The 57,671-nt window shown below is 40.1% G+C and carries 51 protein-coding genes and 3 tRNA genes (2 of these 54 only partly in view); 28 read left to right on the forward strand and 26 right to left on the reverse strand.

What is annotated here, in order from left to right; all coding sequences use genetic code 11:
• From mltC to DPV95_RS02855, 5 genes are all read left to right on the forward strand, one after another.
• Positions 1-213, forward strand: the 3' portion of a protein-coding gene (mltC, locus tag DPV95_RS02835; protein WP_111406617.1) for a membrane-bound lytic murein transglycosylase MltC. Its footprint begins 867 nt before the window's first position; 213 of the gene's 1,080 nt are visible here — the last part of the coding sequence; its start codon lies off the left edge, out of view; the stop codon is at positions 211-213.
• Positions 214-446: 233 nt separating this feature from the next.
• A tRNA-Phe gene (locus DPV95_RS02840) sits at positions 447-522 on the forward strand.
• Positions 523-524: 2 nt separating this feature from the next.
• A tRNA-Asn gene (locus DPV95_RS02845) sits at positions 525-600 on the forward strand.
• Between the two features lie 285 nt (positions 601-885).
• Positions 886-2,124, forward strand: coding sequence for an HAAAP family serine/threonine permease (locus DPV95_RS02850; RefSeq protein WP_049367939.1), 1,239 nt, complete (start codon positions 886-888; stop codon positions 2,122-2,124).
• A 35-nt stretch (positions 2,125-2,159) separates the two neighbouring features.
• The gene (locus DPV95_RS02855; protein ID WP_049367938.1) at positions 2,160-3,530 is read left to right on the forward strand and encodes an L-serine ammonia-lyase; all 1,371 of its coding nucleotides are present in this window, start codon (positions 2,160-2,162) and stop codon (positions 3,528-3,530) included.
• A gap of 45 nt (positions 3,531-3,575) precedes the next feature.
• Here DPV95_RS02855 and DPV95_RS02860 read toward each other — a convergent pair whose 3' ends face one another.
• Positions 3,576-4,667, reverse strand: coding sequence for a metallophosphoesterase (locus tag DPV95_RS02860; RefSeq protein ID WP_111406618.1), 1,092 nt, complete (start codon positions 4,665-4,667; stop codon positions 3,576-3,578).
• A 135-nt stretch (positions 4,668-4,802) separates the two neighbouring features.
• Here DPV95_RS02860 and DPV95_RS02865 point away from each other — a divergent pair, with 135 nt between their 5' ends.
• From DPV95_RS02865 to DPV95_RS02890, 6 genes are all read left to right on the forward strand, one after another.
• Positions 4,803-5,132: a YbaB/EbfC family nucleoid-associated protein gene (locus tag DPV95_RS02865; RefSeq protein WP_005696839.1), complete on the forward strand. Its 330-nt coding sequence runs from the start codon at positions 4,803-4,805 to the stop codon at positions 5,130-5,132.
• Between the two features lie 61 nt (positions 5,133-5,193).
• The gene (recR, locus tag DPV95_RS02870) at positions 5,194-5,796 is read left to right on the forward strand and encodes a recombination mediator RecR (RefSeq protein WP_005696838.1); all 603 of its coding nucleotides are present in this window, start codon (positions 5,194-5,196) and stop codon (positions 5,794-5,796) included.
• 4 nt (positions 5,797-5,800) lie between these two features.
• Positions 5,801-7,744 carry a DNA topoisomerase III gene (locus tag DPV95_RS02875; RefSeq protein WP_111406619.1) on the forward strand — a complete coding sequence of 648 codons (1,944 nt, stop codon included), beginning with the start codon at positions 5,801-5,803 and terminating at the stop codon, positions 7,742-7,744.
• A 116-nt stretch (positions 7,745-7,860) separates the two neighbouring features.
• On the forward strand, positions 7,861-8,208 hold the full coding sequence (gene secG, locus DPV95_RS02880; RefSeq protein ID WP_005696834.1) for a preprotein translocase subunit SecG: 348 nt from the start codon (positions 7,861-7,863) through the stop codon (positions 8,206-8,208).
• A gap of 20 nt (positions 8,209-8,228) precedes the next feature.
• Positions 8,229-8,314 (forward strand) — tRNA-Leu (locus DPV95_RS02885).
• A 128-nt stretch (positions 8,315-8,442) separates the two neighbouring features.
• Positions 8,443-9,864 (forward strand): sucrose-specific PTS transporter subunit IIBC, encoded by a 1,422-nt coding sequence (locus DPV95_RS02890; protein WP_111406620.1) that lies wholly within the window; start codon positions 8,443-8,445, stop codon positions 9,862-9,864.
• A gap of 89 nt (positions 9,865-9,953) precedes the next feature.
• Here DPV95_RS02890 and DPV95_RS02895 read toward each other — a convergent pair whose 3' ends face one another.
• From DPV95_RS02895 to leuA, 10 genes are all read right to left on the reverse strand, one after another.
• A complete protein-coding gene (locus DPV95_RS02895) occupies positions 9,954-10,421 on the reverse strand; it encodes a hypothetical protein (RefSeq protein ID WP_049367931.1) in 468 nt (155 codons plus the stop codon).
• 163 nt (positions 10,422-10,584) lie between these two features.
• Positions 10,585-11,367 carry a hypothetical protein gene (locus tag DPV95_RS02900; RefSeq protein ID WP_049367930.1) on the reverse strand — a complete coding sequence of 261 codons (783 nt, stop codon included), beginning with the start codon at positions 11,365-11,367 and terminating at the stop codon, positions 10,585-10,587.
• A gap of 163 nt (positions 11,368-11,530) precedes the next feature.
• Positions 11,531-12,205 (reverse strand): hypothetical protein, encoded by a 675-nt coding sequence (locus tag DPV95_RS02905; RefSeq protein WP_239660987.1) that lies wholly within the window; start codon positions 12,203-12,205, stop codon positions 11,531-11,533.
• Positions 12,206-12,738: 533 nt separating this feature from the next.
• The gene (locus DPV95_RS02910) at positions 12,739-13,446 is read right to left on the reverse strand and encodes a hypothetical protein (RefSeq protein ID WP_049367929.1); all 708 of its coding nucleotides are present in this window, start codon (positions 13,444-13,446) and stop codon (positions 12,739-12,741) included.
• 19 nt (positions 13,447-13,465) lie between these two features.
• Positions 13,466-14,074, reverse strand: coding sequence for a hypothetical protein (locus tag DPV95_RS02915; protein WP_049367927.1), 609 nt, complete (start codon positions 14,072-14,074; stop codon positions 13,466-13,468).
• A 70-nt stretch (positions 14,075-14,144) separates the two neighbouring features.
• Complete coding sequence (metH, locus tag DPV95_RS02920) at positions 14,145-17,837, reverse strand: methionine synthase (RefSeq protein ID WP_049367926.1); 3,693 nt, start codon at positions 17,835-17,837, stop codon at positions 14,145-14,147.
• Positions 17,838-18,012: 175 nt separating this feature from the next.
• Positions 18,013-18,615 carry a 3-isopropylmalate dehydratase small subunit gene (gene leuD / locus DPV95_RS02925; RefSeq protein ID WP_049367925.1) on the reverse strand — a complete coding sequence of 201 codons (603 nt, stop codon included), beginning with the start codon at positions 18,613-18,615 and terminating at the stop codon, positions 18,013-18,015.
• Between the two features lie 10 nt (positions 18,616-18,625).
• On the reverse strand, positions 18,626-20,035 hold the full coding sequence (gene leuC, locus DPV95_RS02930; protein ID WP_049367924.1) for a 3-isopropylmalate dehydratase large subunit: 1,410 nt from the start codon (positions 20,033-20,035) through the stop codon (positions 18,626-18,628).
• 77 nt (positions 20,036-20,112) lie between these two features.
• Positions 20,113-21,189 carry a 3-isopropylmalate dehydrogenase gene (leuB, locus tag DPV95_RS02935; protein ID WP_049367923.1) on the reverse strand — a complete coding sequence of 359 codons (1,077 nt, stop codon included), beginning with the start codon at positions 21,187-21,189 and terminating at the stop codon, positions 20,113-20,115.
• 81 nt (positions 21,190-21,270) lie between these two features.
• A complete protein-coding gene (leuA, locus tag DPV95_RS02940; RefSeq protein WP_049367922.1) occupies positions 21,271-22,818 on the reverse strand; it encodes a 2-isopropylmalate synthase in 1,548 nt (515 codons plus the stop codon).
• Between the two features lie 524 nt (positions 22,819-23,342).
• Between leuA and dprA the strand changes: the two genes are divergently transcribed.
• The 4 genes from dprA to pfkA all read left to right on the forward strand — a co-directional run bounded on the left by dprA (position 23,343) and on the right by pfkA (position 26,964).
• On the forward strand, positions 23,343-24,461 hold the full coding sequence (gene dprA / locus DPV95_RS02945) for a DNA-processing protein DprA (RefSeq protein ID WP_049367921.1): 1,119 nt from the start codon (positions 23,343-23,345) through the stop codon (positions 24,459-24,461).
• A 64-nt stretch (positions 24,462-24,525) separates the two neighbouring features.
• A complete protein-coding gene (yaaA, locus tag DPV95_RS02950; protein WP_111406621.1) occupies positions 24,526-25,302 on the forward strand; it encodes a peroxide stress protein YaaA in 777 nt (258 codons plus the stop codon).
• Positions 25,295-25,888 (forward strand): HI_0983 family protein, encoded by a 594-nt coding sequence (locus DPV95_RS02955; RefSeq protein WP_111406622.1) that lies wholly within the window; start codon positions 25,295-25,297, stop codon positions 25,886-25,888. The genes yaaA and DPV95_RS02955 overlap by 8 nt, the downstream gene beginning before the upstream one ends.
• A 110-nt stretch (positions 25,889-25,998) precedes the next feature.
• Positions 25,999-26,964 (forward strand): 6-phosphofructokinase, encoded by a 966-nt coding sequence (pfkA, locus tag DPV95_RS02960; protein ID WP_049365629.1) that lies wholly within the window; start codon positions 25,999-26,001, stop codon positions 26,962-26,964.
• Between the two features lie 77 nt (positions 26,965-27,041).
• Here pfkA and folA read toward each other — a convergent pair whose 3' ends face one another.
• A complete protein-coding gene (gene folA / locus DPV95_RS02965; RefSeq protein WP_111406623.1) occupies positions 27,042-27,542 on the reverse strand; it encodes a type 3 dihydrofolate reductase in 501 nt (166 codons plus the stop codon).
• A gap of 141 nt (positions 27,543-27,683) precedes the next feature.
• Here folA and proB point away from each other — a divergent pair, with 141 nt between their 5' ends.
• A complete protein-coding gene (gene proB / locus DPV95_RS02970; protein ID WP_111406624.1) occupies positions 27,684-28,793 on the forward strand; it encodes a glutamate 5-kinase in 1,110 nt (369 codons plus the stop codon).
• A 112-nt stretch (positions 28,794-28,905) separates the two neighbouring features.
• Positions 28,906-29,286: a hypothetical protein gene (locus tag DPV95_RS02975; RefSeq protein ID WP_111406625.1), complete on the forward strand. Its 381-nt coding sequence runs from the start codon at positions 28,906-28,908 to the stop codon at positions 29,284-29,286.
• 36 nt (positions 29,287-29,322) lie between these two features.
• Here DPV95_RS02975 and DPV95_RS02980 read toward each other — a convergent pair whose 3' ends face one another.
• The 3 genes from DPV95_RS02980 to pssA all read right to left on the reverse strand — a co-directional run bounded on the left by DPV95_RS02980 (position 29,323) and on the right by pssA (position 32,340).
• The gene (locus tag DPV95_RS02980; RefSeq protein ID WP_005696813.1) at positions 29,323-29,955 is read right to left on the reverse strand and encodes an FKBP-type peptidyl-prolyl cis-trans isomerase; all 633 of its coding nucleotides are present in this window, start codon (positions 29,953-29,955) and stop codon (positions 29,323-29,325) included.
• A 22-nt stretch (positions 29,956-29,977) separates the two neighbouring features.
• The gene (asd, locus tag DPV95_RS02985) at positions 29,978-30,847 is read right to left on the reverse strand and encodes an archaetidylserine decarboxylase (protein ID WP_049373146.1); all 870 of its coding nucleotides are present in this window, start codon (positions 30,845-30,847) and stop codon (positions 29,978-29,980) included.
• A gap of 125 nt (positions 30,848-30,972) precedes the next feature.
• Positions 30,973-32,340, reverse strand: coding sequence for a CDP-diacylglycerol--serine O-phosphatidyltransferase (gene pssA / locus DPV95_RS02990; protein ID WP_049373147.1), 1,368 nt, complete (start codon positions 32,338-32,340; stop codon positions 30,973-30,975).
• 149 nt (positions 32,341-32,489) lie between these two features.
• On the opposite strand from pssA, the gene DPV95_RS02995 reads away from it, so the two are divergent.
• Both DPV95_RS02995 and gss read left to right on the forward strand, forming a co-directional pair.
• On the forward strand, positions 32,490-33,563 hold the full coding sequence (locus tag DPV95_RS02995; RefSeq protein ID WP_049373148.1) for a tRNA/rRNA methyltransferase: 1,074 nt from the start codon (positions 32,490-32,492) through the stop codon (positions 33,561-33,563).
• 170 nt (positions 33,564-33,733) lie between these two features.
• Positions 33,734-35,623 carry a bifunctional glutathionylspermidine amidase/synthase gene (gene gss, locus DPV95_RS03000; RefSeq protein ID WP_111406626.1) on the forward strand — a complete coding sequence of 630 codons (1,890 nt, stop codon included), beginning with the start codon at positions 33,734-33,736 and terminating at the stop codon, positions 35,621-35,623.
• 51 nt (positions 35,624-35,674) lie between these two features.
• On the opposite strand, the gene DPV95_RS03005 is transcribed toward gss, so the two are convergent.
• The 9 genes from DPV95_RS03005 to trmB form a co-directional block, all read right to left on the reverse strand.
• The gene (locus tag DPV95_RS03005) at positions 35,675-36,313 is read right to left on the reverse strand and encodes a NapC/NirT family cytochrome c (protein ID WP_005696808.1); all 639 of its coding nucleotides are present in this window, start codon (positions 36,311-36,313) and stop codon (positions 35,675-35,677) included.
• An 11-nt stretch (positions 36,314-36,324) separates the two neighbouring features.
• Positions 36,325-36,753, reverse strand: a complete 429-nt coding sequence (locus DPV95_RS03010; protein ID WP_049363255.1) for a nitrate reductase cytochrome c-type subunit — start codon at positions 36,751-36,753, stop codon at positions 36,325-36,327.
• Between the two features lie 21 nt (positions 36,754-36,774).
• The gene (napH, locus tag DPV95_RS03015) at positions 36,775-37,665 is read right to left on the reverse strand and encodes a quinol dehydrogenase ferredoxin subunit NapH (RefSeq protein ID WP_070583007.1); all 891 of its coding nucleotides are present in this window, start codon (positions 37,663-37,665) and stop codon (positions 36,775-36,777) included.
• Positions 37,665-38,570, reverse strand: a complete 906-nt coding sequence (gene napG / locus DPV95_RS03020; RefSeq protein WP_049365641.1) for a ferredoxin-type protein NapG — start codon at positions 38,568-38,570, stop codon at positions 37,665-37,667. Before napG ends, napH begins: the two co-directional genes overlap by 1 nt.
• Before the next feature lie 116 nt (positions 38,571-38,686).
• On the reverse strand, positions 38,687-41,173 hold the full coding sequence (gene napA, locus DPV95_RS03025; protein ID WP_111406627.1) for a nitrate reductase catalytic subunit NapA: 2,487 nt from the start codon (positions 41,171-41,173) through the stop codon (positions 38,687-38,689).
• Between the two features lie 63 nt (positions 41,174-41,236).
• Positions 41,237-41,500: a chaperone NapD gene (locus tag DPV95_RS03030; protein WP_005699783.1), complete on the reverse strand. Its 264-nt coding sequence runs from the start codon at positions 41,498-41,500 to the stop codon at positions 41,237-41,239.
• Positions 41,487-42,029: a ferredoxin-type protein NapF gene (gene napF, locus DPV95_RS03035; RefSeq protein WP_111304365.1), complete on the reverse strand. Its 543-nt coding sequence runs from the start codon at positions 42,027-42,029 to the stop codon at positions 41,487-41,489. Before napF ends, DPV95_RS03030 begins: the two co-directional genes overlap by 14 nt.
• Positions 42,030-42,251: 222 nt before the next feature.
• The gene (locus tag DPV95_RS03040; RefSeq protein ID WP_111304366.1) at positions 42,252-42,593 is read right to left on the reverse strand and encodes a YggL family protein; all 342 of its coding nucleotides are present in this window, start codon (positions 42,591-42,593) and stop codon (positions 42,252-42,254) included.
• Between the two features lie 48 nt (positions 42,594-42,641).
• Positions 42,642-43,388, reverse strand: a complete 747-nt coding sequence (trmB, locus tag DPV95_RS03045; RefSeq protein ID WP_111304367.1) for a tRNA (guanosine(46)-N7)-methyltransferase TrmB — start codon at positions 43,386-43,388, stop codon at positions 42,642-42,644.
• Positions 43,389-43,501: 113 nt separating this feature from the next.
• Between trmB and priA the strand changes: the two genes are divergently transcribed.
• The 5 genes from priA to acrB all read left to right on the forward strand — a co-directional run bounded on the left by priA (position 43,502) and on the right by acrB (position 51,734).
• Positions 43,502-45,691: a primosomal protein N' gene (priA, locus tag DPV95_RS03050; protein ID WP_111406628.1), complete on the forward strand. Its 2,190-nt coding sequence runs from the start codon at positions 43,502-43,504 to the stop codon at positions 45,689-45,691.
• A gap of 99 nt (positions 45,692-45,790) precedes the next feature.
• A complete protein-coding gene (ftsN, locus tag DPV95_RS03055) occupies positions 45,791-46,654 on the forward strand; it encodes a cell division protein FtsN (RefSeq protein ID WP_111406629.1) in 864 nt (287 codons plus the stop codon).
• Positions 46,655-46,810: 156 nt separating this feature from the next.
• Positions 46,811-47,389: a TetR/AcrR family transcriptional regulator gene (locus tag DPV95_RS03060; protein ID WP_111406630.1), complete on the forward strand. Its 579-nt coding sequence runs from the start codon at positions 46,811-46,813 to the stop codon at positions 47,387-47,389.
• Positions 47,390-47,419: 30 nt separating this feature from the next.
• Positions 47,420-48,616, forward strand: coding sequence for a multidrug efflux RND transporter periplasmic adaptor subunit AcrA (gene acrA / locus DPV95_RS03065; RefSeq protein ID WP_111406631.1), 1,197 nt, complete (start codon positions 47,420-47,422; stop codon positions 48,614-48,616).
• 13 nt (positions 48,617-48,629) lie between these two features.
• The gene (gene acrB, locus DPV95_RS03070) at positions 48,630-51,734 is read left to right on the forward strand and encodes a multidrug efflux RND transporter permease subunit AcrB (RefSeq protein WP_111406632.1); all 3,105 of its coding nucleotides are present in this window, start codon (positions 48,630-48,632) and stop codon (positions 51,732-51,734) included.
• A gap of 128 nt (positions 51,735-51,862) precedes the next feature.
• Here the strand turns inward: acrB and DPV95_RS03075 are convergent, their stop codons facing one another.
• A complete protein-coding gene (locus DPV95_RS03075; RefSeq protein WP_111406633.1) occupies positions 51,863-52,642 on the reverse strand; it encodes a M48 family metallopeptidase in 780 nt (259 codons plus the stop codon).
• Positions 52,643-52,763: 121 nt separating this feature from the next.
• Here DPV95_RS03075 and mtr point away from each other — a divergent pair, with 121 nt between their 5' ends.
• The 4 genes from mtr to tsf all read left to right on the forward strand — a co-directional run bounded on the left by mtr (position 52,764) and on the right by tsf (position 56,736).
• Positions 52,764-54,020 carry a tryptophan permease gene (gene mtr, locus DPV95_RS03080; RefSeq protein WP_111406634.1) on the forward strand — a complete coding sequence of 419 codons (1,257 nt, stop codon included), beginning with the start codon at positions 52,764-52,766 and terminating at the stop codon, positions 54,018-54,020.
• Positions 54,021-54,085: 65 nt separating this feature from the next.
• Positions 54,086-54,859 carry a class I SAM-dependent methyltransferase gene (locus tag DPV95_RS03085; RefSeq protein WP_111406635.1) on the forward strand — a complete coding sequence of 258 codons (774 nt, stop codon included), beginning with the start codon at positions 54,086-54,088 and terminating at the stop codon, positions 54,857-54,859.
• Positions 54,860-55,028: 169 nt separating this feature from the next.
• Positions 55,029-55,751: a 30S ribosomal protein S2 gene (gene rpsB / locus DPV95_RS03090; protein ID WP_005698638.1), complete on the forward strand. Its 723-nt coding sequence runs from the start codon at positions 55,029-55,031 to the stop codon at positions 55,749-55,751.
• Positions 55,752-55,884: 133 nt separating this feature from the next.
• A complete protein-coding gene (tsf, locus tag DPV95_RS03095; protein WP_111406636.1) occupies positions 55,885-56,736 on the forward strand; it encodes a translation elongation factor Ts in 852 nt (283 codons plus the stop codon).
• A gap of 74 nt (positions 56,737-56,810) precedes the next feature.
• Here the strand turns inward: tsf and DPV95_RS03100 are convergent, their stop codons facing one another.
• Positions 56,811-57,671, reverse strand: the 3' portion of a protein-coding gene (locus DPV95_RS03100) for a phosphoethanolamine transferase (RefSeq protein ID WP_111406637.1). 699 nt of this gene lie beyond the right edge of the window; 861 of the gene's 1,560 nt are visible here — the last part of the coding sequence; the start codon falls outside the window, past its right edge; the stop codon is at positions 56,811-56,813.

Genomic DNA, 57,671 nt, shown 5'->3' on the forward strand with positions numbered 1-57,671 from the left:
AAACGTTTTGCAATGATCTCTGCTTACAATAGTGGTGCAGGTGCAGTATTACGCGTATTCGATGAGGATAAAGATGAGGCGATCTATAAGATTAATCAGATGTATCCTGAACAAGTATATCGTATCTTAACGACCGCACATCCATCCTCACAAGCAAGAAACTACTTGTTGAAAGTGGATGCAGCACAGAAGAAATTCCGTGTAAGACGATAATTTCAGTAATGAAATATAATGCCCGAAAGACTTTTCTCTCGGGCATTATTTTTTCTATAAAGTGCGGTTATTTTTAGTTGAGTTTTTCAAAATACGTTCTTTTTATAGACGTTTTGGTTATTAACCATTCAAATACACTAAATTTTTCACTTTTTTTGAATTTAATTGTTGACCGATACCCGAAAAAATAGTTTAATACGCTCCGTTGTCAGGCAGTAGCCAATAACGATAACGCCTCGATAGCTCAGTCGGTAGAGCAGGGGATTGAAAATCCCCGTGTCGGTGGTTCGATTCCGCCTCGAGGCACCATTTCCTCCTTAGTTCAGTCGGTAGAACGGTGGACTGTTAATCCATATGTCGCAGGTTCGAGTCCCGCAGGAGGAGCCAAATTCTAAGAAGCCGCTAAAGAAATTTAGCGGTTTTTTGCTTTTTAGAATTCAGTCATTATTCTGTTATTTTCCTCTCTTTAAAATTTCCTCTAATTTTTCACCGCACTTTTTTGATCTAGATAAATATTTATGTAAAAAAGTCACATAAAATTGTTAACAAGATCACACTTTATTATTTTGCACTTTGCAATCAATCTCTAACGTCACCATAATGCCACTATTAATTTAATGAATGAATATTCATTAGGTAAAGATTTTATAATTTAACTTTAGAGGGTAATATATGAACACTACAATTAATAAAAAATGGAATAAATTTGATACGGCTTGGGTGTTAAATTTATTCGGTACTGCGGTGGGCGCAGGGGTATTATTTTTACCAATTAATGCAGGGATGGGCGGTTTCTGGCCTTTGGTTGTGATGGCGATTTTGGTCGGACCAATGACATATTTTGCGCATCGTGGTTTGGCTTATTTCGTTTTATCTTCTTCTAAACCCGGCAGTGATATTACCGAAGTAGTAGAAGAACATTTCGGCCCGACTGCAGGGAAATTAATTACCTTATTATATTTCTTTGCGATCTTCCCAATTTTATTGATTTATGGAAATGGGATCACCAATACGGTTGATTCTTTTATCGTTAACCAATTAGGCATGCCTTCACCAAACCGTGTTATTCTTTCTTTTGTATTGATTGCGATCTTGATTTCAGTCATGTTGTTCAGTGAAAAAGTGATGTTGAAAATCACCGAGTTACTGGTTTATCCATTGGTGTTGATTCTCTTTGCGCTATCGATTTATCTTATTCCGCAATGGAATGCTTCAATGCTTTATGAACTTCCGACGGCTGGTGGCTTTATCACGACATTGTGGTTAACTATCCCAGTCTTGGTTTTCTCTTTTAACCATTCTCCGGCAATTTCTTCTTTCACGCTTTCTCAACAACGTGAATATAAAGATTTTAATACAACGGAATATCATATCGGTCGTACAGAAAAAGGGACTTCAACTGTATTACTTTTCTTCGTGATGTTCTTTGTGTTTAGCTGTGTATTAACCTTAACACCAGCAGAGTTATTAGAAGCAAAAGCGCAAAATATTAGTATCTTGTCTTATCTTGCGAACAAATTTGATAACCCATACATTTCTTATTTCGCACCATTAGTCGCTTTCTTCGCGATTACAAGTTCATTCTTTGGTCATTATTTAGGGGCGCGTGAAGGTTTAGAAGGTTTATACCTCAAAATGAAAGGTGAAAGTGTGAATCGTAAAAAATTAAATTACGGTACTGCAGTTTTCTTCTTACTGACTTTATGGGGCGTAGCGATTATTAACCCAAGTATTTTAGGTTTGATTGAATCCCTTGGCGGCCCAATCATTGCGATGATCCTTTTCATTATGCCTATGTATGCGATCCGCAATGTTCCAGCAATGAAACGCTATCAAGGTCGCTTTAGCAATGTATTTGTTACAGTTATGGGATTAATTGCTATCTCCGCGGTCGTATATGGATTATTATAAGCGGCTTTTTAGTTTAGCTTAGGATTTAAAATAATATGATTAGTGTATTTGATATGTTTAAAGTGGGGGTTGGGCCATCCAGCTCCCATACTGTCGGTCCGATGAAAGCAGGCAAACAGTTTATTGACGATTTAATCGAGCAAGGTAAATTTAATGATGCAGCAACCTTGCACGTTGATGTGTATGGCTCTCTCTCAATGACGGGGCTTGGCCATAATACAGATATTGCGATCATTATGGGACTAGCCGGTTATTTACCGCATGATGTGGACATTGATTTAATCCCAACCTTTATTGAACAGGTTAAACAAACCAAAAAACTGTCGATTGCACAGGGTAAGAAAACGGTTAATTTCGATTGGGATGCCAATATGGTATTCCATAATTCCTTTTTATCATTGCATGAAAACGGTATGACCATTACCGCATTAGATGCTGATCATAACGTGCTTTACCGCCAAACCTATTACTCTATCGGTGGTGGTTTTATCGTGGATGAGGCACATTTTGGTCAAGAGGAAAAAAATCCGGCGACTGTGCCTTATCCTTATCAACATGCTGAAGATATTTTGAAACATTGTCAGGAGAGTGGCTTAATGCTCTCTACGGTGATGATGAAAAATGAATTAGCATTGCGTGATAAAAAAGAGGTTGAAGCACATTTACAGAATGTTTGGAAAACCATGAAGGATTGTATTGAACATGGTATTAAAACAGAAGGTGTGTTACCAGGTCCTTTAAAAGTTGCTCGTCGTGCGCCATCACTTTATCGTCTCTTGGAGGCGAATAGTGGCCGTTTAGCCCATGATCCCATGTATGTGATCGATTGGGTGAATATGTTTGCCCTTGCAGTAAATGAAGAGAATGCGGCAGGTGGTCGCGTCGTAACAGCACCAACAAATGGTGCATGTGGTATTGTGCCGGCTGTGCTTTCTTATTATGAAAAATTTGTCGCACCTTTAACGCCAGAAGTTATTGAACGCTACTTATTGGCTGCAGGTATGATTGGTTCTCTTTATAAGATGAATGCGTCTATTTCAGGGGCAGAGGTTGGTTGCCAAGGTGAAGTGGGCGTGGCATGTTCAATGGCTGCAGCAGGTTTAACTGAAATCTTAGGTGGTACACCAGTACAAGTATGTATTGCAGCAGAAATTGCGATGGAACATAATCTCGGCTTAACTTGCGACCCGGTTGGAGGTCAAGTACAAGTACCTTGTATTGAACGTAATGCCATTGCTTCAGTGAAAGCGATTAACGCAAGCCGTATGGCATTACGCCGAACCACGAATCCTCGCGTAACCTTGGATAAAGTGATCGAAACCATGTATGAAACAGGTAAAGATATGAATGCTAAATATCGCGAAACATCGAAAGGTGGCTTAGCGGTGAAGGTAGTGTGTTCTTAAGAGCTAATTGATAATAAAAGAGCGGTCATTTTTGACCGCTCTTTTTTATTTTCCTTTCACATCGATAATGATTACTTCCGATTGAGATCCTAAACGCATTGGAATGCCCCAGAAGCCGTAACCTGAAGTGACAAAAAAATGTGGGTTGCCAATTTTTTCATGGCCATAATCCAAACGATACATCATTTTTGTGATTAAACTGGCGGGGAATACTTGCCCTTTATGTGCATGCCCTGAAACTTGAATATCAAGCGGGAGTGAAGCATGTTTTTCGATATCTGTTGGACGGTGATCCAATAGAATAATCGGTAAGTCAGTATTCACTTGTTTTAATAACGTCTCGGTAGTTGGTCTATCGTGAGCAAGATTGTCATTTCGTCCAATCAGTACCAATTCATTATTTAATGTTAATGTTTCATCTCTTAACACGGTGATACCCGCTTTGCGAATTTCTCGATCAATTCTATCTTGGTCACCGAATAAGTCATGATTGCCTAGTGTGGCATAAACGCCCATTGGGGCCTTGAGTTTCGCTAAATGGGGTTGCATTTTTTCGGCTAAATAAGCATTGACGTTATCATCCATAATATCGCCAGGCAATAAAATGATATCCACCTTTTCTTGCTGCATAATATCAGCCAGTTTATCCAATTCTTTCCCACCAAATAATTTGCCTAAATGGAGATCGCTGGCCATGCCAATTCGCAATGGTTTAATCGGTTTATCTAGCGTAATTTCATAATGAATAACACGGGTTACATAGGCGTTATACACACTTAAGGTAATGGTACTAATAAATAAAACGGGATAAGCAATACGCAAAGTGCGGTCGATTTTGGTGATGGATTTAGCTTTTCGGAAAAGAAAGTGAATACCTCCCACGGCGATACTCGCAAAAGCTGAAAAAAGGAGCAGTGCGAGCACTAAAGCAATAAGTCGAAATGCCGTAAAAAGCTTTAAAAAATGGCAAATAACTAAGACATTAGGAAGCAAAAAACTGGTAAAAGTGATAGTTCGTCTTGCCTTTTGGGAGAGTGGTTTGTTAAGCCACCAAATAAGCGTTTTATTAAAAATATAAATCAGCAGTTGTAACAAAATAATAGCTGCCGTAAATATAAAGTAATAACGAGTTTCCATCTGCAATTCCTAAATAAAAGTGCGGTTGTTTTTGACCCAATTTTGAAGTGTGGAATAATAAATTTCTCTGTTCCCAAAGGCAAATTTTTTCGCTAAAATGCGGCTCGTTTTAGTTAATTTAAGAAGGAAAATCCCATGTTCGGAAAAGGCGGTTTAGGCGGCTTGATGAAACAAGCCCAACAAATGCAAGAAAAAATGCAAAAAATGCAGGAAGAAATTGCCCAATTAGAAGTAACAGGCGAAAGTGGTGCAGGTTTAGTAAAAATCACGATTAATGGTGCGCACAACTGCCGTCGTATTGAGATCGATCCTTCTTTAATGGAAGACGATAAAGAAATGTTGGAAGATTTAATCGCTGCCGCATTCAACGATGCAGTCCGTCGTGCAGAAGAATTACAAAAAGAAAAAATGGCTTCTGTAACCGCAGGCATGCCATTACCGCCAGGAATGAAACTTCCATTTTAATTCATCGGGTGTGTGAATCTATAGGTTCACACACCATCCATTTTCTCCCATCATAAATACTATGCAAAGCAGTCCACTTTTAGAACATCTTATTGAAAACCTTCGTTGCTTGCCGGGTGTTGGCCCGAAATCAGCGCAGCGCATGGCTTATCATCTTTTACAGCGCAATCGTAGCGGTGGGATGAACTTAGCACGCGCGTTAACGGAAGCAATGTCTAAAATTGGGCATTGTTCACAATGTCGTGATTTTACCGAAGAGGAAACGTGCAATATTTGTAACAATCCTCGTCGTCAAAATTCAGGCTTACTTTGCGTGGTGGAAATGCCGGCGGATATTCAAGCGATTGAGCAAACTGGCCAATTTTCTGGGCGCTATTTTGTCTTAATGGGGCATTTATCGCCTTTAGATGGTATTGGTCCGAAAGAAATTGGTTTAGATTTATTGCAAAAACGTCTGGTAGAAGAATCTTTCCATGAAGTAATTTTAGCGACCAATCCAACGGTAGAAGGCGATGCGACAGCCAATTATATTGCTGAAATTTGTCATCAACATAATATTAAAGTAAGCCGTATTGCCCATGGGATCCCTGTCGGTGGGGAATTAGAAACCGTGGACGGCACTACCTTAACCCACTCTTTCTTAGGTCGTCGTCAGATCGACTAATCTTATGCGCCTGTTTATTGCCGAGAAACCCAGTCTTGGGCGAGCGATTGCCGATGTATTGCCAAAACCTCATCAACGGGGTGATGGTTTTATTAAATGCGGCAATGATGATGTGGTGACTTGGTGCGTGGGGCATTTGCTCGAACAAGCAGAACCGGATGCCTACGATCCTAAATTCAAACAATGGCGTTTAGAACATTTACCCATCATTCCTGAAAAATGGATTCTGTTGCCGCGAAAAGAAGTCAAAAAACAACTTTCCGTGGTGGAAAAACTTATTCATCAAGCCGATGTTTTAGTTAACGCGGGTGACCCGGATAGAGAAGGGCAGTTGCTAGTGGATGAAGTGTTTAGTTATGCCAATTTATCCGCCGAAAAACGTGATGGTATTTTGCGTTGTTTGATTAGCGATCTTAACCCAAGTGCGGTCGAAAAAGCGGTACAAAAACTCCAACCTAATCGTCATTTTATTCCATTGGCTACCTCTGCATTGGCACGGGCTCGAGCCGATTGGCTTTATGGTATCAATATGACTCGCGCTTATACCATTCGCGGTCGACAAGCGGGTTACGACGGCGTACTTTCTGTTGGGCGAGTGCAAACGCCCGTATTAGGCTTGATTGTTCGCCGTGATTTGGAAATTGAAAATTTCCAACCAAAAGATTTCTATGAAGTGTTGGCGTGGGTAAAAGAAGAAAAAACGTCTGAAAATCCGACCGCACTTTTTTCTGCACTTTGGCAACCGAGTAAGGCTTGTGAAGATTACCAAGATGAAGATGGTCGCGTGCTGTCTTTAGGCTTAGCCGAAAATGTGGTGAAACGCATTACCGATCAACCTGCTGAAGTGACAGAATATGTGGACAAGCGCGAAAAAGAAACGGCGCCTTTGCCTTATTCGTTGTCAGCATTGCAGATTGATGCGGCAAAACGGTTTGGCATGTCAGCGCAAAGCGTGTTGGATACCTGTCAGCGGTTATATGAAACCCATCGTTTGATTACTTATCCGCGTTCAGATTGTCGTTATTTACCAGAAGAGCATTTTGCTGAACGACATAAAGTGATGAATGCCATTTCACAGCATTGTCAGACTTATCAAACCTTGCCATCGGTGGTGGATAGCGAGCAGCGTAATCGTTGTTGGAATGACAAAAAAGTAGAAGCGCACCATGCAATCATTCCAACGGCTAACACACGTTCGATCAATTTAAGTATTGATGAACAGCGTATTTATGAATTGATTGCACGCCAGTATTTATTGCAGTTTTGCCCAGATGCGGAATATCGTAAAAGCAAAATTACCTTAAATATTGCAGGCGGTACTTTTGTGGCGCAAGCGCGCAACTTGCAAACGGCTGGTTGGAAAGAATTGCTTGGTAAAGAAGACGAAGATGAAAATCAAGAGCCGCTATTGCCGATCGTGAAGAAAGGACAGATCCTTTACTGCGAACGAGGTGAAGTGGTGAGTAAAAAAACACAACCGCCGAAACCATTTACCGATGCGACATTGCTTTCCGCCATGACAGGGATTGCGCGCTTTGTGCAAGATAAAGAATTGAAAAAAATTCTGCGTGAAACAGATGGACTTGGCACAGAAGCTACGCGTGCGGGCATCATTGAATTGCTGTTTAAACGCGGTTTTTTAACGAAAAAAGGGCGTAATATTCACAGCACAGAAACTGGGCGGATCCTCATTTCAGCGCTACCGGATATTGCCACACAACCTGATATGACGGCACATTGGGAAGCGCAGTTAACGGATATCAGTCAAAAACAGGCGAGTTATCAGCAATTTATGTTTACGCTTAATCAAATGTTGCCGGATTTAGTACGTTTTGTTGATTTCACCGCATTACGTCGTCTAAGTCAGATTTCAAAAGGTTTAAGCTCACCAGCAACGAAACGAAAAAGAGCGGTCAAAAAATCGGAAGATTTAAACGCTGAAAATTGATTAAACTTAATACAATTAAGTAAAAAAAATGGGAAAGCGCTTGCGAAAAGCATGAATTTTATATAACATTTGCTCCCAGTTTTCTTGCGAAATCGCAATTTAGAGAAGAAAGAATAATGTACAATATTTTATTATTTATTTATGTATTAGTTTGTATCGCCTTAATCGGCTTTATCCTTGTTCAACAAGGTAAAGGTGCGAATGCAGGTGCGTCATTTGGCGGCGGTGCATCAGGTACTATGTTTGGTTCTGCAGGTGCAGGTAACTTCTTAACCCGTACCAGCGCAATCTTAGCAACTGGCTTTTTTGTGATTGCTTTAGTGTTGGGTAATATCAACTCTCACCGTGGTAACGTGCAAAAAGGTTCATTTGACGATTTGTCTCAAACTGCTGAACAAGTTCAACAACAGCAACAACAAGCTGCTCCAGCAGTTGAAAACAAAAATAATGATATTCCGCAATAAGGAATAAAAACAGAATAAACGCTCTGGTGGTGGAATTGGTAGACACGCTATCTTGAGGGGGTAGTGGCCGCAGGCCGTGCGAGTTCAAGTCTCGCCCAGAGCACCAACTATAAACCGACTTAATCAAGTCGGTTTTTTTTCGCCTAAAATTTGCTTGAATAACTAGTTATTATCCCCTGTTTTGGTTACAATCGGTCAATTTCTTTTTCTTTAGAGATCCATTAGGAGAGCACAATGAACTTCCCTCAAATCGCCCAACAAGTGATTGATAAACTTGGCGGCAAAGAAAACATCGCAACAGCAGCACATTGCGCAACGCGTTTACGTATTGTGTTAAACGATGAAAGCAAAGTAGACAAAGAAGGTATTGATAATATTGAAGGCGTGAAAGGGCAGTTTGCTGTCGCCGGTCAATATCAAATTATCTTCGGTTCAGGTACGGTGAATAAAGTCCATGCTGAACTCATCAAATTGCTTGGTATCGGCGATGTGAGCAAAGCCGAAGTGGCAGAAGCAGCATCTGGAAATCAAAACTTATTACAACGTTTGGTAAAAGGCTTAGCGGATATTTTCGTGCCAATCATTCCGGCAATTGTTGCAGGCGGTTTGTTAATGGGTATTCACTCCATGCTGACAGCGAAAGGTTTCTTCGTTGATGAGTTGAGTGTGATTGATATGCATCCAGGTCTTGCGGATTTGGTGGATTTTATTAACACTATTGCGAATGCTCCATTTGTGTTCTTACCGGTATTACTTGGTTTCTCTGCGACTCGTAAATTTGGCGGTAACCCATTCTTAGGAGCGGCTCTTGGGATGTTATTAGTTCACCCTGCATTAGCAGATGGTTGGAACTATGCGTTAACCCTTGCTCAAGGCAAAATCCAATACTGGAATGTATTCGGTCTTGAAATTGAAAAAGTCGGCTATCAAGGCACTGTCATCCCAACATTAGTTTCTGCTTGGGTATTAGCAACCTTAGAAAAAACCTTCCGTAAGTTTGTGCCTTCTTATTTAGATAACCTCATTACCCCCTTATTCTCGCTCTTTATTGCGGGTTTCTTAGCATTTACTGTAATTGGTCCAATCGGTCGTGAAGCGGGTTCATTAATTGCATCAGGTTTAACTTGGTTATATGACACCTTAGGTTTCGTGGGCGGCGCGATCTTCGGGGCATTCTATGCACCAATTGTTATCACGGGTATGCACCAAACCTTCATTGCGGTTGAAACACAATTATTGGCTGAAATGGCAAATACAGGCGGTACCTTTATTTTCCCTATCGCGGCAATGTCAAATATCGCACAAGGTGCGGCCTGTTTAGGTGTGGCAGTGGTATTAAAAGATCCAAAAGTACGCGGTTTAGCGGTACCATCAGGTATCTCTGCATTATTAGGGATTACTGAACCGGCGATGTTCGGGGTGAACTTACGCTATCGTCAAGCTTTCTTTGCGGCGATGATTGGTTCAGGCCTTGCAAGTGCCTTTATCGCATTCTTTAATGTAAAAGCCATTGCATTAGGTGCAGCAGGTTTCTTAGGTATTCCATCGATCAAACCGGATAGCCTTGCGATGTACAGCATTGGTATGGTGATTTCATTTGTAGTAGCATTCACGCTTTCTGTGATTTTCGTGAAACGTGCAAAAGCAAAAGCCTAATCAAAATAAAAAAGAAAAAGCACGAGTTAAAGCTCGTGCTTTTTTGTTTGGAAAAATGCCTCTAAAAACGACCGTACTTTAAGCGATAATTAGCCTTCTCGACAGTTTAACCAAGTGCTTTTCATGCCTTGATTATTCTTGTAATACACGGAATCATTTTCACGTGCGATTAAATCAACATAACTGCCATCAATCGGCTCATAAGAACGATAAATCACTTCAAAGCGATTTCCTCGTGCGTTTAAGGTACGATTTTCCACATGATCAAATGGCACCGCTTTTCCACCGTCTAATTGGAAATAAATACCAAAGTTATCTTTCATGCGGCTTTCTCTTGAAAGCGGGAAGTAAGTGGTTAAATACGAACTTGAACCCGTTTCTGAATTACGGCAAGAATAGTAATAACGTTTGTAGTCTTTCGGATTGTTTAATTCCGTTTGGCTAATATTATTTTTAAGGAATCGCGTTTTAACGGTTTTCTTTGGTTGTTGTGTTGTGGTACAAGCAAACAAACCTACGAATGCCACCGTGAGTAATGCTATTTTAAATTTATTCATCGATAAAGTTCCGAGAGTAGAGTGAATGAGAAAGAAACTATAATAGCGGAAATTGAGTAATCGAGAAAGGATAAAGTGCGGTGAGTTTTTAAGGCATTTTGATTGAAATTAGGCGCACAGATCTTGGTGTGCGCCATTAAAAGAAACTAAAATATGGTATTAACTACTTGCCCATAACAGGACCTGCCCATATCATTATAGGTAACCAGATTGGTGCAGTAATGATGCTTACGGCTTTTTCTACTCCATCTTGGGTTGATTTTTTCATTTCATCCTGTTTCTCTGTTCGAATTTCGTCGTCTGTTTTTAGACGAAAATTATCAAGATACGCAGGTATTGGTATAGAGAGTGAGGATTTTTTCAAAATTTCATCACGGTTATTCAATTTCACTATACGCCCATTGATTATTGGCGTATCTCCCTTTTCCATATAGAGGGTAATTGTGGTTCTAGGTTTATTCCCTTTGCATTCTGAAGGTTCTTTATGGAAAAAATCGTTTGCCACACAATCACCAGCCTCATAGAATACCTGCCAACGTTGCTCTAATCCCTCTAGGCTCTGACGAAGCGTATTAAGGTATTTAATCGGTACGGTCATTCTATAATATGCTTTAACATTGTTATTACTACGGTCAGCAGCAAAGGCAAGCGTTAAAGAAAATTTATCATCACTTCTATTGGATTTTAACAGCTTTGTCATGTATTCAGGTTGGAACAATGGTTGTAGGTAATGCGCATCAACGCCTGAAAACTCATAATCTTCTTTATCACTAAGCAAATAAGTTTTATTGTCTGGTGTTTTAACAGCACCTCGAATCAATATTTCTTCACTTTCTAAGCGAGTCATATATTTGTAAAAGGGCGTCGTGCTGTCGTAAGCAGGTGGCGTATTGTTACTAGAGCAAGCCGCTAATAATAAGCAAAGCAAATAGATGATTTTTTTCATAATATTCCTTATAAGTGGTTGGATTTTGGAATTAGTTTAGTGAATAGCAAATTATTTTGCTATTTATTTTTATAGGAATTGCTAAATGTCGAGAAGGTATGAGATGAAAGAAAAAATAGCACCAACACTTGGGGTGGTGCTATTGATAATAGTGTTCTTTGAATTAGCCAATTCTGTTTTTGAAACCAAAGTAGATAACAGGCAGCCATATTGGTGCGGTAATAATCATTAGCGTATCTTTAACCCCGTCTTTAGCAGCCTCTTTTGTATCCTCCCATTTTTCTGAACGTTTTTCTTTATCTGTTTTTAAACGGTAATTATATACATACGATCTTATTGCAATAGGAAGAGATGGTTTTTTCAGAATATCATCTCGCTTACTTAGTTTTACGATTTTCCCATTGAGTCTATCTTCTTTGGCATCTATTTCGAATACAAGTTGAGTTGGGCGTTCTTTTCCTTTGCAGTCAGCAGGTGCTGGATAGAAGAAATCATTTGTATTGCATCTTCCATCGTTGTAATAGTTAGTCCAGCGTGGTTTTAGCCCCTGAAGACTTTGGCGTAACGTTTTCACATGCTTAACCGGCATATCTAAACGATATGTTAACTGGACATTATTATGGCTGCGATTAGCATAAATACTGATACTAAGGTCGTAATTTTTGTCTTCCTTTTTTAACATCGGCGTGATGTATTCAGATTGTAACAAAGGTCGAAGATATTCTATTTCAGCCCCTGAAAACTCGTAATCTTCCGTATCACCAAGTAAATAAATTTTGTTATCTGGGGTTTTGATAATATCTCGAATATACACGATATCATCACTGATATGGTGCATTCCTGAAGATTCTGAAATGTATGTTATTTCTTCAGGAGAAGAGGGAGTCTTGTTACTAGAGCAAGCTACTAATGCTAAGCAAAGAGATAAATTTTTTCATAAGTTCCTTACAAGTGACTAAATTTCAAAGATTTTACTTAATTAAAAATTATTTTGCTATTTATTTTTAGAATATGCTTTTCACAATGTGAGCGTTAGAGATTAAAAAACTAGGGAGAAAATTATTCATTAAACTTATATGTCGGCGCGTATTTCGCAACGCGTGCCCTAGAAATTAAAGTGCGGTGAGCTTTTGAGGTGTTTTTTAGTGAAATTAAGCACACGCTGGGAAGCGTGCGCAACAGAATGGTACAAATAAAACAAGATGGCGCCAGCGTCCACACTCGTGATATTTAATAAAATATTGCTGATTTTACCCATAAACCAATATTCAAAAATCTTTGGATTTTTTGAGCGAACTTTTAGCTGATAGGCACAAGCGTGGACGCTTGTGCCTATCAAGGGCCGCTAGATATGTGCATCGTCGTTTTAGATTATTTTATTAATGGTATTTTATTAATAAGGTTAAGCAATATAGTTTTATCAAAAATAATAAAATAGAAAATAAGAATTGCTAATAAAAAAATGATGATTATACCTGTTAAATTTATGACTTTTTCTAATGTTAATGAATATTTAAAGAATAAAATTGTGAAAAGTATATTTATGCCAATTAATAGTGTAACTAATGTTGCTCCAATAAGGAAATAAATAGATATTATTTTCCACTCTCTTTGCATATTCCAATATTCTGAAAGGTTTTTATTATATGCGTGATTAGCTAATGCCTTAAACTCATTCATTGTGAATAATTCTTTTGCGCATATAAATGATAGCGCTCCTATAATTAATATAAATGATGCTTTAAAAATATTGTTTTTTGATAATGCTTCTTTTTTATAAATATTATATAAGGCTATAGGTATTAATGCTAGGCTTGCATGAATGTACTTAATTATATTTGATATATAATATGCATGCTTAAATAGAATATAATTCATAAATATTATGAATCCAGTTATAAAAATTCCAAATAGAATAAGCTCATTTCCATCTGATGATGAATTTTGATTGGTTTGATGATAGTGATTATGTACAATGTTATTACTATTATTCTGATTTCCGTAGCCAATTTGCTTAATATTATTTCCATCACCAGAAATATTAGTTTTGCCAATTTGGGCTTTAATGTTATTTCCCATAAATTTCTCCTAATGTTTATTAATATAAATTAACATAAACGATAGTTTTGTTTTCTGGTTTGTAATGTATATCTCCTAACCACATAGCATCTCTTTGAGCAGTCTTTATATCAACTATTTTTGCTATTGGAGAATCTAAGATAATAACTTCATACTCTCCATATTCATCTGGAATAGGTAAACATCTAATATTCTCGTTTTTGATTTGTATATACCAGTAAATATCATCATCACTATCGTGGACATTTGCAATATAGGGGTCTAATGTTGCAGAGAAGATTTCCTTTAATTGGAATTCCTGTCCTATAGCTAAAGAAACTTTATTCGGTAAGTTACCTGAGTGAAACAGGATTTCATTTTTAGGTAAATACAATTCTACATTGGCTAATTCCTTAGCTACTTCTGATAAAGGAAAGGAATTTGGATCATCAATGTAGCTTAAAGTTTTTGGGAAACAATCAAGTGTGGGATAATCCTCTAACCAGAGTTTTCTATTACTAGAATTAAACAAGGGTTTATCTAAGTCAGCAATATTCTTTCTAAAAATAAAATATTCAAAATATTCCTTTATAGTTTGAAAGTTACTTAGAGGAAATAGATGCTGGTATATATTAGGAAGTTTTTTCATATTAGCTGTCCACTTAATAAAAGGTGGGATAAATCCCACCCTACAAGTACGGTCAATTTCTGATGAGTTTTTACTTCATCGCCACACCCAACCATTTCATCATCTCTCTCTCATCCCAACCTTTACGTTTGGCATAATCTTGAGCTTGGTCTTCATCAATGCGACCTAAAGTGAAATAGTTGCTTGCAGGATGGGTGAAGTACCAACCGCAGACAGAAGCTGCCGGCCACATGGCGTAGCTTTCGGTGAGTTTCATGCCGATGCGTTGTTCTACTTCAAGCAAATCCCAAATCAAGGCTTTTTCGGTATGTTCCGGGCAGCTTGGATAGCCGGGTGCAGGTCGGATGCCAACATAGTTTTCATTGATTAAACCTTGATTATCGAACTCTTCTTGCGTATAGCCCCAAATGCGGGTGCGTAGCTCAAAGTGCAGGTATTCAGCCATGGCTTCGGCTAAGCGGTCGCCCACAGCTTGTAGCAAGATAGCGTTGTAGTCATCGCCTGCTGCTTTATAGCCTTCTACTAACTCCATTTCTTCAATACCGGCACAGACGGCAAACATACCCATCCAGTCTTTTTTGCCACTTTCGCGATCGGCAATAAAGTCGCTTAAGGCAAAGTTAAACGGGCTTTTGCTGTTTTTACCACGTTCTGTTTGTTGGCGTAAGCCGTAAGCGGTGCCAATGGTTTGCGTACGTTCTTCGTCAGCGAAAAGCACCACGTCATCTCCCACACGTTCCGCAGGGAAAATACCTAAGATACCGCTTGGGTTGAGTTTGTGGTTTTGCTCTAATTCATCCAATACCACTTGTGCATCATTCCACACTTTGCGTGCTTCTTCGCCACCTTCCGGATAATCAAAGGCATCAGGGTAGCCGCCCATTAAGCCCCAAATACGGAAGAATGGCGACCAGTCGATAAATTTACGCAGTTTGGCAATCGGCACGTTTTTAAATTCCACAATGCCCGTTTGTTTTGGCGTTGGTGGCACATAATCCGCCCATTCACCGCTAAAGCCATCAAAACGGTTGGCGCGCGCTTCTTCAATGCTGAGTTGTTTACGCAATGGTTTGCGGTTGGCAAAGGATTGTTGGATTTTTTCGTAATCCTTCTTGAATTGTTCCCACAATGCTGCACGGCCTTCCGGATTCATCAACGTGGCACACACCGTTACCGCACGGGAGGCGTTCGAGGTATAGAACACGCCGTGTTGTTTATATTTTGGATACAGTTTAATCGCGGTATGTTCTTTAGAGGTGGTCGCACCGCCAATTAAAACAGGCAAGTTCAAACCTAAACGTGTCATTTCGCCAAGGAAGTATTCCATTTCATCTAAAGACGGGGTAATCAAACCACTTAACGCGATGATGTCCGCTTTTTCATCAATGGCGGTTTGAATGATTTTGTCCGCTGGCACCATCACGCCCAAGTCAATCACTTCAAAGTTATTACATTGCATTACTACGCTTACGATGTTTTTACCAATATCGTGTACGTCGCCTTTCACGGTTGCAATCACCACTTTACCGTTACTTGAACCTTTTTGTTTGGTGGCGTTGATAAACGGCTCTAAATACGCCACGGATTGTTTCATCACGCGCGCAGATTTCACCACTTGTGGCAGGAACATTTTACCGTCACCGAATAAATCGCCGACTACGTCCATGCCTGCCATCAACGGGCCTTCAATCACATCTAATGGACTTGGCAAGGTTTGGCGAGCTTCTTCCGTATCTTCCACAATGTAAGTAGTAATCCCTTTCACAAGCGCGTGTTTTAAACGTTCTTCAACCGGCCAAGTACGCCATTCAGCCACAGAATCGACCGCACTTTCATCGTTGCTTTGGTTACGATATTTTTCTGCAATATCGAGTAGTTTTTCGGTGGCATCAGGGCTGTGGTTTAATACCGCATCTTCTACAATTTCACGTAATTCAGGATCGAGATCGTCATAAATAGCCAGTTGTCCTGCATTCACAATCCCCATATCCATGCCTTGTTTGATGGCATGATAGAGGAAGACCGCGTGAATGGCTTCACGCATTACGTTGTTTCCACGGAAGGAGAAAGACACATTCGACACCCCGCCCGAGATTTTCGCGTGCGGTAGCGCGCGTTTAATACGACCAGTGGCGTTGATAAAATCTACACCGTAGTTGTTGTGCTCTTCAATCCCTGTGCCGATAGCAAAAATATTCGGGTCAAAAATAATATCTTCTGGCGGGAACCCGACTTGGTTCACCAAAATGTCATAAGCACGGCTACAAATTTCAACTTTGCGATCTTCAGTATCGGCTTGCCCCACTTCGTCAAATGCCATCACCACCACAGCTGCACCGTATTTACGCACCAGTTTAGCGTGTTCGATAAAGATTTCTTCGCCCTCTTTAAGCGAAATAGAGTTCACAATCGGTTTACCTTGTACCGACTGCAAACCCGCCTCAATTACTTCCCATTTAGACGAGTCGATCATCACTGGCACTTTGGCTGCATCTGGTTCGGTTGCCATAATATTGAGGAAGCGAGTCATGCATTTTTTGCCGTCTAATAAGGCTTCGTCCATATTGACGTCGATCACTTGCGCGCCGTTTTCTACTTGGTCGATAGCAATTTCAATGGCTTCAGCAAATTTGTCTTCTTTAATTAAGCGTTTGAATTTCGCCGAACCTGTCACGTTATTACGTTCGCCCACGTTTACGAATAGGCTTTCATCATCAATATTGAGCGGCTCTAAGCCAGATAAACGCATTGCGGTTTTAATTTCAGGTAATTTACGCGGCGCAATGCCTTGCATGGCATCCACAAAGGCTTTGATGTGCTCTGGCGTCGTACCACAACAACCACCGACAATGTTCACAAAGCCACTTTCAGCCCATTCTTTAAGATGTGCCGCCATCTCTTCTGCACCCAAATCATAGCCACCAAAAGCATTTGGTAAGCCCGCATTTGGGTGAACGGAAACATAGGTTTCGCTGATTTTAGATAGTTGTTCTACATATTGGCGAAGTTCTTTCGGGCCTAGCGCACAGTTCAAACCAAAAGTCAGTGGTTTAGAGTGACGAAGCGAGTTGTAGAACGCTTCGGTGGTTTGCCCTGAAAGCGTACGGCCGGAAGCATCGGTAATCGTGCCAGAAATCATAATTGGCAATTCCACACCTAATTCTTCAAATACGGTTTCAATGGCGAAAATGGCAGCTTTTGCGTTTAACGTGTCGAAAATGGTTTCGATCATGATTAAATCAGCACCACCTTCAATTAAGCCTTTGGTTGCTTGGGCATAGGCATCGACCAATTCCATAAACGTCACATTACGGAAACCCGGGTCATTTACATCAGGAGAAATAGAGGCGGTGCGGTTGGTTGGCCCTAATACACCCGCAACAAAGCGAGGTTTTTCTGGTGTGCTGTATTTATCCGCGGCTAAACGTGCTAATTTTGCGCCTGCAAAATTCAGTTCGTAGGCAATAGACTGTAAATCATAATCCGCTTGCGCAATGGTGGTAGAACTGAAAGTATTGGTTTCAATAATATCGGCGCCCGCTTGTAAGTATTTCTCATGAATCGCAGAAATTAGCAGCGGTTGGGTTAAGGTGAGCAAGTCATTATTGCCACGTAAATCAACCGCACTTTCTTTAAAACGCTCGCCTCTAAAATCAGCCTCGGTGAGTTTGTATTTTTGGATCATCGTCCCCATCGCACCATCTAAAATAAGGATGCGTTCAGCGAGGGATTTTTTCAGTAATTCGGTTTGATTATGTGACATAGACAGCTCTTTTTAAAATCAATCAATATTGGTCGGAATAATAGGGATAAGCATGGATACTGTCAAATAAAAGGGGAGAAAGTGCGGTAAAAAAATGGAATGTTTTCAAAAAGAAAGGCGGACAAATTGTCCGCCGAATGGTTAGCAATATTTGCTGTCCGAGTAAAAAAACAGATTAACGTAGAAATGCCGGAATATTTTTTTCGTATTCACTGATGGCATCTTCATGTTGTAACGTCAAACCGATGTTATCCAAGCCGTTTAATAAACAGTGACGGCGGAATTCATCCAGTTCAAAGGTATAAACTTTGTCGCCTACGGTCACTGTCATGGCTTCCAAATCCACATGAATTTGTTTGCCTTCATTTGCCCATACCCATTGGAAGATTTCTTCCACTTCTTCTTCGCTTAAACGAATTGGTAACATGTGGTTATTTAAGCTGTTGTTGTAGAAAATATCCGCAAAACTTGGTGCGATCATCACTTTGAAACCGTAATCGGCAAGCGCCCAAGGAGCGTGTTCACGAGAAGAACCGCAACCAAGGTTTTTACGTGCTAATAAAATGGTCGCACCTTGATATTGTGGATAATTCAATACGAAATCTGGATTTGGTTTAGTGCCTTCTACATCCAAATAACGCCATTCATGGAATAAGTGTTTGCCGAAACCTACGCGCGTAATCGCTTGTAAAAATTGTTTTGGAATAATCGCATCCGTGTCCACGTTTGCTGCATCCAATGGCACTACTAAGCCTGAAAGTTGTTTAAATCCTGCCATATTCTGCTCCTTAGTTTAATGTGACGTCACGAATATCAACGAATTTACCGAACATTCCCGCTGCGGCAGCCATAGCAGGGCTCACTAAGTGAGTGCGGCCATTACGACCTTGGCGACCTTCAAAGTTACGGTTTGAAGTAGAAGCACAACGTTCCCATTCGCCTAAACGGTCATCGTTCATCCCTAAACACATGGAACAGCCAGGATTACGCCATTCAGCCCCAGCTTCGATAAAGATTTTATCCAAACCTTCTTTTTCCGCTTGTTCTTTCACTAAACCGGAGCCTGGTACCACTAAAATACGTTTTACATTATCGGCTTTTTTTCGGCCTTTCATGACAGCAGCTGCTGCACGTAAATCTTCGATACGAGCATTAGTACAAGAACCTATAAATACTTGATCTACAGGGATATCTTTTAAATCAGTGTTAGCGTCTAAACCAATATAATTCAAGGCTTTTTCTGCTGAAGCACGAGTCACGGGATCCGTCATTTCTGCTGGATTTGGCACTGGCTGATCGATACCGATTACTTGACCTGGGTTGGTGCCCCAAGTTACCTGTGGCGCAATATCTTTGGCTTCTAATGTGATGACTGTGTCAAATTTCGCATCGACATCAGATTTTAAGGTTTTCCAATAAGCAACTGCATCATCCCAATCTTTACCTTTTGGTGCATGTGGACGACCTTTTAAGTATTCGAAAGTAGTTTCATCCGGTGCGATTAAACCTGCTTTGGCGCCCATTTCAATCGCCATATTACAAACTGTCATACGGCCTTCCATAGAAAGATCACGAATCGCTTCGCCACAGAATTCCACGACATGGCCTGTACCGCCCGCCATAGTGGTTTTACCAATAATGGCAAGAATAATGTCTTTGGCGGTGATGCCCGGTGCCACTTTGCCTCGCACTTCAATTTTCATACTTTTCGCGCGAGCTTGTTTTAAGGTTTGTGTGGCTAATACGTGTTCTACTTCCGAGGTGCCAATACCAAATGCCAAAGCACCGAACGCACCATGAGTAGCAGTATGGGAGTCACCACAAACAATAGTCATGCCCGGTAAGGTTAAGCCTTGTTCCGGCCCCATCACATGCACGATACCTTGTTCTTTCGTGGTCATGTCGAATAATTGAATACCGGTCGCTTTCGTGTTTTTTGCAAGCTCCAATACTTGAATTTTTGCTTGGCCTTCAAGTTTGTTCACATCGCGTACTTGAGTAGAAATACTGTGATCCATGGTACCGAAAGTTTTGCTCACTTGGCGTACTTGGCGGCCTGCCACACGTAAACCATCAAAGGCTTGTGGACTGGTCACTTCATGGATTAAATGACGGTTAATATACAAAATCGGCGTTTCGCCTTCGGATTCATACACCACGTGGGCATCGAATAATTTTTCGTAAAGAGTTTTTGCCATAATTTTTCTCAATTCGTTAGAGTAGTAAGTGCGGTTAAATTTGACAGTGTTTTAAACCGCACTTTAATTGTTTTTTATTAGATTGCGTTAGCGATTAACGTACCCATTTCCGCAGTTGAAACCGGGGCAGAGTCATCGGCTAAATCACCGGTACGGTGGCCATTTGCTAAGACTTTTTGCACGGCATTTTCAATGGCATCCGCAGCTTCGTTTAAGTTGAAGCTGTAACGCAACATCATCGCGGCAGAAAGAATTTGTGCGATTGGGTTAGCAATGCCTTTGCCTGCGATATCTGGTGCAGAACCACCTGCCGGCTCATATAAGCCGAAACTTTCTTCATTTAAGCTAGCAGATGGCAACATTCCCATAGAGCCGGTGATCATCGCCGCTTCATCAGAAATGATATCACCGAAAATATTAGAGCAGAGGAGTACATCGAAAGATTCAGGCGCTTTGATTAACTGCATGGTCGCATTGTCGATATAAATGTGATCTAAGGTGACTTCAGGATAATCTTTCGCCACTTCTGTCACAGTTTCACGCCATAAGATTGACGCTTGTAATACGTTCGCTTTATCCACAGAAGTCACATGTTTACGACGTTTCATTGCCGCATCAAAAGCCGCACGTGCAATGCGTTCGATTTCATATTTGTAATAAACTTCGGTATCGAATGCTTTGGTTTGTGCACCTTCGCCTTCACGGCCTTTAGGCTGACCGAAATAAATCCCACCCGTTAATTCACGCACTACCACCATATCAAAGCCTTTTGCAGCAATATCTGCACGTAATGGGCAGAACTTTTCCAAGCCTTTATAAAGGGTTGCAGGACGAAGATTGCAGAATAATTTGAAATGTTTACGCAAAGGCAATAATGCACCGCGTTCCGGTTGTTGATCGGGCGGTAAATTTGTCCATTTAGGGCCGCCTACAGACCCAAACAAAATCGCATCAGCCTCATCACAACCTTTTAAGGTTTCTGCTGGTAATGGGCAACCGCAATGATCAATAGCAGCACCACCGACATAAAACTTGTTGAAGTTAAGTTTGAAACCAAATTTTTCTTGGGTTTTGTTTAATACTTTGATGGCTTCAGCCATGACTTCCGGACCGATACCGTCTCCCGGTAGAACAGCGATGTTGTATGATTGCATATTATTTTTCCTATTTCTTTCACACCAAAGTGCGGTTAATTTTCTCCCCTCTTTGCTAAAGAGGGGGATTCAATCAATCAATTAATGATGTTTGTGGCTTTTAATATCTGCCACCTTATGCGCGCGATAAATCGCGTTGATCGCGTGAACTAAGGCAAGAGCAGAAGATTCAACGATGTCTGTCGCTAAACCAACACCATGGAATTTACGGCCTTCGTGTTCAACCACGATATCCACCTGACCTAACGCTTCAGCACCTTCGCCTTTTGCGGTTAAGTTATAGTGGGACATTTTGATATCTAAGCCGGTTAAATTCAAGATAGCATTGTAAACTGCATCAACCGGACCATTACCACCGATAGAAGAGGTACTTAATTTATTGCCATCCAATTCCACTTGAACAAATGCAGTGGCTGGATATTCTTTAGTGGAGTGTGCAGAAAGTTTATCTAATACTAAACGATCTTCATCACCTTGTTGCATGTCGATAAACGCTAACGCTTCCAAGTCATAATCGAACACTTGGCCTTTTTTATCTGCTAATTTTAAGAAGGCTTCATACAATTTATCCAAATCGTAATCTTGTTCGGTGTAGCCCATATCTGCCATGTGGCCTTTCACGGCGGCGCGACCAGAACGTGCGGTTAAGTTTAATTTCTCTTTCTTCAAGCCAATGGTTTCCGGCGACATGATTTCGTAGGTATTTTTGTTTTTCAACATACCATCTTGGTGAATACCAGAAGAGTGAGCAAAAGCATTTGAACCCACAATCGCTTTATTTGGTTGAATTGGCATATTACAAAGTTGGCTCACCATTTGGCTGACACGGTGAATTTCTTGCGTGTTGATACGTGTATCCACGCCCATAAATTCTTGGCGAACTTTCATTGCCATCACGACTTCTTCAAGTGATGTATTACCCGCACGTTCACCGATGCCGTTTACGGTACATTCAATTTGGCGAGCACCATTTTGTACTGCGGTTAAGGAGTTAGCCGTTGCCATACCTAAGTCATTGTGGCAGTGCACAGAAATGATTGCTTTATCAATATTTGGTACGCGGTTACGTACTTGAGCAATGATATTGCCGTATTCGTTTGGTAAGCAGAAACCAACTGTATCTGGAATGTTTACTGTAGTCGCCCCCGTATTAATTGCTGCCTCAACAATACGACAAATATTGTCGATACCGGTACGTCCCGCATCTTCGCAAGAAAATTCTACGTCGTCTGTATAATTACGTGCACGTTTTACTGCTGCTACAGCCATTTCAACCACATCGTCAAAGGTACGTTTTAATTTAGCTTCAACGTGTAATGCAGAGCTCGCGATAAAAGTATGAATACGGAAAGCTTCTGCCACTTTTAAGGCTTCGTAAGCTGCATCAATATCTTTATTTACCGCACGAGAAAGTGCTGCAACACGGCTATTTTTGATATGGCGTGCAATGGTTTGAACAGATTCAAAATCGCCTTGAGAAGAAACCGGGAAACCCACTTCCATCACATCCACACCTAAACGTTCAAGTGCTAAAGCAATTTGTAACTTTTCTTTTACGGTTAAGCTTGCTTTTAATGCTTGTTCTCCATCACGCAAGGTGGTATCAAAAATAATAACGCGATCTGACATAATAATTTCCTTCTGTTGTCACTCAAAGTGCGGTCGCTTTTAGCCCTGTTTTTGAAACAAAAAAACCCGCAATCTTGAAAGTGCGGGTTGATAATAGATCTTTTACATAAAGGTGTTTTTTATCCACAACTTAGCCGCACAAAGAATGTGAGAGCAGAAGGTTGAGAGATAAAGAAACAGCTTGGTACATAAAAAAGATAATCCTATAAAAAATTCTGTAAAACGATGTTCATATTACGGATAAAAGTTTTGCTGTCAAACCATTTTTTAGTGATTTATATCTAAAATGAATATCTCGATATAATCTTAAAAGTTTATTTATCTAAGTGTAATAGTTTTATTGGAATTAATATCTAAAAATAGCTTTTAAGAAGTTGTTTTTGTCCTGTTTTATTCCTAGTTTCTGGTATGCAGATTTTTTCTAAATTTTTTCGCTTTTTGCGATCTGAATCGCAAAATTAAGACAAATCTTTCATTTTTTGACACCAATCTCGTCATAATTCTCTTTTTAAAGGAGAGAATAAATGAGTGATTTTGCGTCGATTTTATTGCGGTTGTCACAAGTACCCAAATTGGGCAGTGTGCGAATTCAACAAATTCTAGCCCATGTGAATATAGATGAATTATTAAATTATGATGAAGTTGCATTTCAACAAATGGGTTGGAATGCTTTGCAGATTCGTCGTTGGTTTCAGCCTGAAATGAAATTCATTGAGCCAGCTTTGAGTTGGGCCGAAAAAGAAGGGCATCATTTGATTCACTGTTTTTCAGATGAGTATCCTTTTTTACTCAAACAAATCAGTGGTTTTCCGCCCTTATTATTTTTGAAAGGCAATTTGACCGCACTTTCTGCTCAACAAATCGCCATGGTTGGGAGCCGTTATTGTTCAGTTTATGGGGAATATTGGGCAAAATATTTTGCGACAGAACTTTCTCTTGCAGGTTTGACGGTGACGAGTGGACTTGCATTAGGTATCGATGGATTTAGTCATCAAGCGGTGGTGGACATTCAAGGGCAAACTATTGCCGTATTGGGCAGCGGATTAGAGCACATTTATCCCGCTAAGCATCGCCGATTAGCCGAGCAAATTATCGAAAATAATGGGGCATTAGTTTCTGAATTTATCCCTACGCAAGCACCGATTGCCGAAAACTTTCCTCGTCGTAATCGTATTATTAGTGGGCTTTCATTAGGAACATTAGTCATTGAAGCAACAGAGAAAAGCGGTTCACTCATTACAGCACGTTATGCCTTGGAACAAAATCGCGATATTTTTGCGCTGCCGGGGAATATTCAAAGTGAATACAGTCAAGGCTGCCATAAATTGATTAAGCAAGGGGCGATGTTGGTGGAAAATGTTAAAGATATTTTAGATAGCCTCAACCATAGTGTTGTTTTTCAGCCTCCAGTACATAATACGCAAATTAATAAGTCGATAGCTCAACCACTCACTGCAAAAACACCAGCTGTGGAGCCGAGTCATCCTGAACTTTATCAACATATCAGTTATACACCAATAAGCCTCGATGATTTATCTGCAGCATTGAATTTGCCGGTGGATTCGCTTTTAGTACAGTTATTGGATTTGGAGTTACAAGATTTAATCGTCAATGAGAATGGACTCTACAAGCGGATAGCATAAACGGGGTAGAGTAAGGAGACTATCCTGTGCTAAGATACGGCTCAGTGTTTAGAAAGGAGAACCTATGTTAGCCATTATTTCCCCGGCAAAAACCTTAGATTTTGAAAGTGCGGTCAGAAATCTTCCTGTTTCTCAACCGCACTTGACGGATTATAGTGAGCAACTGATTGAAATCTGTCGTCAATTATCTCCCCAAGATCTTTCTTCCTTAATGTCTATCAGCGATAAACTTGCGGGCTTAAATGCCGCTCGTTTTGCTGAATGGACAAAATCTCACAACGAAAAAAATTCACGCGCAGCCATTTGGGCATTCAAAGGTGATGTTTACACCGGTTTGGATGCGGATAGCTTATCTGATGAAGATGTGCAATTCGCACAACGCCATTTACGTATGCTTTCTGGCTTATATGGCTTACTTAAACCCCTTGATTTAATGCAACCTTACCGCTTGGAAATGGGCACGAAGTTAACGAATCCAAAAGGGAAAGATCTTTATGCTTTTTGGGGTAACATCATCACTCAATCCGTGCAACAAGCGCTTGATGAGCAAGGCGATCGTATTTTGATCAATTTAGCCTCCGATGAATATTATAAATCAGTGAAAGAAAGCCAATTAGAGGCACAGATTGTTAAGCCTGTTTTCTTAGATAATAAGAATGGTAAATACAAAGTGGTCAGCTTTTATGCGAAAAAAGCCCGTGGTTTAATGTGTCGTTTTATCATTCAAAATCGTTTGGAACGTGTTGAACAACTGAAAGAGTTTGACCTAGGTGGTTATTGGTTTGATGCGACATCCTCAACTGAAAAAGAATTTGTATTTAAGCGAGATATCAATGAATAAAATCTTGGTTATATTGACCGCACTTTTACTCTCAGGTTGTGCGGCAAAAGTGAGTCAGCTTCAAACTCCTGAAAAAATTGAGTACAACGGCAAAACTTATAAACTTACTGCAAGCCAAGATTTGGATACGATTGCGCGCTATGTTTATCTTGCCGAGCCAGATACCTTAGAAAATTGGCAATCTCAAATTGAAGTGTTGCTTGATCGTGATTTATCCCGTTCTATTGAGCAACGCGTAGCATTGCGTGAGAAGGTATACCGTAATTTAGGCGTGACAGATTTCAAAATTCTTGCGAATTCAACGAATCCGAAAAAGCCCGCTACTGAGTTAAATGGTTATGTCATTTATGCTCCGACAGAACAAAATCCATCTTGGCAAGTGGACATAGCTAAGGGTAAAAATGTGCCACGTTGTGGCTTTGTGCAATATCAATACTCCCAAAAAGTGGAACAAGGTAAGAAATTTCAGCGTTTAAACACAGTAAAAATTGTGAAAAACTTACAAAAGTATTTGGTGGCGAAAGAAAGCAAGACATTACAAAAAGCCGATCTTTCTTGGAAATGTGAAAGTTATTTCCATCACTAAAACTTATACTAGATCAAATTCCACGTAAATTTTAAAAATTTTTCTAGAGCAGAAATAATGGATGGTGTAATCTTGACGCCAATTATTCTTAGAGTTCAAAGTAGGTAAATATGATTAAAAAAATTGCTGTATTAACCAGTGGTGGTGATGCACCAGGTATGAATGCTGCCATTCGTGGCGTTGTTCGTGCAGCTCTTGCAGAAGGGCTTGAAGTATTTGGGATTTATGACGGTTATCAAGGTCTATATAACAATAAAATCAAACAGTTAAACCGTTATAGTGTATCCGATATTATTAACCGTGGCGGTACATTCTTAGGCTCTGCGCGTTTCCCAGAATTTAAAGATCCAGCAGTACGTGAAAAATGTGCAGAAATTTTACGTTCACATGGCATTGATGCTTTAGTTGTTATCGGTGGTGATGGTTCTTATATGGGGGCAAAATTGCTTACTGAAGAGCATGGTTTCCCTTGCGTAGGTATTCCTGGCACAATTGATAACGATGTGGCGGGAACGGATTACACAATCGGTTACGAAACGGCGCTACAAACAGCGGTAGATGCCATTGACCGTTTACGTGATACTTCAAGTTCTCACCAACGTATTTCTATTGTGGAAATCATGGGACGTCACTGTAGTGACTTAACCATTTCTGCAGGTATTGCCGGTGGTTGTGAATATATTGTGGCATCAGAAGTGGAATTTAATCGTGAAGAATTAATTCGTCAAATTGAACGCAGTATTATTCGTGGAAAACGCCATGCCATTATTGCGATTACTGAATTAATCACAGACGTACATTCTCTTGCTCGTGAGATCGAAGCTCGCGTAGGCCATGAAACCCGTGCAACTGTATTAGGCCATATTCAACGTGGTGGTTCGCCTTGTGCCTTCGACCGTATTTTAGCTTCACGTATGGGCGTATATGCGGTAGATATATTGCTACAAGGTAAAGGTGGCTACTGTGTGGGTATTCAAAATGAAAAATTAGTTCACCATGATATTATTGATGCAATCAACAATATGCGTCGTGAATTTAAAGCAGATTGGTTAGAAATGGCTAAACGCTTAGAATAATCTTTTAAAGGTTATTTAAAACAAAAGAAATCGGGCTAAAGCAATCATTGTTTTAGCCCGATTTTTATATGCTTAGATTAGGCTTTTAGTTTATTTTTCTTACGTTGCAAAATTAAAAAACGACAATCATAGGGATTGTCTTCATCAGCTTGGCGATATTCTTCAAACTCGATGTTCCATTCAGCCCAATTAATTTCAGGGAAGAAGGTGTCACCGTCAATGTCTGCTTGAATTTGCGTGAGGTACAATTTATCGGCTTTAGGTAAATATTGTTTAAATAACTCTCCGCCGCCGAGCAACATAATTTCATCAAATTCTTTGACAAAATCGACCGCACTTTCAAAACTATTTTTCCAGATGACACCTTCATGTTCGTAAGGCGTGCGTGAAAGGACAATATTAGTCCGTTTCGGTAGTGGGCGACCAATGCTTTCGAAAGTTTTACGGCCCATAATCACCGGTTTTCCCGTAGTGTTTTTACGAAACCTGGCTAAATCAGCAGGCAAGTGCCAAGGCATTTGATTATCTTTTCCGATGACGTTATTTTTTGTTATCGCAACGATCAAACTTAATGTCATATTTTCTATCCTATTTTTCTTTTTTTGCACTATATCATAGCTATTCAGAAAATCTGAATTTGAGATGGTTTTTTTCGTGATTTTTATTAATTTTAGTGCTAATTTAACCGCACTTTTCTATTTTTTCACTGAGGACAAACTATGTCGGCAAATCGCAAAACAATCGTCGTAAAATTTGGTACTAGCACATTAACACATGGTTCCCCAAAATTGAATGCGCCTCACATGGTCGATATTGTACGCCAGATTGCCCAGCTTCATCAAGCGGGTTTTCGTGTCGTGATTGTGACATCAGGTGCGATTGCAGCAGGACGGCATTATTTAAATCATCCTCAACTTCCGCCAACCATTGCGTCAAAGCAACTTCTAGCTGCAGTAGGGCAGAGTCAGCTTATTCAAGCCTGGGAAAAATTATTTGCGATTTATGATATTCATATTGGACAAATTTTATTAACTCGTGCCGATATTGAAGATCGTGAACGTTTTTTAAATGCGCGCGATACATTACATGCGCTGTTGGACAATCACATTATTCCAGTGATTAACGAGAATGATGCGGTGGCAACGGCTGAGATTAAAGTAGGGGATAACGATAATTTATCGGCGCTAGTCGCGATTTTAGTGCAAGCGGAACAACTTTATTTATTAACAGATCAACAAGGTTTATACGAAAGCGATCCTCGTAAAAATCCAGATGCGAAATTAATTCCTGTGGTTGAACAAATTACCGACCATATTCGTTCTATTGCAGGCGGTAGCGGTACAAACCTTGGTACTGGCGGGATGAGTACAAAAATTATTGCGGCAGATGTGGCAACGCGTTCAGGTATTGAAACGATTATTGCACCAGGTAGCCGACCTGATGTCATTGTGGATTTGGCTTACGATAAACCAATTGGCACTAAATTTGTTGCGCATCATTCAGATCGTTTAGAAAGCCGTAAACAGTGGTTATTTGCCGCACCATCAGCGGGCATGCTGACGATTGATGAAGGTGCTGAAAATGCCATGTTAGTACAGAATAAATCGTTGCTGCCTGCAGGAATTACGGCTGTGGAAGGGCGTTTCTCTCGGGGGGAAGTTGTCAAAATTAAAAATACCTCAGGCAAAGTGATTGCACTCGGTATGCCTCGTTATAACAGCGATGCGTTGGAATTAATCAAAGGGAAAAAATCTCAAGACATTGAGCAAATTCTTGGTTATGAGTATGGTGCAGTTGCGCTACATCGTGATGATATGATTGTGCTATAGCCTGTAATAGAAATCGGATCTCTCATATTTTCTGAACCTTCCTTTTATTTTGTCGGTCTATAAAACTATAAAAAGGGTGATAGCCCGACATTAAGTAGTAAAAGGAGACAACATGAGATTAATAGCGACCATTTTAGCTGTTGGGCTATTAAGTGCTTGCACGCAGGGCTATTATGTAAAACATCGTAGCCCCATTTCAGTGAGTAAACACGTAAAGCGTTTAAATACGACGGCTTGTCATGATAAAGATGACTGGTATTTAGATGGTTATCGTGTCGGGAAAGATTTCCAAGCACAAAGCCAATCTCAATTGAATAAACGAATTAACTTTTGTGGCCGACGAATACCTGAAGAACTACGAACCGCATGGTTTAATGGTTTTGATGCAGGTTCAAATGGTGTTCAGGTTGATATAGAGAGTTATGATGGGGATGCGATCTTAACCTATGATTATGACGATGATGATCGTTATAGCGAAGACGGGGAAGAATAAAAAAAGTGCGGTTAATTTTAACCGCACTTTTTCGTTTTAAAGGATATCGAGTAATTCGACTTCAAACACTAAGGTTGAGAATGGTGGGATAGATGCGCCAGCACCACGTTCACCGTAAGCCAGTTCGTGTGGAATAGTGAGTTTCCATTTAGAACCAACAGGCATCATTTGTAATGCTTCGACCCAACCACGAATTACGCCATTTACTGGGAATTCAGCTGGTGTACCACGAGCAACCGAACTGTCGAATACGGTACCATCTGGTAATGTACCTGTGTAGTGAACACGTACTTTATCAGTCGCAGATGGTTTGTTTCCATTACCTTCAGTTAAAATTTCGTATTGTAAACCGCTGTCAGTCACGTTTACGCCCGCTTTTTTCGCGTTTTCTTCTAAGAATTTTTTACCTTCTTCTTCAATCGCTTTAAATTGCGCTTGTTGTGCTTCAGCCGCTTGTTGTTGAAGCGCTTGAACAGAATGCATTAAATCATTAATTTCTAATGCAGGTTGATTACGATTTAATGCATCAAAAATGCCTTTTGCTACCGCTTCAACAGAAATATCCATTTGGCTATCTGCTAATTGTTGACCGATTTGTAAACCGATACCGTAGCTGCCTTTTTCAGAAATACTTTCTAATTTTACTTGTTCAAAAATTTGAGCTGTCATTGTTTTTTCCTTTGTTGTAAAACTATTTTTTCAATGCCAAGATTTCACCCATGCGAACAGGTTCATCAACACTTAAATGATCGGCAATTTGCACTTGACCGGCTTGGAATAAATTAATTACGGTAGAACCAAGTTGGAACCAACCCATTTCTTGACCCTTGCTTAATTTAACCGCACTTTCACCTTCATAAGTCCAGACTTTCACTTCGTTATGACGTGGTGGGTTAATGACACCAGCCCAAACAGTGCCGATACTTGCAGTAATTGTTGCACCTACTAAGATTTGTACCATGGTGCCAAATTCAGTATCAAAGACACAAATCACACGTTCATTACGTGCGAAGAGGTTCGGCACATGTTTCGCTAAAAATGGATTGACGGAGAATAAATCACCCGGTACGTAAATCATTTTGCGAAGTGTACCATCACATGGCATATGCACACGGTGATAATCACGTGGTGATAAATAAGTGGTGACGAACTCCCCATTTTTAAAGGTCTCGGTTAAATCTTTATCTTCCGCTAATAAATCGTTTAAGCTGAAGAAGTGACCTTTTGCTTGTAATAGGCGGTCATCTTCAATGTGTCCACATTCACTTACACGGCCATCCGCAGGGCAGCAAAGTGCGGTAGGATTTTGGTTAATTGGACGTGCATTTTCTTTTAATGGACGGATAAAGAATTCATTAAAACTAGCGTAATCACTGAATTTTTCTTTTTCAGCAATGCTCATATCAATGTTGTATTTTTTTGCAAACGCTTTAATCACAAAATGTGTCACTGCGCCCCATTTTTGTTTAGCTAACCAACCTGCTGCTTGTGTCATATAGATTTGAGGCATCACATATTGAAATGCAACTTTTAGGCGTTGCCAATAAGAAATTGGGTTCATTGATTTCTCCAATAAGATTTAAAAGTCGGGCGATTATAACAACTTATTTCACTTGTGCAATGTTAGTTGATGTTTTTGCGTAAGATACAAGCAAGAAGCCGACATTTGTCGGCCTCTTTTTGCGTTTATAAAATCATTTTGACTAATTTGTCTGCTTGAATCCGAGCAAATTTTTTCAGCAGTTTTTGCACCGGTTCAGGATATTGCGTCAATTCTTCTAATTCAGAATAATCTTGCAATACTTTGGTATGTTGGCGGATGTGCGACAATTCTTGTTCCACTTGAGGCAGAAGTTCTTGTTTTGGATCGTGGATTAATAATCCATTTTCCGCATCTAAACGCCATGCGCGTGGGTTTAAGTTGTTTCCCGTTAAAAGAATATACTGGTTGTCCACCCAAACACCTTTGAGGTGATAAGTGTTATCGCCATCTTTCCATAAACGCACAGTTAAATGGCCATTTTTAATGTAAGCATCAAATTTCTCGCAGAAACGACGAAGATTGCTTTCATATAAATAAGGCAATGCACCTGCCATTTTAAACGGCTGATCTGGTGGAATATAGAAATCGTTCGCGACTTTATCACCCACGATAATTTCGACACGCTTTCCTTGCTCTAATAAGCGGGCAAGTTTACTTCTTAACGTGCGCGGGAAGTTGAAATAAGGGGTGCAAATCACCAATTTTTCCTGCACTTGTAAGAATAAATCTTCGATAACTTGATTTAATTCATTGCCGGATGCACCTAAACCAAAAAGTGGTGAAATGCTTAAAACATCGGAAAAACCAACCGCACTTTCTAACTGATATTCAGCATGGGCAGATAAGTTTTTACGATAAGCTTTTATTGCACTGCGAATTTCTTTGGTGCGAGGACGATTAGCTACATCTAATGGATGAACCGCGCTGAAATCCAATAAATAATCATTGATGAAATTAACCATAGAGTCTGCCAATGCAGCATTATGGATTTTTTGATAGCGGTCGTAACGGTATTTATCTTGTTGTTGTAAATACACATTATTGATACTTGCGCCGCTATAAAGCACGGTATCGTCAAAGACAAAGCCTTTAATATGCAACACGCCGAAGACTTCACGGGTATTAATTGGCACACCGAAGAACATATTCGGTTCATCGGGAAGTTGATAGGTTTGGCGTTGTTCACAATACCAATCAGCGTTAGTAGCAGATTTTTCTGCACCGAGTAAATTGCGTTGTCCGCGATGCCAATCCACTAAAATTTTCACATCCAATTCTGGATGATCTTGTTTTACGCGATAAATTTCATTGAGAATTTCTTGTCCCGCTTCATCTTTTTGCCAATAAAGTGCGGTCACGTAAATGCGTTTTTTAGCTTGGCGAATTAATTCTATAATTTGTGCTTTGAATTCAAGCGGACTAAACAGAAACTCAACCTGTTCTGCCTGTAAAGGAAGAAAAGGCAAATTTTTTAAATTTTGTTCTGCTCGTTTAGCTTTATTGATTAACATAATCGATCTCTACACTAAAAATTAATGCTCTAGTTTACAATATTTCCCTTGTGGATTGATAGAAAAAAGGTTTTTTTTCGTTATAATGCTCACAAATTTTCGCATTTTTTGGCGAATTATTATCCAATTTTTCCTTCGAGAAGCAAATTATGAGCAATTCACGCAAACCATCATTCCAAACAAATTCCGCCAAATCTTTTCAAGAGCGTAGCCCAAAACGTACATTTAATGACAAAGAACGTCGCTTTGATGATCGTCGTAATAATGAAAAACGTGGGGGAAATCGACCGCACTTCGATAAAAAACGGGATGATCGCAAACCTTCTCGTGGCTTCCAACAGCAAGAAGTGAGAGAACCGAAAATTGCTGAACTTTCATTAAATAAAGCGAATGGTGAAAGGGGCTCGGTAAAAGTAACAGTGAAAAGTACTGGCGTGAGTTATAAACCGAAAGAAAAGAAAACGGGCGCATTATCACCACGAGCACCGGAGAAAATTAAAAAGAACCGTGCTGAAGAAATGAAAGTGTATGGTGAAAATGCGTGCTTAGAATTGTTTGCTGAACGTCCAGAGAGCATTGTTCGCGTATGGGCAACGGTGCAAATGGCGCATAGAATTGGCGAGATTTTCAGTTATTTAGCCGCGAATAAAAAAGTGTATCACGTGGTGGACAGCGATGAGCTAAGCTTAGTAAGTGGCACTGAGCATCATGGTGGCATTTGTATGCTAGTGAAGAAGCAACGTACTTTCTCTTTACAAGGTTATTTAGATGTCCCGCGTCAAGAAGACTGCTTAGTGGTGCTTGATCAAGTCAACAATGCGCAGAACTTAGGTGGCGTTGTGCGTACTTGCGCCTTCTATGGCATTAAAAATGTGGTAACAAATCAAGTTGAACAGCTTTATGCACCGGCTGCGATGCGTGTAGCTGAAGGCGGAATGGAGCATATTCGTATTTTAGAAACAGAAAGTACTGAAATTGCGTTAGAGGCTTTACGTAAGGCGGGTTATCAGATTATTCATGTCTCAACCAATAAACAAGGCGTTGCGTTGGAACAACTTAAATTTGCCGAGAAAGTCGCGTTGGTATTGAGTGAAGGTAGTACGGATGATATTCGTGAGAAAGAAGATGTAAATGTGCGTCTTTCTTTAAGTAATCCATTAAAAGCAGGATTAAATATTGCGGTAAATACAGGGATTTTATTAGCACATTGGTATGTGAAATAACCTCAAGTGCGGTTATTTTTACACTTATTTTCAAGGCTGGCAGATGTCAGCCTTTTTCTTTTTTAAAATGATGACTCAGTCAATTTTTCATCTTTCTTTCATAAAGTTTTTGGGGGAAGCTAGACAAAAGATCTATACTATTCCGAGTAGTTATTTACCAGGGAGTTTTTATGCCTGAACGTTCAGCCAATATTAGTACACATGATCCTTTCGGAAGTTTATTAGGTTATGCACCGGGTGGGATTGCGATTTATTCATCAGATTATCATACCGCAGATGAGAAAGAGTATCCGGATGATGCTGCCTTTCGCAGTTATTTAGGAAGAGAGTACATGGGCTACAAATGGCAGTGTGTAGAATTTGCGCGCCGTTATTTATATCTCAATCATGGCATGGTGTTTACTGATGTAGGAATGGCTTACGAGATCTTTTCTCTACGATTTTTACGTCAAGTGGTGAATGATGCCTTATTACCCTTACAAGCCTTTGCAAATGGTTGCAAACGTAAGCCTGAAGCTGGCGCCCTTTTAATTTGGCAAGAGGGGGGCGAATTTAAACATACGGGGCATGTGGCGATTATTACCGAAGTCTTAGAGGATAAAATCCGCATTGCTGAGCAAAACGTGATTCACTCCCGCTTACCTAGCGGGCAGCAATGGACGCGTGAATTACCAATGACAGTTTCTGAAACAGGCTATTTTTTGCATGATACCTTTGATGATACCGAAATTTTAGGTTGGATGATCCAAACGGAAGACACCGAATACAGTCTGCCACAGCCAACACCTGAAAAAGAGAAACTTGAAATTCATGCAGAACATATTGAAAACAACGGTCAGTTTGAACATAAATGGCTGAATGAGAACAATGAATTTGAAGCTGCCTATGTGAAAGCCATGGGAGGGCATAAAGTCAGTCATTCTGATCAATATCGTTACTTTACGATGTCTGAAACAGCACAGCATGAGTTGATTCGTGCAACCAATGAATTACATTTAATGTATTTGCATGCCACAGATAAAGTTTTAAAAGACGATAAGTTATTAGAATATTTTAATATTCCAAAATTATTATGGCCTCGCTTACGTTTATCTTGGCAAAATCGCCGTTATCAAACCATTACGGGGCGTTTAGATTTCTGCATGGATAGTCGTGGATTAAAAGTGTATGAATACAACGCAGATTCAGCCTCTTGCCATGCGGAAGCCGGTGAGTTTATGAATCGATGGGCAATCCAAGGCGGATTGAATATAGGTGAAAATCCTGCTGATGGTTTACGTAATGCATTAGCGGATTGTTGGAAACACAGTGAAGCAACGCCGCTTGTTCATATTATGCAGGATCATGATGATGAAGAAGATTACCACTCATTGTTTATGCGTAACGCACTGGTTCAAGCAGGATTTCAAGCCAAAATTATTCATGGGACCGAGGGATTGCATTGGGATAGCCGTGGTCGTTTGATTGATGATGAAGATAACCAGGTCAAAACCGTATGGAAAACGTGGGCCTGGGAAACCATGTTGGAGCAACTTCGTGAAGATGCAACAGGTATGGAAGTGGCTCCACCAATTCGTACGGGATATCCAGAAGACAAAGTGCGGTTGATTGATGTGTTACTTCGTCCAGAAGTTCTAGTTTATGAGCCACTGTGGACGGCTATTCCGAGTAATAAAGCGATCTTACCAGTGTTGTGGTCACTATTCCCAAACCATCGTTATCTACTAGAAGCAGGATTTGAATTGACGCCTGAGCTGATTAAAAATGGTTACGCACAAAAGCCAATTGCAGGTCGCCGTGGTGATAATGTGAAATTGATTGGTGAGTGTAAGTCGGTGCTTGATAGCAAAGATGGGCGTTTTGGTAAGCAGGAGAGTATCTACCAACAACTTTGGTGTTTACCAAAAGTGGAAGACCAATATGTTCAGGTCTGTACTTTTACTGTGGGCGGTCATTATGGTGGTAGCTGTTTACGCTCAGACCCGAGTTTGGTCATCATGGGAAATAGCGATATGCAACCGTTAAGGGTATTATCTGATAAAGACTTCCTTAAAAAATAAAAATAAAATCGGCACTCAAAATGAGTGCCGATTTATTATTTTGCTATAAGATTATTTAGCATCTTTGTTATCAGCAGGTTTTTCATTTGCTTTTAACATATCCGCAGGAATAAAGCTTTGTTGTACTTTTTCCATGTGTGGAAGGTTATGCGCAATACCTTTGTGACAATCGATACAGGTTTTGTTTTGTTCCTGTGCAAGAGCATGCATTTGTTGTGCCACAGTTTTTTGTTGAGTAAAGTCCATGTCATTGAAGTTATGGCAGTTACGGCACTCTTGTGAGTTATTCGCTTTCATACGCGCCCATTCGCGTTCAGCCATTTCTAAACGATGTTTTTCGAATTTTTCTTTAGTATCGACTTTACCTGTAAAGTGAGCATAAACTTCAGTCGATGCCTGCATTTTACGAACCATTTTTGGAATGAATTCATGTGGAACGTGACAGTCTGAACAAATTGCTTTCACACCTGAACGGTTACTAAAGTGGATTGACGCTTGGTACTCAGGTACAACGTCATTAGTATGACAGTCTGAACAGAATTGCTCTGTATTAGTTGTCGCCATTCCAGCATTAAACAGGTTAGTGCCAACGATAGTACCAATGATAGTTAATAAAATAACCCCACCAATTGCCATTTTGCTCGGAGAGCGTAACCAACGGCAAACTTTCTGAATGCTTGATTTAATCATGGTTTAGCTCCTTATTTACCTTGCATTTGACGAATAGTTTCAAATTTATTTTGAATAATTGGATTCACGTCAGTTTGTTGAACGTGGCATTGTAAACAGAAATAACGACGTGGCGAAGTGCCTTCTGTTTTTTGTCCATCACGTGTTAAGAAATGGCTTTCAGGTACGCGAGGTGCACCCGTTGTCGGTGCAACATCCGGAGAGTGACAGCCTAAACATTGGTTAGCATTTTTAGTCACTTGTAAACCACGAATGCTGTGTGGAACAAGTGGTGGTTGGTGAGGGAAGGTTACAGGAATATTACCAACATCTTTATAAGGATTCGTAAATGCTGGTGCAACACTTTCTGCTGTTTTATCAATGCTGTTTGCAACTTGCGGTGCATCAGCAAATGCCAATCCACTACATAAAGCCAGCATGAAAATAAATGATTTTTTCATGAAATCCACTCCATTAAATAATTAAATATTTTTAATTTTTATTTGTTTCTCAAAACGAGAGCCAAATGTAAATACATTTTCTGCGCAAACGTCAATACAGCGTCCACAAGTAATACAATCTTTTGCCAATATAATTTGGCTATCTTCAGGTCCACCATGTAAAGGAAGTCTTAATACTTGCGGCTCTGGGCAAACATTATAACAGTCCATACAGCGGTCACAGCGATCGCGATCGACTACATTAATTTTTATCAGGCTTTTAGCACCAATGACACCATATATCGCACCAATTGGACAAAGGTGACCACACCAGCCATGCTCAGCAACAAGTAAGTCAAATAAAAAGATGACTGTAACCAACCAAAGGGTTGCGCCTGTTCCAAAGACAAAGATACGTCCAAGTGCCGCGACAGGATTTATCCACTCCCATAAGAGCGTACCCGTTATTGCACTACCAACTAAAATGACGGCTAAAATCACATAGCGAAGTTGACGTGAAATTTTTAATGATTGTCGAATACCTAATTTTCTACGTAACCAAGCTGCAGCATCAGTCACAATATTCATTGGGCAAACCCAACTACAAAAGGCTTTGCTCGCAACAATGGCGTAGAATATGACAATCACTAAGGCACCAATAATCGTTGTGATTTCTGGTAGGTAACCTGTCGCTAAACTTTCAGCGGTAATCAATGGATCTGTCAATGGCACAGTATCCAAAAGCATGCTTGAGCTGTAATTGCCTTTTAAAATCCAAACTTGCCAAATCGGGCCACTTAAGAACATTAAAATAATACTTAATTGACTGATTCGACGTAGAATTAAAAAGCGATAAGCATGCCACCAACCGAGTTTTTGGCGAGCTTCTAAGCCTGCATCTTTAGGCTTATTCGGGGTATATTTTTCAGCCATTATTTAACCCCCTTAATGTTTAAGTCCAGATTTGGGAATTGCTCTGCTTCCGGAACTGTTGTTGGATTTGGTACATAATCCATTGTTGCACGGTTTGGTGTTGCAACTTTTTGGTTCGGTTGAACTTGCATTGGCTGATAAACCGGCTCATGTGAGCCTTCCGGCATACGAGCATCCATTGCTGGACGTAAGCCATCTGGATGTTGCTCCTCAATTAAGGATTTTCCGGCGTTTTGTTTTTCTTTCCAGCCTAAGCGATAGTGGCGACCGAGTAGTCCTTTGGCGATATCCATTGGTAAGACTTTAATTGCCGCTTCTTCTAATACACAAGCTTGTTCGCATTTACCGCATCCGGTGCAAGCATCAGAGTGAACAGTTGGAATAAGCTTTGCATGAATCCCTGTACGATCATTGTGGATACGTTCAAGTGTAATCGCTTTATCTACTAATGGACAAACGCGGTAACACACATCACAACGCAACCCCTGCCAGTTAAGACAAGTTTCATGGTCTAGCAATACTGCTAACCCCATTCTCGCATCATTGATGTCTTTAAGTTCCTCACTTAATGCGCCACTTGGACAAGCATTCATACATGGAATATCCGGACACATTTCGCAAGGTTTATCCCGAGCGATAAAATAAGGTGTGCCAGCTTCCATTGGTGAAATCAGCGAAGCTAAATGCAACATATCATATGGACACGCTTGGACGCATTGTCCGCAACGGGTACAAGCTGCCAAGAAATCCTTTTCCGGTAAAGCACCAGGTGGGCGTAAGGCGATTCCTTCTTTAGCTTTAGCTTGTTGTTGCTGTAAGCCAAGAATAATACCAACCCCACACACTCCGGCAGCCGTTCTTGTCACATTTTTTAAAAACTGACGACGGTTAGGATCAAGTCTCATCTGCGTTTCCTTTTATAAGCGGCCCGATTTTGTGAAAATATTGCAAAATTTGACCGCTCTTATTTTAAATTCCCTTCTCTTTAAAGAGAGGAGCGACTAGAAACAAAAGGAAAATCCTACGCTTTTTCCACTTTTACCGCACATTTTTTGAAGTCGGTTTCACCTGAAATTGGATCGGTTGCATCCAATGTTAATTTGTTAGCAAGCTGACCCGCATCAAAGAAGGTGGTGTAAATTAAGCCCTGAGGACATTTGTTACGACCACGGGTATCTAAGTAAGAAACCATTTCACCACGACGTGTAATTAATTTCACTTTATCCCCATGACGTAAGCCATATTTTTTCGCATCCGCTGGGTGCATCCAAACTAAGTTATTCGGGAACGCACGGTGTAATTCAGGTACACGACGAGTCATGGTACCGGTATGCCAGTGTTCAAGTACACGACCAGTACATAACCATAATGGATATTCTTCATCTGGTGATTCTGCAGGGTCTTCATAAGGCACACCTAAGATAATTGCTTTTTTATCCGGATAACCGTAGAACGCAACATCTTCGCCTGCTTTAACGTACGGGTCAAAGCCTTCACGGTAACGCCATAAGGTTTCTTTACCGTCAACAACCGGCCAACGTAAACCACGTACTTGGTGGTAAGTATCAAATGGTGCTAAGTCATGGCCATGACCACGACCAAAGCTTGCGTATTCTTCGAATAAGCCTTTTTGTAGGTAGTAACCAAAGTGATCTGCTTCATCATTGATGTATCCTGGAACATCCGTTGGTACTTTATATTTGTTTACTTCACCATTCTCGTAAAGTACTTCATATAAAGTCTTACCACGATATTCTGGCATTTGAGCTAATAATTCTTCGCCCCATACTTCATCTGTTTTGAAGTATTTAGAGAATTCCACAATTTGCCATAAGTCAGAACGAGACTCACCAGGACCTTTCACTTGTTGACGCCATAATTGGGTACGACGTTCTGCGTTACCATAGCCCCCTTCTTTTTCTACCCACATACAAGTAGGGAGAATTAGGTCTGCTGCAACTGCAGAAACGGATGGGTAAGGGTCTGAAACAACGATGAAGTTTTCAGGGTTACGCCAACCAGGGAAAATTTCGTCGTTAATGTTTGGACCACCTTGCATATTGTTGGTACAAAGTTGCCATAAGAAGTTTAATTTACCATCTTTTAATGCACGGCTTTGTTGTACAGCTGCGTATCCAGGTACAGTTGGAATGGTACCTTTTGGTAATTTCCATTTTTTCTCAGCGATTTCAACGTGTTTAGGATTGGTTACCACCATATCCGCAGGTAAACGGTGAACGAAAGTACCGACTTCGCGTGCAGTACCACAAGCTGAAGGTTGACCAGTTAATGAGAACGGACCACAACCTGGTTTAGAAATTTTACCGGTTAATAAGTGGACGTTATAGATCATGTGGTTAACCCATACACCACGAGTGTGTTGGTTAAAGCCCATTGTCCAGTAAGACACTAAGTTCTGTTCTGGATCGGCGTACATTTTCGCGAGGGTTTCAAGCTGATCTTTTGGTACACCAGAAATACGATGAGCTTCGTCTAATGTATAAGGTGCAACGATTTTCTTGAATTCTTCGAAGTCAGAGTCATACATTTTACCTGCAGTTTTACGGTTTTTCGCTGCAACTTCAAGTGGGTGTTCTGGACGTAGACCATAACCGATATCAGTTTCACCACGTTTGAATTTAGTATGTTTATTAACGAAGTCCCAGTTTACTTTATCGTTTTGGATAATGTAGTTTGCGATGTAGTTAAGGATTGCAAGGTCTGAATGTGGATTAAACACGATAGGCACATCAGCTAATTCAAACGAACGGTGTTCGAATGTTGACATAACCACCACTTTCACATTATCAGAAGAAAGACGACGGTCAGAAATACGAGACCATAAAATAGGGTGCATTTCTGCCATGTTCGAACCCCAAAGCACAAACGCATCAGTTTTTTCGATGTCGTTATAGCAGCCCATAGGTTCATCCATACCAAATGTACGCATAAACGCAACCGCTGCAGATGCCATACAGTGACGAGCATTCGGGTCGATAGTGTTAGAACGGAAACCAGCTTTCCAAAGTTTTACTTTTGCGTAACCTTCGTAGATGGTTGTTTGACCTGAAGAGAACATACCAACTGAATTTGGTTCTTTTTTCTTCAAGATGTCTTTAATTTTTTCCGCCATGATAGTGAAAGCTTGATCCCAAGAAACTGGTGTAAAGTCACCTTCTTTATGGAATTTACCATCTTTCATACGTAATAACGGAGTTTGTACACGGTCTGCACCGTACATGATTTTAGAAAGGAAGTAACCTTTGATACAGTTTAAACCACGGTTTACCTCTGCATCTGGGTCACCTTGAGTTGCGACAACTCGACCATCTTTGGTTCCTACCAATACGCTACATCCTGTACCACAGAAACGACATGGCGCTTTATCCCATTTGATGCCCATATCTTCTGCCGCATCAACCTGTTTAACAGGGATGGTCATACCAGCAGCCGCTGCAGCTGCAAGTGCAGCGTTGGCTTTCATAAAATCTCTACGATTAAGTTCCATAGTTTTCCCCACTCGTTGTTGAATTTTTTAGAATATACAAAATGGCATGTATACCTAAATTATTTATTTTTCATCTAAGTAATTAGAAATTAAAGACACGACAATTACTCCTGGGATATCTTTAATTTCATCCATAAGATCCGCTAAAGCTAATTGACGGTTACTTTCAAGGGTAACCACCAATTTGCCTTCTTCAGATTTTTCACCATGAATTTCAGCACCTGAAATAGCTAAAATAGCTTCTTTGACTTGGCTGAGTTTTTCAGGTCTGGCTTGCACAACAATACTGCATACATACCAGTTTTCATTTTCGCTAAATTGACTCATCTGTATTTGTTTCAAAATTAAGAATTTTTATTGCTTTTGTCGGGCAAACACTTAGGCAAGCGCCACAACCATTACAGCTTTCTAAATCCAATACGGGTTTTGCTACGCCACCAAGTTGTAATCGAAAACGGATGGCATTCATCGGACAGCTATCTTGGCAACTTCGACATTCCACTCGATTTTCGGTTAGGCACTGCGTTGTAATCTCAACTTTATGTGCCCAAGGCTCTTCTTCTAATGAAAGAAAAATCGGTTGTTCGCAGACTAAAACACATTTTTGGCAGAAAGTGCATTCGCCTTTGTCAAATTGTATTTCAGGAAAGCCGCCATCGCCTTTTACGATAATTTGGGTTTCGCATACCAGTATGCAATCACCGCATCGAGTACATTTATCTGTAAAGTCTGCTTCGTTTACCGACCAAGGTGGACGTATAGCATTAATACCTTGAATTTTAGCGCTTTCAGAATGTAACGATTGCAAAAACTGCCCACGTAATAACTGTCTGCGAGAAGGGTTCTCAATCGCCATATTTTTCTTTAAAATTCGGTATTTTCAGGGGGTGCATTATCTAGTTCTAATGATAAAATAGTAACTACCTAAAAGGAGTAATTTTTAAAAAATATACACTTTTATTGAGTTAGATCAAGGATATTTTTAAAATATGTTATTAATGTAAATAAATTGTTAAGAAATAAGTGAAAATGATTATTAAAAAGGGCGGAAAGCCCGCCCTTAAAAATATTTAAAACATTATGCGTTTTTGGTTGGGTAATCCCACCAAATATCGAATAATTCGCTGATTTCGATTTGTTGTAATTTATTTTCTTCTAACCATTTTTTCACTAATTGACGATGGCTTTCATCACATTTACCGATTTTCTCTAAGCAAACTAAGCCTTCCCAATGTAAATAGCCGCTACCTTCATAAGCTAAGCCGTTTGGTTGAATCACTTCAGCAATAAAACGATCAACGGTTTCATCGATAGTTTCGATGCTGGTGTCTTCAGCAAATTGCCAATTCACTAAAAAGCCCAATTCTTGGAACTCTGCTAAGTGAAGTTTTTTACGTTGACGTTGATTACGAGTTGTCATTTCAATGTTCTCCTATGTTAAGGTAATGGGTATAGTCATCATTGATAATCATTTTTTCTTAAAGTATAAATCCCATACGCCGTGACCTAAGCGATGGCCGCGTGCCTCAAATTTTGTGAGAGGGCGGAAATCAGGACGTGGAATATAATCTTGTTCGGCAGTATTGATTAAGTTTTCATTCGCTGAAAGCACTTCGAGCATTTGTTCCGCATAGTTTTCCCAATCTGTTGCCATATGAATAAAGCCATTGGGTTGTAATTTTTGCACGACTTGTTCCACAAAGTGCGGTTGAACAATACGACGTTTATGATGTTTTGCTTTATGCCAAGGGTCAGGGAAGAAAAGCTGTAAACCGCCCAATTCTCCATCTTTCACACAATCACGTAAAATTTCAGTAGCATCATGGCAAATCACGCGAAGGTTTCTCACGCCTTTTTCTACTGCATAAGCAATACAGGCTCCCACACCAGGCGTGTGCACTTCAATACCGAGATAATTTTTATCAGGATTCGCTTCCGCCATATCTACTAAAGATTTACCCATCCCGAATCCAATTTCTAATATAACGGGATTGGTATTGCCATAAATCACGGCAAAATCAAAAGGGGCGTTTTGATAATCTAATCCAAGATCAGCCCAGTGATCGTTCATCATATTTTTTTGAAAATCACTTAAGCGACCTGTCCGCAACACAAAGCTACGAACTTTACGTTTATAACGACCATCTTCTGTAAATTCAGCCGTTTCAACGGTTTTACGTTTTTGATCAGCAAAGGTTTTTTGCTCTTCTGTCATGGTTTTTATTCGCTCAATTAAAATTGGCGGCGATTATACACTAAAAGGCAAGGTTGCGGGATTTTTCCACCTAATTCCCGTATAATAGCGAAAATTTTTAATTGTTTTTTGTTATGAATATTGTCCGAGTTGCATTAGCCGTACCGCTTCCCCGATTTTTTGATTATCTCTATTCGCCAGACTTGATGCTAATCGTTGGTGGACGCGTGTTGGTGCCTTTTGGTTCGCAAAAACGAGTCGGGATCGTGGTGGATTTGCCCGCTTCTTCGGATGTCGCAAAAGAAAAGTTAAAACCGATTATTGATGTACTTGATGCTGAATCACTTTTTAATTCCACAACTTGGGATTGGTTAGCTTGGTCGGCTAATTATTATCGTGCAGCATTAGGCGATGTGTTGTTTCAAGCGTTGCCAGTCAAACTCCGCAATGGAGAAAGTGCGGTTAAAAATGACCGCACTTTTTGGCGTATTACGGACCTTGGAAAACAAGCGTTAGAATCGGGTGAATTAAAACGCGCCAAAAAACAAATTGAAGCCTTAAATTTATTGCTAACGCAAGATTTAGAAAAAGGTAACAATGAAATCAGTTCCGCAATTTGGTCAGCCTTAAAGGGCAAAGATTATGTGGAAGAGATTATTGTGACTACTGAACAAAAAAGTTGGCAACAAGCTCTAGGGGATAATCCTTTAGTTAATCTTGATAATCGATTCATCTTAAATAAGCAACAAGCCCTCGCATTTAGCCAGTTGCTTTTCCAAGAAGGCTTTAATGTGTGGTTGTTAGAAGGGGTGACCGGTTCGGGCAAAACTGAGATCTATCTGCAGTATATTGAGGAAGTTTTAAAGAAAGGCAAACAGGTTTTAGTGCTTGTTCCTGAAATTGGACTTACCCCTCAGACCGTGAGACGTTTCCAAGCTCGCTTTAATGTGGAAATTGATGTATTGCATTCCAACTTGAATGATACACAGCGCTTAAATGTTTGGGAACGTGCAAGAACAGGGCAAAGTGCAATCGTGATAGGGACGAGATCGGCACTTTTTACCCAGTTTTCAGATCTTGGCTTAATCATTTTAGATGAGGAACATGACGGCTCGTTTAAACAGCAAGATGGTTGGCGTTATCATGCGAGAGATTTAGGTATTGTTTTAGCGCAAAAACTCAATATTCCTATTTTGTTAGGTTCTGCGACTCCAAGTTTGGAAAGTGTGAATAACGTACAAAATGGCAAATACCATCATTTGGTGCTATCAAAAAGGGCTGGAAATGCGACCGCACTTCGCCAGTTTGTGATTGATTTAAAACATCAACGAATTCAAAACGGCTTATCCGAGCCGCTATTGAAACGTATGCAAGAACACTTAGAAAAAGGCAACCAAGTATTGTTATTCCTTAATCGACGTGGATTTGCGCCTGTGTTGTTATGTCATGAATGTGGCTGGATTGATGAATGTCATCATTGCGAAAAACCTTATACTTATCACCAACATCAGCGTGTTTTACGCTGCCATCATTGTGGCGCACAAAAAACAGTGCCGATGCAATGTGGTCATTGTGGTTCAACGCATTTAGTCACAACGGGGTTAGGCACTGAACAACTGGAGGAAACCCTAAAAGCACGTTTCCCACAATATAATATTGCTCGTATCGATCGTGATAGCACAGCACGAAAAGGCAAGCTTGAAGGTTATTTAGAGGATATTCAGCAAGGTAAAAGTCAGATTTTAATTGGCACCCAAATGTTAGCCAAAGGACACCATTTCCCGAATGTCACTTTGGTTGCTTTAGTGAATGTTGATAATGCCTTGTTTTCCCTTGATTTCAGAGCCGAAGAGCGTTTAGCACAGCTTTATGTTCAAGTGGCGGGGCGCTCAGGCAGAGCAGAAAAACAGGGGGAAGTGGTTTTGCAGACGCATTATCCGGATCACCCGTTATTAACCACATTACTTGAAAAAGGTTATCAAGCCTTTGCAGAAGAAACCTTGAAGCTACGTCATAATATGGGCTTGCCTCCATTTAGTTTCCAAGCGTTGTTTAAAGCACAATGTCGTCATTCTGAAGAGGCGGAAAATGCATTGTCGCAATTGGCCTCTTTCTTCTATGAACAAAAAATTGAAGGTTTGCAAGTGTTGGGTCCAATTCCTGCTCCGTTCAGCAAAAAAGCAGGGCAGTATCGTTGGCAGTTATTATTACAACATGCCTCTCGGAAACAATTACAGACAGCATTGAGTCGATATTCACCAGAGCTGATAAAGTCTTCTCAAGTGCGGTTGATTTTAGACGTAGATCCATTGGATTTGAGTTAGCAAAAATTCCCTAGAAAAATGCACGACTTTTCAGTAGAATTAAGAGTTTTGTATACTCAAAGTTTAAGTTTAATTTATCGAATATTTTAGGATTTTATCGTGGCTCATCGAGATTTTGCCGGTCGAAGCGGCTCAAAGAATAAAAAGAAAGCAAAGAAAAGTTTTAATCGTAATACCTTAATTGGTCTTGCATTGGTCGTGGTATTGGGATTTGGTTTAGGGCTTTACTTCTTAAAAAACAAAACACCTGAACCTGTAGTTGCGACGACGGTCCAACCAGAAAAAACACAACCGAAAAGTGTGTTGCCAAATCGTCCTGAAGAAGTGTGGCACTACATTAAAGAATTAGAAACCCGCACAGTGCCAGTGGACAATAATCCCTCTTCTGTTGAAAAAAATATGCGTTTGACGGAAGAACAACGTCAAGTGCTGATTCAGATGGAAAAAGAGCAAAAAGCAGCAGAAGAAGCGAAAAAATTAGAAGCTCAACGTAAAGAGCAAGAAGCAGCGAATGCAGAAAAAGCCGTAGCTCAAGCACAACAAGCTCAACCAACACAGACAGCTCAAGCTCAGCCAGCTCAACAAACAGCAAAACCAGAAGCGAAAAATCCTGAGCCAGTTAAAAAGCCTGAACCGCCGAAAAAAGCGGAAGTGGTAAAAGCTGAACCGGTAAAAACAGAACCCGCTAAAACGGAGCAACCGAAAAAAGTAGAACCTAAACCCGCTGAACAGCAAGTACAGGCTGGCGGTAAAAAATTTGGTTTACAATGTGGTGCATTTAAAAATCGTGCACAGGCAGAAAGCTTACAAGGTCGTCTTGCGATGGCAGGCGTAAATGCACAAATTGCGACAAGTGAAGAATGGAACCGCGTACGTGTAGGACCATTTGGTAGTCGAGATGCAGCAACAGCAGCACAAGATAAAGCAAAATCAGTAGCGAGTTGCGTTGTGATTGGAATGTAATTCAGAGTTTAAAAGTGCGGTTAAAAATAACCGCACTTTTTTTATATTTTCACTTGCCAAAAAACGAAAAATCAATAAAATGAACATTCATTCATTTTTGATGTTCATCTTAAATGACCTTTCTCATATATAACCCTAAGAATTTAATTTTTTATTATGCGACAAGTAAAAGCCTCTAAAACGAAGCTTGATGTCAGCGAGCAGATCTTTGATGCAACAGATCGTCTTATGGCAAAAGAAGGATTACATTATCTTTCTATGCATAAGTTAGCCAAGGAAGCTGGCATCGCAGCGGGTACGATTTATCTTTATTTTAAGAGTAAAGACGAGTTATTAGCACAATTTGCTCGTCGAGTGTTCAATAAGTTTGCTGTGGCGATTGAAGAAGGTTTTGATGAAAGCCAATCTTTTTTCGAGCAATACAGAAAAATGTGGTGGAATATTTGGCATTTTCTTCAAGAAAATCCAACGATTCTGTTAAACATGAACCAATATCGATCTTTACCAGAGTTTATTGAAACCTGCAAAGAAATGGAGCATTCGTGTTGGGATCAGTTTTGTCTCAAGGGACAAGCCGCAAATGTGTTAGCTGATTTAGATCCTCACATGTTATTTTTGCTGAGTCTTAAAACGGCAATAGTTTTAGCCTCAGATATCAAGTTTCTCGGTACGGCAGTAACCGATGCGATGTTAGAATCTGTCATTGAACGCTCTTGGCGTGCAATTCAGAAGTAGTCATTTTATTGTCTTAATGGAGTTTTCCAAATGAGTATAACTCAAACTAATAGACCAAAGCGTTCACACGTTTTCTTTTTGAAATTAGCGTTAGGCGTATTTGTGTTAATTTTTGCAGCAATGATTTTTCTTAATCAAATGAAGGCAAAAGGCATTGCTGATTTCTTGGCAAATAAACCAGAAACAGCCTCTCCTGTGACTGCAATGACAGTTAAGGCTTCAGAATGGACGCCAATCATTGAAACGACAGGTCTTGTTCGTCCAAATCAAGGGGCGATGTTAAGCGCTCAAAGTGCAGGAACGGTGTCTAAAGTGCTCGTACAAAATGGTCAGAGCGTGAAAAAAGGGGATTTGTTAGTTGAGTTAGATAGCTCAGTTGAGCGTGCAAGCTTACAAGCCGCACAAGCTCAGGTGGTGTCATTACGTCAAACTTATCAACGTTATGCAAATCTTGCGGGCAGTGGGGCAGTTTCTCGTCAAGAATTAGATAATGCAAAAGCAGCTTATGAAGCACAAGCGGCAAATATTGAATCATTAAAAGCAACCATTGAACGTCGCCAAATCGTGGCACCATTTGATGGTAAAGCGGGTATTGTAAAAGTAAATGTCGGTCAATACGTTTCAAACGGTGCTGAGATTGTGCGTGTTGAAGATCGTTCTTCCATGAAAGTAGATTTTGCCATTGCGCAAAATCTATTAGATAAATTGCATATCGGTCAAAAAGTAACGGCTACCGCAGATGCGCGTAAAGGTGAAACTTTTGCCGCAAAAGTTACAGCAATTGAACCGGCAATTAATTCTTCAACCGGTTTAGTGGATGTTCAAGCAACATTTGAGCCGGAAGATGGTGCAAAATTATTATCCGGTATGTTTACTCGATTAAATGTCGCGTTACCAACTGAACATAACCAAATCGTCGTGCCGCAAGTAGCGGTGAGCTACAACATGTATGGCGAATCGCTTTATATTTTGACCGCACTTTCCGATGAAGATATTGAGAAATTAGGCGGCGCAGAAAAAGCAGCAAATATGTACCGTGCAAAATCAATCACTGTATTTACGAAAGATCGTCAAGGTATTTATGCACAATTAAAAGGCGATGAAGTTAAAGTCGGCGATAAAATTGTGACCGGCGGTCAGCAAAACTTAAGTAACGGTGCATTAGTCTCTGTTGCAGATAAAGCGGGCGTAGGTACTGAACAACCTGCGAATAAAACGAATCTTTAATTAGGAAAAGCGAATGAAATTTACCGATATATTTATTCGTCGTCCTGTTTTGGCGGTTTCGATTAGCTTGTTAATCATTATTTTAGGATTACAAGCGATCTCGAAATTGGCTGTGCGCGAATATCCGAAAATGACCACGACGGTGATTACGGTGACCACTGCATATCCAGGGGCGGATGCGAACTTAATTCAAGCGTTTGTTACTTCCAAAATTGAAGAGGCGGTAGCGCAAGCAGATAATGTGGACTATATGTCTTCAAGCTCTAGCCCAAGTACGTCAACTGTCACCGTAAAAATGAAATTAAATACGGATCCGAATGCGGCCTTGGCAGATGTTTTAGCTAAAGTTAACTCAGTTCGTTCTGAATTACCAAGTGGTATTGAAGATCCAACGATTTCTTCATCAACCGGTGGTTCGGGGATTATGTATATTAGTTTCCGTTCTGACAAGCTTGATGCAAGCCAAGTGACTGACTATATTCAACGCGTAGTCAAACCTCAGTTCTTTACTGTAGAAGGGGTGGCGAGTGTGCAGATCTTTGGTGCATCTGAGTACGCACTTCGTATTTGGTTAGATCCAGAAAAAATGGCGGCTCAAAACCTTTCTGCCACACAAGTGATGTCCGCATTATCAGCGAATAACATTCAAACAGCAGCAGGTAATGATAATGGCTATTTTGTAACCTATAAAAACAAAGTAGAAACCACGACAAAATCGGTTGAAGAATTAGGTAACTTAATTGTGACGTCTAACGGTGATAAGTTAGTACGTTTACGCGATATCGCTGATATTGAATTAAATAAATCAAGTGATAGCTCACGTGCGGTAGCGAATGGCGCAGATTCCGTTGTATTAGCGATTAATCCAACTTCGTCAGCAAACCCATTAACGGTAGTTGCGAAAGTGCGTCCGCTATATGACAGTATTAAAAATAATCTGCCGGATGCTATTGAATCTGACATCTTATATGACCGTACAATTGCGATTAATAACTCCATTAATGAAGTAATCAAAACGATTGTTGAGGCAACGCTGATCGTGTTGGTGGTGATTACCATGTTTATTGGTTCATTCCGTGCGATGTTAATCCCGGTTATCACCATTCCGATTTCATTAATTGGGGTAATCATGTTGCTTCAATCATTTGATTTCTCTATTAACTTGATGACTTTGCTGGCATTGGTTCTAGCCATTGGTTTGGTGGTGGATGATGCGATTGTGGTATTGGAAAACGTAGACCGCCACATTAAGTTAGGTGAAACACCATTCCGTGCGGCGATTATTGGTACGCGTGAAATTGCCGTTCCGGTTATTTCCATGACTATAGCCTTGATTGCGGTATATTCTCCAATGGCGTTAATGGGCGGTATTACGGGTACGTTGTTTAAAGAGTTTGCTTTAACCCTTGCTGGAGCAGTATTTATTTCCGGTATCGTAGCATTAACGCTTTCACCAATGATGACCAGTAAATTGCTAAAATCCAATGAGGCTCCAAGTAAATTGGAACAACGAGTAGAGCATACCCTTAGTAAAGTGAATGCAGCTTATGCGTATGTACTTGATTTGGTGATGGTAAACCGTAAATGTATGTTGATGTTTGCGGCGATTATCTTTGCAACCTTACCCGTGTTGTTTAAATCGCTTTCGAGTGAATTAACACCAGCAGAAGATAAAGGGGCATTTTTAGCGATTGGTTCAGCACCGTCTAACGTAAACGTGGATTATGTGCAAAATGCGATGGCACCTTATCAAGAGATTTTAAAAAATACGCCAGAAGTGCAGTTTGCTATGACAATTTCAGGCGCACCAACTTCTAACCAATCTTTAAACGTCATTACGTTAAAAGACTGGAAAGAACGTTCAAAAAGCCAAACAGCTATCATGAATGAGTTGAATGAAAAAGCGAAATCTATTCCTGAAGTGTCTGTACAAGGCTTTGCGTTCCCAGAAATTGATACAGGGGAGCAAGGTCCTCCAATTGGTTTTGTGATCAGCACATCACAAGACTACGGTGATTTAGCAAATGTGGCGGGTAAATTCTTAGAGGATATGCAAAAATCCAGCAAGTTCGTTTATACCAATCTCGATCTTAAATTTGATACCGCTCAAATGCGTATTAAGATCGACCGTGAAAAAGCGGGGACTTACGGTATTACAATGCAACAAATCAGCCGTACATTAGGGAGTTTCTTATCTGCCGCAACTATTGAACGTGTGGATATTGATGGTCGAGCTTACAAAATTATTTCCCAAGTAAAACGTGACAATCGTTTATCTCCGGAAAGTTTTAATAAGTATTACATCACCGCAGCAAATGGTACCTCTGTTCCATTAAGCAGCTTGGTAACGGCTACATTGGAACCGCAACCAAGTACATTGCCTCGTTTCAGCCAGTTAAACTCTGCGGTGATTAGTGCTGTACCGATGCCAGGTACTTCAATTGGTGATGCGATCCAATGGTTACAGGACAATGCGAAAAATACGTTACCACAGGGTTATAACTATGACTTTAAAAGTGAAGCGCGTCAGTTAGTACAAGAAGGTAATGCACTTGCTGTAACGTTCTTACTTGCGGTAGTGATTATTTTCTTAGTCTTGGCGATTCAGTTTGAATCAATTCGCGATCCAATCGTGATTATGATTTCCGTACCGTTAGCCGTGAGTGGTGCGTTATTAGCCTTAAATGCCTTTGGATTTGTAGGGATTGCTGGAACGACACTCAATATCTACTCACAAGTGGGTTTGATTACCCTGGTTGGTCTTATTACGAAACACGGTATTTTGATGTGTGAAGTAGCGAAAGAAGAGCAGTTAAACCACGGTAAAACGCGTATTGAAGCGATCACTGAAGCGGCTAAAGTACGTTTACGTCCAATTTTGATGACTACCGCTGCGATGATTGCAGGTCTTGTACCGTTGCTTTATGCAACAGGTGCAGGTGCGGTATCTCGTTTCAGTATTGGTATCGTTATCGTGGCAGGTTTGGCAATCGGTACATTGTTTACCTTGTTCGTGTTGCCAGTAATTTATTCTTACATTGCAAGCGAACACAAACCGTTACCAGTGTTTGATGAAAATGTAAAACCAATTGAAGGTCACATTAACGAACAACATTAATTGAAAATACGATAAAAACAAACCGCACTTTGATTTTTCAAGTGCGGTTTTCTTTTTGAGATTAAAAAAGCGAACATGATGTTCGCTTTTTATTTATGAAAGTGCGGTCAATTTTTTGACTGTTTTATTTAGCCATTTTTATTTTTAGCGGCTTTGTAAAGTTCCATTGCTTCTGGTAATAAGCGTTGTAAGTTTTCTTGACGGGACTCATCACTCGGGTGAGTAGAAGCTAACACATCAAGTGCCCCTTTAGAACCACCAGAGGCTTTAGCCATTTTTTGCCATAAACCTGGTGCGACTTGAGGATTGTAACCTGAGCGAGCCATTAGCATTAATCCAACTTCATCCGCTTCAGTTTCAGCACTACGCGAGTAAGGCTTATCTAAAGCAAAGTCTTTAGTAAGAGTAACTAAATCAGTCACGTCGGCTCCAACGACAACAGATAGAGCTGTTCCACCAATAGCGCCAGCAATCGCACTCATGGTGCCGAAGTTGGCTTTGGCTTTACCGTGTTCTTTTAAGGCGTGTGCCATTTCATGACCCATTACAACCGCGATTTCATTATCGCTTAGTTGTAAGGTATCCACTAAACCTGTATAGAAAGCCATTTTCCCGCCAGGCATAGCCCAAGCATTGAGTTCTTTAGATTTAATGACATTAATTTGCCAGTCAAACTCCAAGCCTGTCTCATTCTCTTGGTTAGCATAAGGCACCATTTTGTTAAAGACATGATGAATACGTCTTGCGGTATTTGATGTGGTATCAATCGCACCTTGTGAGCGAATTTTCCCCATTTCTTGTGTATAGCTGCTTGCTGCTTCTTGATTGATTGAGGCAGAATCCGCACAAGACGTGATAACCGCCCCTGCTAAAACAGCAAAAGCAAAACTTTTGAGTTGTTTTTTCATAAATTATCCTTTTGTTGAGATGGCTGATTATATAAATTTATTGCATATTGTCGATACAAAAAGATTGTCTTTTAATTTTGTACTATTAAAATAGTGCAAATTTTTATTTTAGGACTTAACGATGACAATAAAAAAATCTCCTTCTTTATTAGGCGGCGCTATGATTATTGCGGGTACCGCGATTGGTGCTGGCATGCTTGCTAACCCAACCTCGACAGCAGGTGTATGGTTTATCGGCTCTATTCTGGCTTTGATTTACACTTGGTTCTGTATGACCACATCAGGTTTGATGATTCTAGAAGCCAACTTACATTATCCTACCGGCTCAAGCTTTGACACCATCGTAAAAGATTTGTTAGGGAAAGGTTGGAATATTATCAATGGTCTTTCTGTTGCTTTCGTCTTATATATTTTAACTTATGCTTATATCACCTCTGGTGGTGGTATTACACAAAACTTGCTTAATCAAGCTTTTGGCTCAGCAGAAAGTGCGGTCGATATTGGACGTACTTCTGGTTCCTTAATTTTCTGTTTTATTCTTGCGGCTTTTGTATGGCTTTCCACTAAAGCTGTAGACCGTTTCACGACGGTATTGATTGTTGGAATGGTAGTCGCTTTCTTCCTTTCTACCGCAGGTTTATTGAGCTCTGTAAAAACAGAAGTGTTATTCAATAGTATTGCAGAAGGCGAGCAAACCTATTTACCTTATTTATTGACCGCACTTCCTGTTTGCTTAGTGTCTTTTGGTTTCCACGGAAATGTACCGAGTCTCGTAAAATATTACGATCGTGATGGTCGTCGTGTAATGAAATCAATCTTTATTGGTACAGGCTTAGCCTTAGTGATTTACATCTTATGGCAGCTTGCGGTGCAAGGTAATTTACCTCGTACAGAATTTGCACCCGTAATTGAAAAAGGCGGCGATGTATCGGCATTATTAGAAGCATTACACAAATATATTGAAGTGGAATACATTGCGGTTGTATTGAATTTCTTTGCTTATATGGCTATTGCAACCTCATTCTTAGGGGTAACGTTAGGTTTATTTGATTATATTGCCGATTTATTTAAATTTGATGACAGCGTATTAGGCAGAACAAAAACCACATTGGTAACATTCTTACCTCCACTATTGTTAAGTTTACAATTTCCTTATGGTTTCGTGATTGCCATTGGTTATGCCGGATTAGCTGCAACAATTTGGGCTGCAATCGTGCCAGCACTGCTTGCTAAAGCAAGTCGCCAAAAATTCCCAAATGCGACTTATAAAGTGTATGGCGGTAATTTTATGATTGGCTTTGTAATCTTATTCGGTGTGTTAAATATTGTGGCACAAGTAGGCGCAAACTTAGGATGGTTTGCAAGTTTCGCAGGATAAGTTTTCGCGTTAATATTGTAGGGGCGTATCGAATACGCCCTTTTTAATTTTACATAGGAAACGAGATGAGTAACCAAGCGAGCGTTTACGATAAAGAAAACTTCTTTACACTTTATCAAAAACTTCGATCTAACCCCATCAGTCTCAATGAAATAGTGGAAAAGCCGACTATGCTTTCCCTGTTACCTGATTTACAAGGAAAAAAATTGCTCGATCTAGGTTGTGGAACGGGCGGACACTTACAACTCTATTTAGAACGCAATGCGGAGAGCGTAGTGGGAACAGATCTTTCAACTAAAATGCTAGAACAAGCTGAACAAGATCTGCAAAAGTGCGGTCAATTTTCAGGACGTTTTTCGTTATATCAGTTACCGATGGAAAAATTAACGGAATTGCCAGAAAGTGATTTTGATGTCATTACTAGCTCTTTTGCTTTTCATTATATTGAGGATTTTCCCGCTTTATTAGCGATGATAGCCAATAAGCTTAAGCCTAACGGCACATTAGTTTTTTCCCAAGAGCATCCGATTGCGACTTGCCATAAAGAAGGGGAACGCTGGGAAAAAAATGAGCAAAAACAGCAAGTCGCTTATCGTTTAAATCATTACCGTGATGAAGGACTGAGAGAACGAAATTGGTTTCAACAACCTTTTAAAACGTATCACCGCACGACAGCAACGATTATTAATGATTTAATTGCCGCAGGTTTTCAAATTGAACAAATGGCGGAACCAATGTTAGCCGAGCAGCCACAATGGCATGATGAATTTAAAGATTTGCGGCATCGTCCCCCTTTATTGTTTATTAAAGCAAGAAAAGTGATGAATTTAACAAAATAAACTGGTTTTTGACCGCACTTTATGGTATAAATCGCACCGCTGTTTTTGGGTTTCAAAAGCAGCGTTTTTAATTATTAACAACACACACATATCATTAAGGCTTAATCGGGGTGCCAAACGGTCGATTAGCTGATATGTGGAGGCTCAACCCCAACAAAAGGAAAATATTATGGCACAAGTTTCAATGCGCGACATGATCAACGCGGGCGTACACTTTGGACACCAAACTCGTTACTGGAACCCACAAATGAAACCTTTCATTTTTGGTGCTCGTAATGGTGTTCACATCATCAACTTAGAAAAAACTTTACCTTTATTCAACGAAGCTTTAGCGGAATTAACTCGCATTGCTAGCAACAACGGTAAAGTATTATTCGTTGGTACTAAACGCGCGGCTCAAGAAGCAGTACAAGCTGCAGCATTAGACTGTCAACAATATTACGTAAACCACCGTTGGTTAGGTGGTATGTTGACTAACTGGAAAACCGTTCGTCAATCAATTAAACGTTTAAAAGATTTAGAAACTCAATCTCAAGACGGTACTTTTGACAAATTAACCAAAAAAGAAGCGTTAATGCGTACCCGTGAGATGGAAAAACTTGAATTAAGTCTTGGTGGTATCAAAGATATGGGCGGCTTACCAGATGCGTTATTCGTTATCGGTGCAGACCACGAACATATCGCTGTTAAAGAAGCAAACAACCTAGGTATTCCTGTATTTGCTATCGTTGATACTAACTCAACTCCAGCTGGCGTAGATTTCGTTATCCCAGGTAACGATGATGCGACTCGTGCTATCCAACTTTACGTTTCTGCAGCTGCAGCAGCAGTTAAAGAAGGTCGTGGTAACGAAGCTCAAGTTGCTGAAGAATTAGCAGCTGACGCAGAATAATTTAAGTTTTGCAATAAGGCGAAGCCCTTAATAATCAAACGATTAATTGGCATAGGGGCTAAAATTTAGCCCCTATATTTTTATCTAAAAGTGCGGTCAAAATAAATCGCATTTTCGACAGAGGATTTTTAAAATGGCTGAAATCACAGCATCATTAGTAAAAGAACTTCGTGAACGTACCGGTGCCGGTATGATGGAATGTAAAAAAGCATTAGTTGAAGCAAACGGTGATATCGAGTTAGCAATCGACAACATGCGTAAATCTGGTCAAGCTAAAGCAGCTAAAAAAGCAGGCCGTGTTGCAGCTGAAGGTGTTATCCTTGCTCGTGTAGAAAATGGTTTCGGTGTATTAGTTGAAATGAACTGTGAAACTGACTTCGTAGCAAAAGATGCTGGCTTCTTAGGCTTAGCAAACGAAGTGGCTGATTTCGCAGCAGCAAACAAAGGTACTACTATCGAAGCATTACAAGCACAATTTGAAGAAAAACGTGCTGCATTAGTGGCTAAAATCGGTGAGAACATGAACATCCGTCGTGTTGCTTACTTAGATGGTCAAGTGATTGCTCAATACTTACACGGTGCGAAAATCGGTGTGTTAGTTGCGGGTGAAGGTTCAGCTGATGAACTTAAAAAAGTGGCAATGCATGTAGCGGCATCTAAACCAGAATTCGTGAACCCAGAAGATGTACCTGCAGAAGTAGTTGAACACGAGCGTCAAATCCAAATTGATATCGCAGTTAACTCTGGCAAACCAAAAGAAATTGCAGAGAAAATGGTTGAAGGCCGTATGAAGAAATTCACTGGTGAAGTTTCATTAACAGGTCAAGCATTCGTAATGGATCCTTCTGTATCTGTAGGCGACTTCTTAAAATCAGTAAATACTTCAGTGTCTAACTTCATCCGTTTAGAAGTAGGTGAAGGTATCGAGAAAAAAGAAGAAGATTTCGCAGCTGAAGTTGCAAAAATCACTGGCGGTAACGCTTAATTTTCTCCATTGAGATATTATAAAAAAGCCGATATTCAATATCGGCTTTTTTGTTATCTTAAATTTGAGATGCTTTATTTCTTTGGACGAATATCGATGGCGGGGTCTGCATCTTTACGATATTTTTCTTCAATCAGTTTTTTCAGCCCATAATCGTCTTTGTCAGCTTGTTCAGAGAATAAATCTTCTTCTAATGTCAGCTTCGGATTTTTAATCCCTATCCAATTAGCGATGCCTTCTAAGAAATTCAAACCAGATTTAAAGGCTTTGTATTCTTTACGTGCCGTATCATCAGATGAAATCTTAAAGAGCGGAATATTATGATGTAATTGGCTGTGACAGTTTTGGTTAAACAAAGTGACGCCATGCTTATCATCTTCTTGATGACATAAACCATGATCAGAGAAATAAATCATCGAGAAAGAGCGGTGCATTTTTTGCTCGTTTTCTTTGAGGGTTTCATACACTTTCTTAATAAAATCATCGGTTTTCTTAATGGATGTAATATAGCAATTTAAGTACTCGTTCTTTTTCTCAATGTCATTATCATTGAAAATTTTCGGATAATCTTCAACGCGATCGCAAGCAAGAGGATGTGAACCATAAATGTGTAAAACAATAAAGCGTTTACCTTGTGTTGGATCTTCTAAAACTTGGGCAAATTTAGGAATTAAATCAAAATCGCTGTAGTTTGTCGAATTAAAGCTCCCGCCTTTTTTCAGGAAAATGGTTTCATCAGATTTTGAGGCTAGAGAGGCGACAGGCGTGTCATATTCACCTAAGAAACCTTGATTAGAAAGCCAGTAGGTTTTTAGACCTGCAGACTTAATGAGATCCACCAAGCTTAAATCATAGTTTGGTTCCCATTTTTCTTTATCAGGTAACGTTAACATTAAGCGCAATGAGGCAACCGTGTTGGTTCCAGCAGATGTCAT

The organism is Haemophilus parainfluenzae (assembly GCF_003252755.1).
Lineage (GTDB): Bacteria > Pseudomonadota > Gammaproteobacteria > Enterobacterales > Pasteurellaceae > Haemophilus_D > Haemophilus_D parainfluenzae_N.

What these genes read in the sequence shown, in the direction of transcription:
- DPV95_RS02850 (WP_049367939.1), top strand. Translation starts at nt 886, where the DNA reads ATGAACACTACAATTAATAAAAAATGGAATAAATTTGATACGGCTTGG.
- DPV95_RS02855 (WP_049367938.1), top strand. Translation starts at nt 2,160, where the DNA reads ATGATTAGTGTATTTGATATGTTTAAAGTGGGGGTTGGGCCATCCAGC.
- DPV95_RS02860 (WP_111406618.1), bottom strand. Translation starts at nt 4,667, where the DNA reads ATGGAAACTCGTTATTACTTTATATTTACGGCAGCTATTATTTTGTTA.
- DPV95_RS02865 (WP_005696839.1), top strand. Translation starts at nt 4,803, where the DNA reads ATGTTCGGAAAAGGCGGTTTAGGCGGCTTGATGAAACAAGCCCAACAA.
- recR (WP_005696838.1), top strand. Translation starts at nt 5,194, where the DNA reads ATGCAAAGCAGTCCACTTTTAGAACATCTTATTGAAAACCTTCGTTGC.
- DPV95_RS02875 (WP_111406619.1), top strand. Translation starts at nt 5,801, where the DNA reads ATGCGCCTGTTTATTGCCGAGAAACCCAGTCTTGGGCGAGCGATTGCC.
- secG (WP_005696834.1), top strand. Translation starts at nt 7,861, where the DNA reads ATGTACAATATTTTATTATTTATTTATGTATTAGTTTGTATCGCCTTA.
- DPV95_RS02890 (WP_111406620.1), top strand. Translation starts at nt 8,443, where the DNA reads ATGAACTTCCCTCAAATCGCCCAACAAGTGATTGATAAACTTGGCGGC.
- DPV95_RS02895 (WP_049367931.1), bottom strand. Translation starts at nt 10,421, where the DNA reads ATGAATAAATTTAAAATAGCATTACTCACGGTGGCATTCGTAGGTTTG.
- DPV95_RS02900 (WP_049367930.1), bottom strand. Translation starts at nt 11,367, where the DNA reads ATGAAAAAAATCATCTATTTGCTTTGCTTATTATTAGCGGCTTGCTCT.
- DPV95_RS02905 (WP_239660987.1), bottom strand. Translation starts at nt 12,205, where the DNA reads ATGCACCATATCAGTGATGATATCGTGTATATTCGAGATATTATCAAA.
- DPV95_RS02910 (WP_049367929.1), bottom strand. Translation starts at nt 13,446, where the DNA reads ATGGGAAATAACATTAAAGCCCAAATTGGCAAAACTAATATTTCTGGT.
- DPV95_RS02915 (WP_049367927.1), bottom strand. Translation starts at nt 14,074, where the DNA reads ATGAAAAAACTTCCTAATATATACCAGCATCTATTTCCTCTAAGTAAC.
- metH (WP_049367926.1), bottom strand. Translation starts at nt 17,837, where the DNA reads ATGTCACATAATCAAACCGAATTACTGAAAAAATCCCTCGCTGAACGC.
- leuD (WP_049367925.1), bottom strand. Translation starts at nt 18,615, where the DNA reads ATGGCAGGATTTAAACAACTTTCAGGCTTAGTAGTGCCATTGGATGCA.
- leuC (WP_049367924.1), bottom strand. Translation starts at nt 20,035, where the DNA reads ATGGCAAAAACTCTTTACGAAAAATTATTCGATGCCCACGTGGTGTAT.
- leuB (WP_049367923.1), bottom strand. Translation starts at nt 21,189, where the DNA reads ATGCAATCATACAACATCGCTGTTCTACCGGGAGACGGTATCGGTCCG.
- leuA (WP_049367922.1), bottom strand. Translation starts at nt 22,818, where the DNA reads ATGTCAGATCGCGTTATTATTTTTGATACCACCTTGCGTGATGGAGAA.
- dprA (WP_049367921.1), top strand. Translation starts at nt 23,343, where the DNA reads ATGAGTGATTTTGCGTCGATTTTATTGCGGTTGTCACAAGTACCCAAA.
- yaaA (WP_111406621.1), top strand. Translation starts at nt 24,526, where the DNA reads ATGTTAGCCATTATTTCCCCGGCAAAAACCTTAGATTTTGAAAGTGCG.
- DPV95_RS02955 (WP_111406622.1), top strand. Translation starts at nt 25,295, where the DNA reads ATGAATAAAATCTTGGTTATATTGACCGCACTTTTACTCTCAGGTTGT.
- pfkA (WP_049365629.1), top strand. Translation starts at nt 25,999, where the DNA reads ATGATTAAAAAAATTGCTGTATTAACCAGTGGTGGTGATGCACCAGGT.
- folA (WP_111406623.1), bottom strand. Translation starts at nt 27,542, where the DNA reads ATGACATTAAGTTTGATCGTTGCGATAACAAAAAATAACGTCATCGGA.
- proB (WP_111406624.1), top strand. Translation starts at nt 27,684, where the DNA reads ATGTCGGCAAATCGCAAAACAATCGTCGTAAAATTTGGTACTAGCACA.
- DPV95_RS02975 (WP_111406625.1), top strand. Translation starts at nt 28,906, where the DNA reads ATGAGATTAATAGCGACCATTTTAGCTGTTGGGCTATTAAGTGCTTGC.
- DPV95_RS02980 (WP_005696813.1), bottom strand. Translation starts at nt 29,955, where the DNA reads ATGACAGCTCAAATTTTTGAACAAGTAAAATTAGAAAGTATTTCTGAA.
- asd (WP_049373146.1), bottom strand. Translation starts at nt 30,847, where the DNA reads ATGAACCCAATTTCTTATTGGCAACGCCTAAAAGTTGCATTTCAATAT.
- pssA (WP_049373147.1), bottom strand. Translation starts at nt 32,340, where the DNA reads ATGTTAATCAATAAAGCTAAACGAGCAGAACAAAATTTAAAAAATTTG.
- DPV95_RS02995 (WP_049373148.1), top strand. Translation starts at nt 32,490, where the DNA reads ATGAGCAATTCACGCAAACCATCATTCCAAACAAATTCCGCCAAATCT.
- gss (WP_111406626.1), top strand. Translation starts at nt 33,734, where the DNA reads ATGCCTGAACGTTCAGCCAATATTAGTACACATGATCCTTTCGGAAGT.
- DPV95_RS03005 (WP_005696808.1), bottom strand. Translation starts at nt 36,313, where the DNA reads ATGATTAAATCAAGCATTCAGAAAGTTTGCCGTTGGTTACGCTCTCCG.
- DPV95_RS03010 (WP_049363255.1), bottom strand. Translation starts at nt 36,753, where the DNA reads ATGAAAAAATCATTTATTTTCATGCTGGCTTTATGTAGTGGATTGGCA.
- napH (WP_070583007.1), bottom strand. Translation starts at nt 37,665, where the DNA reads ATGGCTGAAAAATATACCCCGAATAAGCCTAAAGATGCAGGCTTAGAA.
- napG (WP_049365641.1), bottom strand. Translation starts at nt 38,570, where the DNA reads ATGAGACTTGATCCTAACCGTCGTCAGTTTTTAAAAAATGTGACAAGA.
- napA (WP_111406627.1), bottom strand. Translation starts at nt 41,173, where the DNA reads ATGGAACTTAATCGTAGAGATTTTATGAAAGCCAACGCTGCACTTGCA.
- DPV95_RS03030 (WP_005699783.1), bottom strand. Translation starts at nt 41,500, where the DNA reads ATGAGTCAATTTAGCGAAAATGAAAACTGGTATGTATGCAGTATTGTT.
- napF (WP_111304365.1), bottom strand. Translation starts at nt 42,029, where the DNA reads ATGGCGATTGAGAACCCTTCTCGCAGACAGTTATTACGTGGGCAGTTT.
- DPV95_RS03040 (WP_111304366.1), bottom strand. Translation starts at nt 42,593, where the DNA reads ATGACAACTCGTAATCAACGTCAACGTAAAAAACTTCACTTAGCAGAG.
- trmB (WP_111304367.1), bottom strand. Translation starts at nt 43,388, where the DNA reads ATGACAGAAGAGCAAAAAACCTTTGCTGATCAAAAACGTAAAACCGTT.
- priA (WP_111406628.1), top strand. Translation starts at nt 43,502, where the DNA reads ATGAATATTGTCCGAGTTGCATTAGCCGTACCGCTTCCCCGATTTTTT.
- DPV95_RS03060 (WP_111406630.1), top strand. Translation starts at nt 46,811, where the DNA reads ATGCGACAAGTAAAAGCCTCTAAAACGAAGCTTGATGTCAGCGAGCAG.
- acrA (WP_111406631.1), top strand. Translation starts at nt 47,420, where the DNA reads ATGAGTATAACTCAAACTAATAGACCAAAGCGTTCACACGTTTTCTTT.
- acrB (WP_111406632.1), top strand. Translation starts at nt 48,630, where the DNA reads ATGAAATTTACCGATATATTTATTCGTCGTCCTGTTTTGGCGGTTTCG.
- DPV95_RS03075 (WP_111406633.1), bottom strand. Translation starts at nt 52,642, where the DNA reads ATGAAAAAACAACTCAAAAGTTTTGCTTTTGCTGTTTTAGCAGGGGCG.
- mtr (WP_111406634.1), top strand. Translation starts at nt 52,764, where the DNA reads ATGACAATAAAAAAATCTCCTTCTTTATTAGGCGGCGCTATGATTATT.
- DPV95_RS03085 (WP_111406635.1), top strand. Translation starts at nt 54,086, where the DNA reads ATGAGTAACCAAGCGAGCGTTTACGATAAAGAAAACTTCTTTACACTT.
- rpsB (WP_005698638.1), top strand. Translation starts at nt 55,029, where the DNA reads ATGGCACAAGTTTCAATGCGCGACATGATCAACGCGGGCGTACACTTT.
- tsf (WP_111406636.1), top strand. Translation starts at nt 55,885, where the DNA reads ATGGCTGAAATCACAGCATCATTAGTAAAAGAACTTCGTGAACGTACC.